This is a genomic window from Colwellia sp. BRX8-4, from assembly GCF_014077345.1.
Taxonomy (GTDB): domain Bacteria; phylum Pseudomonadota; class Gammaproteobacteria; order Enterobacterales; family Alteromonadaceae; genus Colwellia_A.
This window is the reverse complement of record NZ_JACGVS010000003.1, coordinates 173,015-230,685: the sequence shown is the minus strand read 5'-3', so window position 1 is coordinate 230,685 and position 57,671 is coordinate 173,015. Positions and strand designations below refer to the sequence as shown.

General features: G+C 37.9%; 61 protein-coding genes, 1 other RNA gene and 1 pseudogene (2 of these 63 running past the window's edge). 19 read left to right on the top strand and 44 right to left on the bottom strand.

The features are described 5' to 3' along the window. The 8 genes from rseP to rpsB form a co-directional block, all read right to left on the bottom strand. Nucleotides 1-1,267: the 5' portion of a sigma E protease regulator RseP gene (gene rseP / locus H4J56_RS04455; protein ID WP_182244093.1), read on the bottom strand. It extends 89 nt beyond the left edge of the window; the window shows 1,267 of its 1,356 coding nt (coding positions 1-1,267); it begins with the start codon at nt 1,265-1,267; its stop codon lies off the left edge, out of view. Continuing rightward, nucleotides 1,268-2,515 (bottom strand): 1-deoxy-D-xylulose-5-phosphate reductoisomerase, encoded by a 1,248-nt coding sequence (gene ispC / locus H4J56_RS04450; protein WP_182215646.1) that lies wholly within the window; start codon nt 2,513-2,515, stop codon nt 1,268-1,270. Between the two features lie 13 nt (nt 2,516-2,528). Continuing rightward, entirely contained in the window at nt 2,529-3,398 is an 870-nt protein-coding gene (locus H4J56_RS04445) for a phosphatidate cytidylyltransferase (protein WP_182221573.1), read from the bottom strand. Nucleotides 3,399-3,458: 60 nt separating this feature from the next. Then, nucleotides 3,459-4,202: a polyprenyl diphosphate synthase gene (gene uppS, locus H4J56_RS04440; protein ID WP_182244092.1), complete on the bottom strand. Its 744-nt coding sequence runs from the start codon at nt 4,200-4,202 to the stop codon at nt 3,459-3,461. Between the two features lie 99 nt (nt 4,203-4,301). Further along, nucleotides 4,302-4,859 carry a ribosome recycling factor gene (gene frr, locus H4J56_RS04435; protein ID WP_070374054.1) on the bottom strand — a complete coding sequence of 186 codons (558 nt, stop codon included), beginning with the start codon at nt 4,857-4,859 and terminating at the stop codon, nt 4,302-4,304. Between the two features lie 24 nt (nt 4,860-4,883). Beyond that, nucleotides 4,884-5,624 carry a UMP kinase gene (gene pyrH / locus H4J56_RS04430; protein ID WP_070374055.1) on the bottom strand — a complete coding sequence of 247 codons (741 nt, stop codon included), beginning with the start codon at nt 5,622-5,624 and terminating at the stop codon, nt 4,884-4,886. A 144-nt stretch (nt 5,625-5,768) separates the two neighbouring features. Then, nucleotides 5,769-6,641 carry a translation elongation factor Ts gene (gene tsf, locus H4J56_RS04425; RefSeq protein ID WP_070374056.1) on the bottom strand — a complete coding sequence of 291 codons (873 nt, stop codon included), beginning with the start codon at nt 6,639-6,641 and terminating at the stop codon, nt 5,769-5,771. 122 nt (nt 6,642-6,763) lie between these two features. After that, the gene (rpsB, locus tag H4J56_RS04420) at nt 6,764-7,492 is read right to left on the bottom strand and encodes a 30S ribosomal protein S2 (protein WP_070374057.1); all 729 of its coding nucleotides are present in this window, start codon (nt 7,490-7,492) and stop codon (nt 6,764-6,766) included. A 461-nt stretch (nt 7,493-7,953) separates the two neighbouring features. Between rpsB and H4J56_RS04415 the strand changes: the two genes are divergently transcribed. From H4J56_RS04415 to H4J56_RS04395, 5 genes are all read left to right on the top strand, one after another. Continuing rightward, on the top strand, nt 7,954-8,562 hold the full coding sequence (locus H4J56_RS04415) for a hypothetical protein (RefSeq protein WP_182215641.1): 609 nt from the start codon (nt 7,954-7,956) through the stop codon (nt 8,560-8,562). Nucleotides 8,563-8,638: 76 nt separating this feature from the next. After that, entirely contained in the window at nt 8,639-9,427 is a 789-nt protein-coding gene (gene map, locus H4J56_RS04410; RefSeq protein ID WP_182230101.1) for a type I methionyl aminopeptidase, read from the top strand. Nucleotides 9,428-9,543: 116 nt separating this feature from the next. Then, nucleotides 9,544-12,165: a [protein-PII] uridylyltransferase gene (gene glnD / locus H4J56_RS04405; protein ID WP_182215637.1), complete on the top strand. Its 2,622-nt coding sequence runs from the start codon at nt 9,544-9,546 to the stop codon at nt 12,163-12,165. Nucleotides 12,166-12,202: 37 nt separating this feature from the next. Beyond that, on the top strand, nt 12,203-13,033 hold the full coding sequence (gene dapD, locus H4J56_RS04400) for a 2,3,4,5-tetrahydropyridine-2,6-dicarboxylate N-succinyltransferase (RefSeq protein ID WP_182215635.1): 831 nt from the start codon (nt 12,203-12,205) through the stop codon (nt 13,031-13,033). 268 nt (nt 13,034-13,301) lie between these two features. Further along, on the top strand, nt 13,302-13,631 hold the full coding sequence (locus H4J56_RS04395; protein ID WP_182215633.1) for a hypothetical protein: 330 nt from the start codon (nt 13,302-13,304) through the stop codon (nt 13,629-13,631). Nucleotides 13,632-13,644: 13 nt separating this feature from the next. On the opposite strand, the gene truC is transcribed toward H4J56_RS04395, so the two are convergent. Beyond that, entirely contained in the window at nt 13,645-14,403 is a 759-nt protein-coding gene (gene truC / locus H4J56_RS04390; RefSeq protein WP_220465243.1) for a tRNA pseudouridine(65) synthase TruC, read from the bottom strand. 110 nt (nt 14,404-14,513) lie between these two features. Between truC and H4J56_RS04385 the strand changes: the two genes are divergently transcribed. Together H4J56_RS04385 and H4J56_RS04380 are read left to right on the top strand one after the other, a co-directional pair. Next, on the top strand, nt 14,514-15,563 hold the full coding sequence (locus H4J56_RS04385) for a DUF3549 family protein (RefSeq protein ID WP_182258933.1): 1,050 nt from the start codon (nt 14,514-14,516) through the stop codon (nt 15,561-15,563). A gap of 15 nt (nt 15,564-15,578) precedes the next feature. After that, nucleotides 15,579-15,878: a DUF3301 domain-containing protein gene (locus tag H4J56_RS04380; RefSeq protein ID WP_070374063.1), complete on the top strand. Its 300-nt coding sequence runs from the start codon at nt 15,579-15,581 to the stop codon at nt 15,876-15,878. 357 nt (nt 15,879-16,235) lie between these two features. Here the strand turns inward: H4J56_RS04380 and H4J56_RS19985 are convergent, their stop codons facing one another. Continuing rightward, complete coding sequence (locus H4J56_RS19985) at nt 16,236-16,586, bottom strand: CZB domain-containing protein (RefSeq protein ID WP_259364954.1); 351 nt, start codon at nt 16,584-16,586, stop codon at nt 16,236-16,238. 102 nt (nt 16,587-16,688) lie between these two features. After that, nucleotides 16,689-17,051, bottom strand: a pseudogene (locus H4J56_RS19980) (methyl-accepting chemotaxis protein); the annotation flags it as partial. A 454-nt stretch (nt 17,052-17,505) separates the two neighbouring features. Here H4J56_RS19980 and H4J56_RS04370 point away from each other — a divergent pair. Further along, nucleotides 17,506-18,021: a fused DSP-PTPase phosphatase/NAD kinase-like protein gene (locus tag H4J56_RS04370; RefSeq protein WP_182217966.1), complete on the top strand. Its 516-nt coding sequence runs from the start codon at nt 17,506-17,508 to the stop codon at nt 18,019-18,021. A 177-nt stretch (nt 18,022-18,198) separates the two neighbouring features. Here the strand turns inward: H4J56_RS04370 and H4J56_RS04365 are convergent, their stop codons facing one another. The 3 genes from H4J56_RS04365 to H4J56_RS04355 all read right to left on the bottom strand — a co-directional run bounded on the left by H4J56_RS04365 (nt 18,199) and on the right by H4J56_RS04355 (nt 20,370). Beyond that, complete coding sequence (locus H4J56_RS04365; protein WP_182217968.1) at nt 18,199-19,179, bottom strand: MDR family oxidoreductase; 981 nt, start codon at nt 19,177-19,179, stop codon at nt 18,199-18,201. A 45-nt stretch (nt 19,180-19,224) separates the two neighbouring features. After that, nucleotides 19,225-19,857, bottom strand: a complete 633-nt coding sequence (locus H4J56_RS04360) for a TetR/AcrR family transcriptional regulator (protein WP_182217969.1) — start codon at nt 19,855-19,857, stop codon at nt 19,225-19,227. A 72-nt stretch (nt 19,858-19,929) separates the two neighbouring features. Beyond that, entirely contained in the window at nt 19,930-20,370 is a 441-nt protein-coding gene (locus H4J56_RS04355) for a MarR family winged helix-turn-helix transcriptional regulator (protein ID WP_182217971.1), read from the bottom strand. A gap of 110 nt (nt 20,371-20,480) precedes the next feature. On the opposite strand from H4J56_RS04355, the gene H4J56_RS04350 reads away from it, so the two are divergent. Then, nucleotides 20,481-20,909: an organic hydroperoxide resistance protein gene (locus tag H4J56_RS04350; protein ID WP_182217973.1), complete on the top strand. Its 429-nt coding sequence runs from the start codon at nt 20,481-20,483 to the stop codon at nt 20,907-20,909. Nucleotides 20,910-20,970: 61 nt separating this feature from the next. Here the strand turns inward: H4J56_RS04350 and H4J56_RS04345 are convergent, their stop codons facing one another. The 4 genes from H4J56_RS04345 to H4J56_RS04330 form a co-directional block, all read right to left on the bottom strand. Beyond that, nucleotides 20,971-21,993 (bottom strand): phospholipase A, encoded by a 1,023-nt coding sequence (locus H4J56_RS04345; protein ID WP_259368152.1) that lies wholly within the window; start codon nt 21,991-21,993, stop codon nt 20,971-20,973. A gap of 107 nt (nt 21,994-22,100) precedes the next feature. Beyond that, entirely contained in the window at nt 22,101-23,300 is a 1,200-nt protein-coding gene (gene gltS / locus H4J56_RS04340) for a sodium/glutamate symporter (RefSeq protein ID WP_182217975.1), read from the bottom strand. 217 nt (nt 23,301-23,517) lie between these two features. Then, complete coding sequence (locus tag H4J56_RS04335; protein ID WP_182243458.1) at nt 23,518-24,303, bottom strand: 2OG-Fe(II) oxygenase; 786 nt, start codon at nt 24,301-24,303, stop codon at nt 23,518-23,520. 79 nt (nt 24,304-24,382) lie between these two features. Then, a complete protein-coding gene (locus H4J56_RS04330) occupies nt 24,383-25,714 on the bottom strand; it encodes an aldehyde dehydrogenase (protein WP_182243457.1) in 1,332 nt (443 codons plus the stop codon). Nucleotides 25,715-25,850: 136 nt separating this feature from the next. Here H4J56_RS04330 and H4J56_RS04325 point away from each other — a divergent pair, with 136 nt between their 5' ends. Then, nucleotides 25,851-26,207: a winged helix-turn-helix transcriptional regulator gene (locus tag H4J56_RS04325; protein ID WP_404842393.1), complete on the top strand. Its 357-nt coding sequence runs from the start codon at nt 25,851-25,853 to the stop codon at nt 26,205-26,207. 255 nt (nt 26,208-26,462) lie between these two features. Here H4J56_RS04325 and H4J56_RS04320 read toward each other — a convergent pair whose 3' ends face one another. The 12 genes from H4J56_RS04320 to H4J56_RS04265 form a co-directional block, all read right to left on the bottom strand. Beyond that, nucleotides 26,463-26,792, bottom strand: coding sequence for a YbaB/EbfC family nucleoid-associated protein (locus H4J56_RS04320; protein WP_146798582.1), 330 nt, complete (start codon nt 26,790-26,792; stop codon nt 26,463-26,465). Between the two features lie 63 nt (nt 26,793-26,855). Next, a complete protein-coding gene (gene dnaX, locus H4J56_RS04315; RefSeq protein ID WP_182258932.1) occupies nt 26,856-29,078 on the bottom strand; it encodes a DNA polymerase III subunit gamma/tau in 2,223 nt (740 codons plus the stop codon). A gap of 8 nt (nt 29,079-29,086) precedes the next feature. Next, nucleotides 29,087-29,641, bottom strand: coding sequence for an adenine phosphoribosyltransferase (gene apt / locus H4J56_RS04310; RefSeq protein WP_220465244.1), 555 nt, complete (start codon nt 29,639-29,641; stop codon nt 29,087-29,089). 52 nt (nt 29,642-29,693) lie between these two features. Beyond that, nucleotides 29,694-30,086 (bottom strand): response regulator, encoded by a 393-nt coding sequence (locus H4J56_RS04305; protein ID WP_182221585.1) that lies wholly within the window; start codon nt 30,084-30,086, stop codon nt 29,694-29,696. 38 nt (nt 30,087-30,124) lie between these two features. Then, nucleotides 30,125-30,286 (bottom strand): hypothetical protein, encoded by a 162-nt coding sequence (locus tag H4J56_RS04300; RefSeq protein WP_182221648.1) that lies wholly within the window; start codon nt 30,284-30,286, stop codon nt 30,125-30,127. 660 nt (nt 30,287-30,946) lie between these two features. Next, complete coding sequence (locus H4J56_RS04295) at nt 30,947-31,348, bottom strand: DUF3718 domain-containing protein (protein WP_182230111.1); 402 nt, start codon at nt 31,346-31,348, stop codon at nt 30,947-30,949. A 748-nt stretch (nt 31,349-32,096) separates the two neighbouring features. Beyond that, a complete protein-coding gene (locus tag H4J56_RS04290; protein WP_182230112.1) occupies nt 32,097-33,368 on the bottom strand; it encodes a lipopolysaccharide assembly protein LapB in 1,272 nt (423 codons plus the stop codon). Between the two features lie 5 nt (nt 33,369-33,373). Beyond that, nucleotides 33,374-33,988 (bottom strand): energy transducer TonB, encoded by a 615-nt coding sequence (locus H4J56_RS04285; RefSeq protein WP_070374081.1) that lies wholly within the window; start codon nt 33,986-33,988, stop codon nt 33,374-33,376. A gap of 3 nt (nt 33,989-33,991) precedes the next feature. Then, on the bottom strand, nt 33,992-34,393 hold the full coding sequence (locus H4J56_RS04280; protein ID WP_070374082.1) for a biopolymer transporter ExbD: 402 nt from the start codon (nt 34,391-34,393) through the stop codon (nt 33,992-33,994). Between the two features lie 12 nt (nt 34,394-34,405). Next, complete coding sequence (locus tag H4J56_RS04275) at nt 34,406-34,930, bottom strand: MotA/TolQ/ExbB proton channel family protein (RefSeq protein ID WP_146798594.1); 525 nt, start codon at nt 34,928-34,930, stop codon at nt 34,406-34,408. After that, nucleotides 34,930-36,273: a MotA/TolQ/ExbB proton channel family protein gene (locus H4J56_RS04270; RefSeq protein WP_070374084.1), complete on the bottom strand. Its 1,344-nt coding sequence runs from the start codon at nt 36,271-36,273 to the stop codon at nt 34,930-34,932. The genes H4J56_RS04275 and H4J56_RS04270 overlap by 1 nt, the downstream gene beginning before the upstream one ends. Beyond that, the gene (locus tag H4J56_RS04265) at nt 36,273-37,055 is read right to left on the bottom strand and encodes a DUF3450 domain-containing protein (RefSeq protein WP_070374085.1); all 783 of its coding nucleotides are present in this window, start codon (nt 37,053-37,055) and stop codon (nt 36,273-36,275) included. Before H4J56_RS04265 ends, H4J56_RS04270 begins: the two co-directional genes overlap by 1 nt. A 449-nt stretch (nt 37,056-37,504) precedes the next feature. Here H4J56_RS04265 and H4J56_RS04260 point away from each other — a divergent pair, with 449 nt between their 5' ends. The 3 genes from H4J56_RS04260 to H4J56_RS04250 all read left to right on the top strand — a co-directional run bounded on the left by H4J56_RS04260 (nt 37,505) and on the right by H4J56_RS04250 (nt 39,281). Further along, nucleotides 37,505-38,290, top strand: coding sequence for a TSUP family transporter (locus tag H4J56_RS04260; protein ID WP_182244085.1), 786 nt, complete (start codon nt 37,505-37,507; stop codon nt 38,288-38,290). A gap of 22 nt (nt 38,291-38,312) precedes the next feature. Beyond that, nucleotides 38,313-38,918: a primosomal replication protein PriC gene (gene priC, locus H4J56_RS04255; RefSeq protein ID WP_182217995.1), complete on the top strand. Its 606-nt coding sequence runs from the start codon at nt 38,313-38,315 to the stop codon at nt 38,916-38,918. Nucleotides 38,919-39,017: 99 nt separating this feature from the next. Continuing rightward, complete coding sequence (locus H4J56_RS04250; RefSeq protein ID WP_070374088.1) at nt 39,018-39,281, top strand: late competence development ComFB family protein; 264 nt, start codon at nt 39,018-39,020, stop codon at nt 39,279-39,281. A 564-nt stretch (nt 39,282-39,845) separates the two neighbouring features. Here H4J56_RS04250 and ffs read toward each other — a convergent pair. From ffs to pspA, 11 genes are all read right to left on the bottom strand, one after another. Next, nucleotides 39,846-39,942: signal recognition particle sRNA small type (gene ffs / locus H4J56_RS04245), an RNA gene on the bottom strand. 170 nt (nt 39,943-40,112) lie between these two features. Beyond that, on the bottom strand, nt 40,113-40,970 hold the full coding sequence (locus H4J56_RS04240) for a DUF3014 domain-containing protein (RefSeq protein WP_182217997.1): 858 nt from the start codon (nt 40,968-40,970) through the stop codon (nt 40,113-40,115). A gap of 145 nt (nt 40,971-41,115) precedes the next feature. Further along, nucleotides 41,116-41,769: a maleylacetoacetate isomerase gene (gene maiA, locus H4J56_RS04235; RefSeq protein WP_182258931.1), complete on the bottom strand. Its 654-nt coding sequence runs from the start codon at nt 41,767-41,769 to the stop codon at nt 41,116-41,118. Between the two features lie 33 nt (nt 41,770-41,802). Next, the gene (gene tyrR, locus H4J56_RS04230; RefSeq protein ID WP_182218000.1) at nt 41,803-43,353 is read right to left on the bottom strand and encodes a transcriptional regulator TyrR; all 1,551 of its coding nucleotides are present in this window, start codon (nt 43,351-43,353) and stop codon (nt 41,803-41,805) included. 110 nt (nt 43,354-43,463) lie between these two features. Then, complete coding sequence (locus H4J56_RS04225) at nt 43,464-43,802, bottom strand: 4a-hydroxytetrahydrobiopterin dehydratase (RefSeq protein ID WP_182250642.1); 339 nt, start codon at nt 43,800-43,802, stop codon at nt 43,464-43,466. A 9-nt stretch (nt 43,803-43,811) separates the two neighbouring features. Next, the gene (gene phhA, locus H4J56_RS04220; RefSeq protein WP_182214954.1) at nt 43,812-44,624 is read right to left on the bottom strand and encodes a phenylalanine 4-monooxygenase; all 813 of its coding nucleotides are present in this window, start codon (nt 44,622-44,624) and stop codon (nt 43,812-43,814) included. A 230-nt stretch (nt 44,625-44,854) separates the two neighbouring features. Then, on the bottom strand, nt 44,855-45,898 hold the full coding sequence (locus H4J56_RS04215) for a YcjF family protein (protein ID WP_182230115.1): 1,044 nt from the start codon (nt 45,896-45,898) through the stop codon (nt 44,855-44,857). Nucleotides 45,899-46,057: 159 nt separating this feature from the next. Continuing rightward, entirely contained in the window at nt 46,058-47,488 is a 1,431-nt protein-coding gene (locus H4J56_RS04210; protein ID WP_182214950.1) for a YcjX family protein, read from the bottom strand. Nucleotides 47,489-47,620: 132 nt separating this feature from the next. Further along, nucleotides 47,621-48,067, bottom strand: a complete 447-nt coding sequence (gene pspC / locus H4J56_RS04205; RefSeq protein WP_182214948.1) for an envelope stress response membrane protein PspC — start codon at nt 48,065-48,067, stop codon at nt 47,621-47,623. After that, nucleotides 48,064-48,276 (bottom strand): envelope stress response membrane protein PspB, encoded by a 213-nt coding sequence (gene pspB / locus H4J56_RS04200; protein WP_182214984.1) that lies wholly within the window; start codon nt 48,274-48,276, stop codon nt 48,064-48,066. The genes pspC and pspB overlap by 4 nt, the downstream gene beginning before the upstream one ends. Nucleotides 48,277-48,332: 56 nt before the next feature. Continuing rightward, the gene (pspA, locus tag H4J56_RS04195) at nt 48,333-49,001 is read right to left on the bottom strand and encodes a phage shock protein PspA (protein ID WP_182214946.1); all 669 of its coding nucleotides are present in this window, start codon (nt 48,999-49,001) and stop codon (nt 48,333-48,335) included. A 191-nt stretch (nt 49,002-49,192) separates the two neighbouring features. Here pspA and pspF point away from each other — a divergent pair, with 191 nt between their 5' ends. Genes pspF through H4J56_RS04165 form a run of 6 tightly spaced genes read left to right on the top strand, consistent with a single transcriptional unit; the run spans nt 49,193 to nt 55,605 of the window. Next, entirely contained in the window at nt 49,193-50,284 is a 1,092-nt protein-coding gene (gene pspF, locus H4J56_RS04190; protein ID WP_182250644.1) for a phage shock protein operon transcriptional activator, read from the top strand. A 9-nt stretch (nt 50,285-50,293) separates the two neighbouring features. After that, nucleotides 50,294-51,919 carry an ABC transporter substrate-binding protein gene (locus tag H4J56_RS04185; RefSeq protein ID WP_259364600.1) on the top strand — a complete coding sequence of 542 codons (1,626 nt, stop codon included), beginning with the start codon at nt 50,294-50,296 and terminating at the stop codon, nt 51,917-51,919. 1 nt (nt 51,920) lies between these two features. Beyond that, complete coding sequence (locus H4J56_RS04180; RefSeq protein ID WP_182214943.1) at nt 51,921-52,949, top strand: ABC transporter permease; 1,029 nt, start codon at nt 51,921-51,923, stop codon at nt 52,947-52,949. Further along, nucleotides 52,939-53,832, top strand: a complete 894-nt coding sequence (locus H4J56_RS04175) for an ABC transporter permease subunit (RefSeq protein WP_182214941.1) — start codon at nt 52,939-52,941, stop codon at nt 53,830-53,832. The genes H4J56_RS04180 and H4J56_RS04175 overlap by 11 nt, the downstream gene beginning before the upstream one ends. Then, nucleotides 53,832-54,821 carry an oligopeptide/dipeptide ABC transporter ATP-binding protein gene (locus tag H4J56_RS04170; protein WP_182214940.1) on the top strand — a complete coding sequence of 330 codons (990 nt, stop codon included), beginning with the start codon at nt 53,832-53,834 and terminating at the stop codon, nt 54,819-54,821. Before H4J56_RS04175 ends, H4J56_RS04170 begins: the two co-directional genes overlap by 1 nt. 1 nt (nt 54,822) lies before the next feature. Beyond that, nucleotides 54,823-55,605: an ATP-binding cassette domain-containing protein gene (locus H4J56_RS04165; RefSeq protein ID WP_182214938.1), complete on the top strand. Its 783-nt coding sequence runs from the start codon at nt 54,823-54,825 to the stop codon at nt 55,603-55,605. Between the two features lie 76 nt (nt 55,606-55,681). Here the strand turns inward: H4J56_RS04165 and yeiP are convergent, their stop codons facing one another. From yeiP to H4J56_RS04150, 3 genes are all read right to left on the bottom strand, one after another. Then, nucleotides 55,682-56,254 (bottom strand): elongation factor P-like protein YeiP, encoded by a 573-nt coding sequence (yeiP, locus tag H4J56_RS04160; RefSeq protein ID WP_182174511.1) that lies wholly within the window; start codon nt 56,252-56,254, stop codon nt 55,682-55,684. Nucleotides 56,255-56,349: 95 nt separating this feature from the next. Next, nucleotides 56,350-57,270, bottom strand: a complete 921-nt coding sequence (locus H4J56_RS04155; RefSeq protein ID WP_182214937.1) for a M14 family metallocarboxypeptidase — start codon at nt 57,268-57,270, stop codon at nt 56,350-56,352. Between the two features lie 158 nt (nt 57,271-57,428). After that, nucleotides 57,429-57,671 carry the final stretch of an exo 1,3/1,4-beta-D-glucan glucohydrolase gene (locus H4J56_RS04150; RefSeq protein WP_182214935.1) on the bottom strand. 2,334 nt of this gene lie beyond the right edge of the window, so the window shows 243 of its 2,577 coding nt (coding positions 2,335-2,577); its start codon lies beyond the right edge, outside the window — the gene reads right to left on this strand; it ends in the stop codon at nt 57,429-57,431.

The following is a 57,671-nucleotide window of genomic DNA, read 5'->3' as shown; positions in this document are numbered from 1 at the left end:
TTTCTGATACGGGTTTACCTGTGACAATTTCCACAAGATAATAAAATAAATGCCCGCCATCAAGCACTGGTAAAGGTAATAAATTTATAATACCTAAGTTAATGCTAATTAAAGCCAGAAAACCTAGGAAATATACCAAACCATATTGTGCACTACTTCCTGCTCCTTGTGCGATAGAAATAGGCCCACTTAAGTTCTTAACAGAAATATCACCCGTCAAGAGCTTGCCTATCATGTCAAAACTCAATACTACTAAGTTCCAACTACGCTGTAAGCTTTGTCCTAAAGCATCAACAACGCCGTAACGTAACTCAAATAAATATTCTTTTGGGTAAGAGTCAGATTTTGGAACCACACCCAAATAACCTATTTTCTTACCCGCACGTTCAATTAAAGCCGGTGTTACCATTATCTCTTTGTTTTCACCAAGTCTTTCGACGACTAAAATAACGTTTTGTTCCGGAAGTTGACTAATATTTTTTGAAAACATCGCCCAACTGCCATTAATACTTTCGTTATTGATGCTAATTAACTTGTCATCAACTTTTAGACCGGCCTTATCTGCAACACTACCTTCTTCAATAAAAGCTAGCTCAGCATAAACAGCGGCTCTATAAGGAGCAATACCTAAACTACTAATGGCTGATTCTTTATCGGGTGAAAAAGACCAGTTAGCCGCATCCAAATTATAAGTTTTCGGTGAAGCACTACCTTGTTCTTTTGTTTTTATAGTAAAAGCGCTCTCACCTATTTGCGAGACTAACGCTAGATTGACATCTTGCCAATCTAAGGTCTTTTGACCGGCAACTTCAATGATTTCACTGTTACTGGTAAGATTCGCCCGCTGCGCTATAGATTCTGGCATTATTTCACCAACAATCGGTTTTACACTCGGCACACCAATTAGAAACATCAGATAAAAAGCAAAAATAGCAAAAGCAAAGTTTGCTAGAGGCCCAGCAGCAATTATCGCTATACGCTGATAAACCGTTTTATTATTAAAAGTTTTATCAATATCTTCGGGTTTGACCTCATCAACGCGGCCATCAAGCATTTTAACGTAACCACCCAATGGAATTAAGGCGATAACAAACTCTGTACCTTCTTTATTAACTTTTCGCCATAATACTTTGCCAAAGCCAATTGAAAAACGCTCTACTTGCACGCCGTTTCTGCGGGCAACCCAATAATGGCCGTATTCATGCACCGTAATCAAAATACCTAAAGCGACAACAAAAGAGGCTAAATTCCAAAAAAAATCAAACAACTATAGATTACCTTTTTCGTTAACTTCATTAATCGCCACATCATTGACTACAAAGCAGCCACTGGCAATTAAATTACGTGAAAATTCTCTAGCACTTGCATCAAGCGCAACGACATCATCAATTGATGCCACCCTTTCTGAGACAAATTTATTCACAGAAGTTTCATTTATTTTTGCAATATCAGTAAATTTTATTTTTTCGTTCAAAAAAGCATCAACGGCAATTTCATTAGCGGCATTTAAGGCTGTACATGCACCTTGGCCACTTTTACAAGCCGCTATGGCTAATTTTAAATTAGGATACTTTTGATAATCGACATCTTCAAATTCAAATGATGGCGTATTGAAAAAATCTAAGGGTGCGACACCTGAATCAATTCTCTGCGGATAAGCCAAGGCATGAGCAATGGGGGTACGCATATCAGGATTACCCATTTGAGCTATCACGCTACCGTCTTTATATTGCACCATTGAATGAATGGTACTTTGCGGATGTAAAACAACGTGGATATCGTCAGGGTCGATATTAAATAACCATTTTGCTTCAATAAATTCTAGACCTTTATTCATCATGGTCGCAGAGTCTACAGAAATTTTACGGCCCATTTCCCAATTAGGGTGGGCACACGCTTGTGCTGGGGTTACTTCTGCTAACTGTTCGACTGAAAAAGTTCTAAACGGACCACCTGAGCCGGTCAGTAATATTTTACTGACGCCATTACTTGCTAAGTCGCATCGACCTGGCTTAGCTTGTACATTAGCGGGTAAACACTGGAAAATAGCATTGTGTTCACTGTCTATCGGCAATAATTCTGCACCATACTTTTCAACCGCATCTATAAACAAAGCGCCTGAAGTCACTAAAGCTTCTTTATTTGCTAACAGTACTCTTTTACCCGACTTAACTGCAGCCATAGTAGACAAAAGACCTGACGCTCCAACAATAGCAGCCATAACAGTATCTGAGGTATCAGCTTGAGCAATATCAATTAAGCCTTGTCCGCCACTGAGTACTTCAATATTTTGTAAACCGTTTTGGTCGAGTTTTACTTTTAAAGCTTGTGCCGCATGCTCGGCCACCATAACGACAGTGCTCGGTTTAAATTCCAGACACTGCGCCAACATTTCATCAACCCGGGTATTCGCCGATAAAGACTCAACAGAAAATAACGTGGGATGAAGTCTAACAACCTCTAAGGTGCTAACACCTATCGATCCTGTTGAACCTAAAATACAAAGTTTACGCATCGTTTATATCAACCTACTGCCAGCCTAATAAGGCATAACATAATGCATAAATCGGCGCAGTAGCCGTTAAACTATCAATTCTGTCCAAGATACCGCCATGACCAGGTAAGATTGCGCCACTGTCTTTTATGCCTGCTTGTCGTTTAAACATACTTTCATTTAAATCACCTAGCACTGACACTGTTGTGATGATAGCGGTGACAATTAACGCTAACGTAAATTGATGTTGCTGCCATCCGAGCGAGTAACCGGCAATACTGATAAAGATACAGGCACAAACAACACCACCAATAAAGCCTTCGAGGGTTTTGCCTGGACTGACATTGGGTAAGAGTTTACGTTTACCGATAGATTTACCGACAAAATAAGCACCTACATCAGCACTCCACACCATTAAGAATAAAAACATAATCAGCTGAGCGCCATTATACGGATCTTGGTTGTAATCATTACTGCGCAGCACCATAAAAGCGAGCCAAGTAGGAATAAGCGTTAACCAGCCAAATACACCACGAATCGAGCGATGGCTTGACCAAAACTTACTGTAGCGAGGATAAAGAAAGGTTAGCGTTGCTGATAGCACCCACCAAGCAACAGCAATCCATAATACCAGCGACACACCTGAATGGAGCTGCCCATCATTAGACCAGAGTTGTAACAATGGTAGTGCGTACCAAAGCACAGATATAAGAATAATCGTCGCACAAACAAAAGCAAGACGACGGCGTTTATTGGCAAAGCCCATTAAAGGCCCCCACTCCCATGCACCAATAGCCATAACAGCCATAAACAAAGCCGCAAATTGATCTAGAGGTAAATAGAAAATGGCGAAAATAGTTAAAGGCGCTAAGATAACAGCGGTAATAATACGTTGTTTTAACAAATGGAAACCCTTATAAATGCTATTTAATTTTATCGTTATTATTGTTTTTAATTTATAGTCTTAAATTTTTATTTGTTCACCTGTTTGACCAAAACGTCGTTCTCTTTGGTCAAAGCATCCCATTGCGTTAATGAGCGCTTGTTCATCAAAATCAGGCCATAGTGTTTCTGTAAAATAAAATTCTGCGTAAGCTGCTTGCCATAGCAAAAAATTACTTATGCGAAAATCACCACCGGTACGAATAAGTAAATCAAGTTCAGGTAAGTTAGCTAAACAAGTATATTGATGGAGTGTTTCTTCGGTTATATCATCAACAGACATGGTGTTATTGGATACTTTTTCAGCTAAAACTTTAGCGGCATTAGCTATGTCCCAACGTCCGCCATAGTTAGCTGCAACAGACAATACCATACCTTTATTGTTTGCGGTTAAATCTTCTGAAACTTTTATTTTTTTTTGTAAATTTTCTGAAAAACGTGAAACATCGCCAATCACTTGGAAGCGCACATCATTTTTATGAAGCTTTTTCACTTCTCGTGTTAGCACAAACATGAATAAATCCATCAATACGCTAACTTCTTGTTCTGGACGTTGCCAATTTTCACTACTAAAGGCAAAAAGTGTTAATGCTTTCACCCCGTATTTTATCGCAGTACTCACTGATGTTCGAACTGATTCAACACCTGATTTATGACCTGCAACCCGTGTTTTTCCACGTTGTTGTGCCCAGCGTCCATTACCATCCATTATAATGGCAACGTGTTGCGGCACTTTGATTAAAGTATCTGTTATTGCTTCAGTCATAATCGTTCCGTCATACTAATCAAGCTAGATTCAAATTTTCTGTAAAAAAAACCGTAGTGATCATTTAATAACTACGGTTTATATTATCGGTTAAAGAAGTTATATTTCCATTAACTCTTTTTCTTTAATAGATAAGATATCATCAACCTGTTTTACATAAGTATCGGTTAATTTTTGAATATCATCTTCAGACTGATGCATTTCATCATCATTAATTTCTTTTTCTTTATTCAATGATTTTACATCTGAATTAGCATCGCGGCGAATATTTCGAATAGCGACCTTGCCATTTTCAGCTTCATTTTTAACCACTTTAACAAGATCTTTACGACGCTCTTCTGTTAAAGGTGGTAAAGGAATACGAATAAGTGTTCCTTGAGATGATGGGTTCAAGCCCAAATCAGATTTCAAAATTGCTTTTTCTACCGCGCCGATCATGCCTTTATCAAAGACAGTAATCGCTAAAGTACGCGCATCAGGTGTAGCAATGTTGCCCACTTGACTTAATGGTGTTTCCATACCGTAATAATCAACAACAATATTATCAAGTAAAGAACGATGTGCTCGCCCCGTTCTTACTTTGTTTAAATTGCTTTTTAATGATTCGATACTTTTACTCATACGGTCTTGAGCATCTTGTTTTATTTCATTTATCACGTTGAATTTCCTTTAAATCAAAAATTAAACTAAATTTTCTGAATGGTCGATAGTTGTACCTTCATTACCGCCCATTACCACTGCTTTTAGTGCACCTGGCTTATTCATATTAAAAACACGAATAGTCATATTGTGATCACGCGCGAGCGTAAATGCGGCTAAATCCATTACTTTGAGTTCTTTTTCTAATACTTCGTTATAACTTAATTGGCTATATAAGGTAGCATCAGGGTTTTTAACAGGGTCATCTGAGTAGATGCCATCTACCTTAGTCGCTTTTAAAACCACATCAGCTTCAATCTCAATGCCGCGTAAACAGGCTGCTGAATCTGTGGTAAAGAAAGGATTACCGGTACCGGCACTGAAAATAACAACACGGCCAGATTTTAATAAACTGATGCCTTCAGCCCAGTTATAACGGTCACAAACACCTGCCAAGTCAATAGCAGACATTAATTTAGCATTAACAAAAGCGCGATGTAAGGCATCACGCATCGCAAGACCGTTCATTACGGTTGCTAACATACCCATTTGGTCACCAACAACGCGGTTCATTCCTGCTTCTGCAAGACCAGCGCCACGGAACAAATTACCGCCGCCAATAACTAAACCCACTTGGATGCCCATTTCAATCAGTTCTTTAATTTCTTGAGCCATACGATCCAAAACTTTAGGGTCGATACCGAAACCCTCTTCACCCATTAAGGCTTCACCACTAAGTTTTAATAAAATTCGACGATATATTGGTTTTGGACTGATGCTCATAAAAAACATTCCTGTATTTTGTCTATAAATAGGCGAAAAAAATAGCCGTGATCAATTTGACCGCGGCTATTTTAATACGTTTAGCTGACTATCGAAAGTCTAAACTGAAAAAAGAACTGTTTTACTGAATTAAATGCTTAAAAATTAAGCTTTTGATGCAGCAATTTGTGCTTCAACTTCAGCAGCAAAATCTTCTTCTTTCTTAGCAATGCCTTCACCAACTTCTAAACGAACAAAGTTAGAAACCGTAATGCCTTTCTCTTTAAGAACAACACCAACAGTTTTCTTAGGTTCCATGATGAATGCTTGACCTGTCAAAGAAATTTCACCGGTAAATTTCTTCATACGACCTATGATGATCTTTTCAAGTAATTCAACAGGTTTTTTCTTTTTATCATCAAGAGCATCGTTTTCAGCTTTTAAGATATCTAGTTGAATACGTTGTTCATTTTCTACAACACTATCAGCAACATCTTCAGGTGTTAAAAATTCAGGCTTACTTGCAGCAACGTGCATAGCAATGTGCTTTAATGATTCAGCATCGCCTTCACCAGCAACAACAACACCAATACTAGCGCCATGGCTGTATGAAGCTAATGCAGCACCTTCAACGTATGAAACGCGACGGATATTGATGTTTTCACCAATTTTAGTCACAAGCGTAATACGCTTTTCTTCGAATTGAGCTTGTAACTCTTCGATTGTCGCTTTTGATGCTAAAGCAGCGTCTGCAACTTCGTTAGCAAAACCTAAGAAGTTAGAATCTTTTGCAACAAAATCAGTCTGACAGTTAACTTCAAGAAGTGCAGCAACGCCATCAGCGCTTTTAATTAAAATAGCACCTTCAGCAGCGATGTTACCGGCTTTTTTAGCCGCTTTTGCTTGACCGTTCTTACGCATATTTTCAATCGCAAGTTCCATGTCGCCTTCAGCTTCTTGTAAAGCTTTTTTACAATCCATCATGCCCGCAGCTGTGCGTTCACGAAGTTCTTTTACCATTGCAGCAGTAATTACCATGAGAGAATTCCTCAAATTTTGTTATCCCCTAAACTATTTAAAGCCGGGCATAAATATTAATATGTTGCCACAAGCGCTAACACGCTTGTGGCAATAGCAAAAAAGATTATGAAAAACTGAAATTATTCAGCTTCTACAAAACCGTCTTTTTCAGCTTGAACAACAATGTTCTTTTCACGACCAGCTAAAACTGCGTTAGCAGCAGAATCAGTGTATAAAGTCACAGCGCGAATTGCATCGTCGTTACCCGGGATAATGAAATCAATGTTATCTGGGTTTGAGTTTGTATCAACTACAGATATTACTGGAATACCTAAGTTTTTAGCTTCTTTAATAGAAATGTGTTCGTGATCAGCATCAATGATGAATAAAACGTCAGGTAAACCACCCATGTTTTTGATTCCACCAAGACTTTTGTCAAGTTTTTCCATTTCACGTGTACGCATCAAAGCTTCTTTTTTAGTAAGAGCTTCAAAAGTACCGTCAGAGCTTTGTGCTTCAAGATCTTTTAAACGCTTGATTGATTGACGAACTGTTTTCCAGTTAGTCAACATACCACCTAACCAACGGTGATTAACGTAAAACTGATCACATTTGATAGCAGCATCTTTAATTGCATCGCTTGCAGCGCGCTTAGTACCAACAAATAAAACTTTACCTTTTTTCGCAGAAACACCTGATAAGAAAGCAAGGGCTTCATTGAACATAGGAACAGTTTGTTCAAGGTTGATGATATGAACTTTATCGCGTGAACCAAAAATGTAAGTTTTCATTTTTGGGTTCCAGTAACGGGTTTTGTGACCGAAATGAACACCTGCTTTAAGCATATCGCGCATAGAAACGTTTGGCATGATTTTTCCTTTATTTGGTTTAGGGGGTTAAGCGTTCATACATTCAAATATACCTGACTCTTTATTGTTCGATTATTTGCTTATAATTAAGACAAATTCAAACTGAGCACCCCGACATATTCTTAATAAATGTATGTGAATTTATAATAAGTATTATTATTTTTAATAATACAAGTTTAAAAGCTAAACACTATCGATAACAACAAGTTAGTAATCGGATAACCGAAAACACTGAGTAATACTTAGATAAAATCTAAATAACTATGCTATTCAATCGACAAATTTAACGGCGCACTTTATACCATATTAATTTACCAAAGGCTAGAAATTAACAATTAAAGGTCAATATTTCTTAATTAATATAGTAATAATATTACTGGGATAATTTTACTGTACGCGCTAAAATTAGCGGTTCTATATTTTATTAAATTTTTGACTTAACACTACGGCGATATATGACCATGTCTACTGAACTCTTTTTTATTTATGACACACACTGCCCTTGGAGCTTTGCGACAACTTCTTTAGTTAAAGAAATTGCTGATGCTTATCCAAATATCACTTTAAATTTATGGCACAGTGCTCACTATGAAGGAGATGAGAAAGTCAGCCGAAAAACTATTGATGCCGTTGAAGATGACGCTAACATTGAATTTAGTCACGAATATGTGAAGACACTTAACGTAGAGAAAGACTCAACATTAAGTGCTAATTTAATAGGATGGGTCAGTCAAAAAGTGCCTCACTTAACTTTAGAGCTTATTACCGCTATCCAAAAACAGCATTTTGAACAAGGCACAGCGTTTACGCACGAAAGTGATTTTCAGCCTATCATTGATGAACTTAAGCTATCACCGCCTGCAAAAGTATTTAAAGAAGGTAAAATAGCTAAGGAAGCCGAATTTGTTTTACAAGAAATTTATGACTTTCAAGAGTATATTGGTACAAAAGCGATCCCCGCATTACTAATTGCTCATAATGAAAACCTAACCTTACTCAATCATAACTTATATTTACAAAACCCTAGTGCAATAATAGAAGCTGTTGAGCTTGAACTTGCAAAAAACTAGACCAATAGACAATAACGACACTTTTAGGCAAAATAACAACCGTAGCCTTTACACTAAACAGACAATAGAGGAATAAATGGGTATTACAATTAAAACTCAGCAAGAAATAGAAAAAATGCGTATAGCAGGAAAACTTGCCGCCGACGTATTAGAGATGATCACACCTTATGTAAAAGCGGGTGTGACAACCAATGAGTTAAATACCCTATGCGCTGACTATACTGACAAAGTGCAAGATGCCATTTCAGCGCCATTAAATTATCATGGCTTTCCTAAATCAATTTGTACCTCAGTTAATCACGTGGTGTGTCATGGTATTCCTAACGACGTGCCATTAGTTGATGGCGACATCGTTAATATGGACATCACTGTTATTAAAGATGGCTATCACGGTGATACCAGTAAAATGTTTCTTATTGGCGAAGTAAGTCTTGAAGACAATCGTTTATGTCGTATCACCAGAGAAGCTTTGTACGTCGGATTGAAAAAAGTAAAACCTGGCAACACCTTTGGTGAGATTGGCACTGCTATTCAAAAGTTTTTAAAAAAATCAGGTCGTTACTCTATTGTAAAAGAATATTGTGGCCATGGTATTGGCAGCGTTTTTCATGAAGAACCACAGATCGTTCATTATAAAAATACCGACAAAGAAAAAATGCTTGAAGGTATGTGTTTTACTATCGAACCTATGGTTAACCTTGGTCGTGCTAATACACTACTAGATAAAGAAGATAATTGGACCGTTTACACCTTAGACGGCAAAAAGTCGGCACAATGGGAACATACACTTGTGGTTACTCGCACAGGCTGTGAAATTTTAACATTGCATAGCGATGATACGATTCCAAGACATCTACATAACTAGTTTTATTACTAGTTTTGTTAACAAAGTATAAGTTAGCGATAGTCGTTATTTGCTTTTTAATGGCTAAATAAAGCATGATGTCTATCGCCTTAACTTATTGAGTAAAATATTCAGCTATGCAAACTCTTTTTCCGATAGAATATAGTACCCCATTAGCCGTTAGCTCCCCTTTTATTTCTACTCAAGATATTTGTCAACTTAGCCGCGATTTTCAGCAATGGCAAAAAGATAAATTTCCTTATGTAGAGGTATCCATATTAGTATCAACGCGTTCAGAGTTTGTCGACAAAATTCTCCATAAACTTTGGTGCCAGCACAATTTAGATGAAGATCAAATTAGCTTACTTGCTGTTGGTGGTTATGGTCGAGGTGAATTACATCCTTATTCTGATGTCGATATATTATTACTGACTAAAGAAAAGATCAGTGATGCCTTATCCGAAAAAATATCTGCTTTTATTACTCAGCTATGGGATGTAAAGCTCGATATTGGTCACAGTGTCCGCAGTGTTAAAGAATGTGTAAAACAAGCAAAAAGCGACGTTACCATAGCGACAAACCTGATGGAAATGCGCCAAATTTGTGGCAACGAAGCCCTCACTCAGAATTTATACCCGTTATTGGCAAAAGATGGCTTTTGGACCTCAAAAAAATTCTTCTTGGCCAAACGCGAAGAACAATACGAACGCCACCAACAATACCATGGTGCTTCTTATACGCTAGAGCCCAATTTAAAAGCTAATCCGGGTGGCCTGCGAGACATTCAAACCATAGCTTGGGTTGCCAAACGACATTTTGTTGCCGACTCACTTGAAGAACTTGTTGCCCATCACTATTTAACACAAAACGAATTTTTTGAATTATTAGAGTGTCAAGACTACCTATGGCGGATGCGTGCCGCTTTGCACATTATTGCGGGTCGTAATGAAAACCGTTTACTCTTTGATTACCAAGGTGAAGTTGCCAGTTTAATGGGCTTTGGTGATGAAGGTAAATTTGCTATTGAACGCATGATGAAGCGATTTTTTCGTATTATTGGCCGTGTTGCTGAACTTAATAAAATGCTATTACAGCATTTTGAATATGCCATTATCAAAAAGAATCATCCGGTTGAAAAGATCCCCCTGACTAAAGATTTTATTATTATTGATGGCCAAATAAATGCAGTAAATGACAGAGTTTTTATGAGTTCAGTAAAAATTATGGAACTGTTTTTACTGGTTGCTCAAAATGAAAATATTACCGATTTACACCCTCAGACACTAAGATTATTAAGAAATGCCCGTAGACGTTTAATTTCAGGGCTGATGGATTACGCCGAATGTCGACGAATCTTCATCGAAATTATGAAGCATCCTAATGGCTTAGGATTAACCTTTAGCTTAATGCATCGCCATTCGATTATTGCCGCTTATTTACCACAATGGCGAAGTATTGTTGGGCAGATGCAGTTTGATTTATTTCATGCATATTCAGTTGATGAACATAGCTACCGCTTAATTAAAAATATTTACCGTTTTAGCCAACCTCAACACGACAATGATTATCCGCTTTGTAGCAAGATAATGCAGCGTATTCGTAAGCCAGAAGTATTATATATTGCAGGCATTTTTCACGATATTGCGAAAGGTCGTGGTGGTGACCATGCAAAGTTAGGTGCAGTTGATGCCTTAGAATTTAGCAAGGTTCACCCGATAAGTGATCACGATGGGCGCATGATAGCCTGGTTAGTCAAAAACCATTTAGTGATGTCGGTAACCGCACAACGTCGAGATATTGCTGATGAAGAAGTGATCAGAAATTTTGCTGCTATTGTCAGGGATGAAGCTCACTTAGATTATCTCTATTGTTTAACCGTTGCTGATATGCGTGCAACCAATGAAAGTTTATGGAATAGCTGGAAAGCAAATTTACTGCAAGAGCTTTATTTTAATACCAAAAGAGCCTTTCGCCGCGGACTCGAAAAACAAGTTGATTTACGTGCAAAAACACGAGAAAACCAAGAAAAAGCACTTGAACTGCTCAAAGATTACGAGTGCGATGCTAATCAAATTAGAACCTTTTGGAAAAAGCTTAAAGCCGAATATTTTTTACGTTATTCACCGGTACAAATTGCTTGGCATAGCCGTCATATAATAAAACATAGTATCGTAAAACCTTTAGTGTTGATCAGTCCTAAACCTTATCGAGGCGGTACTGAAATATTTATTTATACCAAAGCCTCAGCAAATATTTTTGCAAAAATGGTGACCTTACTCGACGCGCAGCGTTTATCGATTCATGATGCTAAAATAATTAGCAGTAAGAAAGGCTATACCTTAAATACGTTTGTGGTATTAGATCAAAAAAACAGAGCGATTACGGACAGCAGTCGGGCATTAGATATAGCAAACAAACTCACTAAATCATTAATGAAGCCACTGCCAAAAGTAAAAAACAAACCTGCTCCCGCTTATATTGATAACTTTAAAGTTCCTACTAAAGTGAGCTTTATCGAAACGGCAACCGATAAAACTACGGTATTAGAAATAATTGCGCTTGATCATCCCGGCCTATTAGCTAAATTTGCCAAAATTTTTCAAGAAAACAAACTAAATATTCACTCAGCAAAAATCACAACTTTTGGTGAAAAGATAGATGATGTTTTTACGGTTTCAAACACTGATAATTTAGCGTTAACACAAGAACAACAGCAAAAACTTTCAGCGATGCTATGTGAAAAACAATTTAGCATTTAACACTTTAGACCATAAATTTAAAAGAATAGGAATTACCATGTCAAACTTACAAAGCACCATAGAACAAGCTTTTGAAGATCGAATGAACATCACGCCAAAAACGGTTTCAACTGAAGTAAAGCAGGCGGTGTTAAACGCATTAGCCGCCTTAAATGATGGTTCAGCACGTGTTGCAGAAAAAGTAGCCGGTGAATGGGTTGTTCATCAGTGGCTAAAAAAAGCAGTTTTACTCTCTTTTAGAATTTGGGACAACGCAGTCATCGACGGCGCCGAAAGTACCTTTTTTGATAAAGTTCCGATGAAATATACTGATTACACACAAGCAGACTTTGAAGCTGACGGTGTTCGTGTCGTTCCTGGCGCATCTGTGCGCACGGGTAGTTTTATTGGTAAGAATGTAGTGGTTATGCCAAGCTTTGTTAATATCGGCGCTTATGTTGATGAAGGCTGTATGGTTGATGCATGGGCAACTGTCGGTTCATGTGCTCAAATTGGTAAGAATGTACACTTATCTGGTGGTGTTGGTATCGGTGGAGTTTTAGAGCCTTTACAAGCAGGACCAACCATTATTGAAGATAATTGCTTTATTGGTGCACGATCGGAAATTGTTGAAGGTGTAGTTGTTGAAGAAGGCGCTGTAATCTCTATGGGCGTTTACATTGGTCAAAGTACTCGCATTTTTGACCGTGAAACGGGTGAAATACATTATGGACGTGTGCCAGCAGGCTCAGTAGTCGTACCGGGCAACTTACCTTCTAAGTGTGGTACCTACAGTTTATACGCAGCGATAATCGTTAAAAAAGTCGATGCTAAAACACGTGCAAAAGTTGGTATTAATGCTTTACTTCGTTCGGTATCAGAAGAATAAAGCGATAAATTCTTTGTAAAAATAGCGGTGAATTTATAACCGCTATTTTTTTGACAGCTGAACAGTCTTTGCTATAGCTTGGCTGTCAAAGTTAATGATCTTTACAAAAACACCTGCTTTCATTAAATAAAAAAATTAAAAATTCTTTATAAATAACAGTTAATTAATTATCCTCACTTCATTTAGCTCAACTGATTTAACAATCAATAAAACACTTGGCATACCATTTGCCATCTAGAGGTATCACTTGTTTTATTATTGACTGATCATGAAAAATATTTTAACTTTGCTTGTTGTTCTTAGCGCTTTATTTCTGACGGCTTGTCGCTCGACCCCACAAGTAGCAATAGAAAAAAAACCATTGCTCTCTGACCATCATTTGATGATGTCATTGCTTCATCGTCCAGTAACGGAAGATCAGCAAATGATGTTAGCATTTGCTCAGCAACGCGAACGTTATAGTAATGATATTTTTGTTAATACTGTCAATATTAAAGGGCCAAAAATTAGCGACGATAATAGCCAACGAACCACACATGTTTATGCTGCTTTAATTGCTAGAGATGTAAATTCTATTCGTATTATTACCGCTGAATAAGCTAATTTAATGATTACGTTAAGGTCTTTATTATTTTAGTCTCCCAAGATAGTTCATCAAAAACCTCTAGCCATTGCTGATCAAATTCAGCTTCAATTGTCAGCTGTACGTTGGTAATAGGGTGAATAAATACCACTTTTTTAGCGATTAACATCAGCCGCTTAAAGCCAAAATGTTCAATAAAAAATGGATTTTGTTTATTATCCCCATAATTAATATCACCTAAAATAGGATGGCGTAAATGTGCTAAATGACGGCGAATTTGATGTCTTCTTCCCGTGGTAGGCAGTAATTTAATTAATGAATAACGCACACTATCAAATTTACCGACCTTAATAGATAAACTTGCAGTTAATAAAGACTCGTAGTGAGTAACAGCATCTTGCGGTGCTTTATCAAGGCTAACATTTTTATCACCTAATTTATCGAGCTTCTCTTTAAGGGGATAATCTATTTCGCCTGCCCCCAGTAAATGACCACGCGTCAAAGCAAAGTATGTTTTTTGAATTTTTTTATCAATAAACACTTGCCCCATTAATCGGGCTACTTCTTCGGTTAAACCAAATAATAGAACACCTGATGTCGGGCGATCTAATCGGTGAAGGGGATAAACATATTTACCCACTTGGTCACGCACCAATTGTAAGGCAAAATATATTTCATCTTTATCCATATAACTTCTATGAACAAAAAGTCCTGCTGGTTTGTCAACGGCAACAATGTAATCATCTTGATATAATATCGTTAAGATGGGTTTTTCATCAAAAGGCATGATTATCTCTAGGTTTCTTATCTGCTATGCAAAAAGCAAATAGTATTGATCTATTATTATCTCTATAATGCCAACATTATTCGATTATTATTTTATTTATTATTTAAGCTATGAATACTATTTCTTCTATTTCTGAATTATTAAAGCTTTCTGGCTCTCAATATCGGGTATTTGATATTGGCCGAAAAATAGATAAATTATCAAAAGATAGTTTTACTAAAATTGAAGCAAACCAGATCCCTTATCCATTCCCTTCTCAAGGCCATGCCTTTATAGCAATAGCTTTTTGGCAAAAGCAAAACGCTTCACCATATTTATGGTTTGTAAAGATACCTCTTGATGAGCGTGGTTTACTTAACTTAGCCGCAAGGGATCATTTTATAGCTATTATTATTGAAGCATTAGGTGCTGAACTTAGTACGGCGCCAAGCGAGCAACAAGAAGCCTTACTTAAAAGTAATCCTTATCATTTTACTCCGCCACAATACAAACTAGCCTATATGAACAGTTTAATTTCGCTAGAAACAAAAAATAATAGTAGCCAATATTTTTCAGGCGCATTAAGTTATTTATCGGGCGAAAATTCTTGGCAGGATTACCACAACGTAGGCGTGCAAGGCTTAAATGATTTTGCCGTACGTTTATCAGCTAAAGAAATACAAAAAATAATAGTCAACGCTCTTCCTCAATTACCTTCGCAGGTTCTTAAGCCATTATGTTCAGCATTAGAAAATGTTAAGTTATCAGTAGATATTATTGATAGACTCATTGCAGAATTTAAGCTGCGTGAGAGTGCAAAAGATGAAGACAGTAACGCTGAGCTGAGTTTTATATTACGAAGTTTATCATCAAGTTGTGAACACCCTCATGTGGTAATATTTATTAATACCCTGATTAAGCAAGCGTCGCCTGCACAAGGAATGTCTGAAGAAATAGCGATAGTGATTGCTGGAAGATGTTGGCAAGTTTTCACCAGTGAACCGCAAATCATGTCTTTTTTGGAGTTATTAGTAACTCAGCATGATATTGCCGTTTTCCAAGCTATTTTTAAAGATTTAGTGGCTATTCCTACTTTACGGCCATTAATATTTCAATGTATGAGAGCGCCAAACCGTAGCGATGAGTTAAGTAAAGCTATTGGTATGTTATTTCAACGCTAATGATAGAGAGCTAGAATGGAAAATATTTATTTATTACTGATTGTCTGTTTATTTTTGTGGTATTTCATTTACCTTAGAAAAGTTTCAGAATTCGCTTTACGCCACATAACAGCATATTGTGAAAAAGATGGTTTGCAGTTCATTTCGCTTTCGCGGCGATCAAGTCGCTTAACCTTTAGCAAAGCTTTAGGACCCCATTGGATCAGTATTTTTGATTTTGAGTTCAGCGGTGACGGTGAGTCAAGTTATCAAGGTCAAGCAACATTAAAGGGTTACAAATTAGAAAACACCCATGTTCCCATGTACAAAATATAAGTACTTACCAACGAGTGACCTAGCGACTAAAAGCTAAATAATAAACACAGACCGCCATTGGCCGCTCGGTAACTGCTGCTGCGTTACCCTACTCTCTACTCCCTGCATCCATGCAGTTCTGAACATATACGTTCCTTGGCATCCATGCCACCACGTTATACCGTTCATCCTGAACATATACGTTCTTTGGCATCCATGCCACCACGTTATACCGTTCATCCTGAACATATACGTTCCTTGGCAGCGAAGGTATCGATACCTAAGAGCTGTCATGACCGTTGACGTGCAAGGATGTACTAATGTATCAAAAGACAGGATGTCTGAGAGAGGCCATCCTGAACAATAAAAGCTAAAGTGCTACTTTTTAGTTGCTGAATTAATATTTTGAGCAACTTGTTGAGAAAGCCCCGTTAATGCATCAACCACTTTAAAACTCGCATTTTCCATAACAGTAAGGGCTTTTAATGCACGAGCCGAGTCTCCAGCCTTATGAGCCTTTAACGCCTCAAGCCCATGACTATGAACATCGATATGTGGGCCTTCTATTTGTTTAAAAGCGCTTTGTGTTGCATATTTTTCAGCGCCCTCCCCTTGATAAAACCATTTCCCTAATCGACACATAGTATGATCAGCAAAATCTTCAAGGCATTTATCAGACATACCTAACATCACCTTATAGACGTCAAGTTTCCAAACAACGTGATCCATTTTAACCGTCTGTAAAAATGCATCGGCTGTTGAATGAGTAATAACCGAATACATATTTTTTGATAATGACACAATACGATTCGCGGTATCTTCAATAGAAGAAGTACTGGCGCTTATTGCTTGGCTCTTCTCGCCTACTTGGCCAATACCATTAATAACATCGCCCATTTGTGTATTAACTTGCTCTATTAAGTTAGATATTTCATTGGAAGCCTCCGCTGAGCGTTGGGCTAATGTTCTAACTTCGTCAGCAACGACAGCAAAGCCTCGGCCTTGTTCTCCAGCCCTTGCTGCTTCTATGGCGGCATTTAACGCTAATAAGTTAGTTTGATCAGAAATACCTTTAATGATATTAACAAAGTCATTAATGCCAGAAGTCACTGTTTTCAATTGGTCAACTGATGTTGATGCCGATTGCGTCTCATTAGAAATCTCTGACGTGGAAATAATATTTGTTGCTAACATATCCATGATTTGATCAAAGAGTTGCTGCGACGACTGAAAGGTATCACGATGCTCAATCATACCGGTAGATGAAGATGCTAACTCTTGACGAATTTGGTCAATTAAACTTGAAGACTGCATCCAAAGCTTATTCAGATCTTCATGTGTACGAGCACGACTATCGTTAGTAGACATATCTTCAGCTAACTGAGAATTATCATTTTCGGCTAATAATAATTTTTCTTCTAGTGATTCAATACGATTTTTTAATTGGTTATTCTCAATTTTCAAACGAGAGATTTCTTCTTTGTTTTTTGCACCAAAAATCATTTTATTTTGCTACCTTTAATATCAAGTTTTATACAATTAATATATATTAAAAAACTGCTATGACTAGCGTTTTTTTACATCTTTTCATAAAGTATGTTCAAAACAAAAATCATATAAAGTTAATTCGCCAATTGGAAGTACACTAATGAATAAACAAGCAAGCGTAGTTTTTATCTTTTTAATTTTAATGTTCACTTTATCTGGTTTTAGCCAAGCTAATGACGTTAGTGATAAGCTCTCAGCCAAAAATGCTACACAATATAGCCAGCAATTTATTATTGGTGGGCAACCCAGCGAAAATGATCTCATTATGCTGTCAAAAAGTGGTATTAAAACGGTAATAAATTTACGGGGTACTGGTGAATTTGACGATTTTGACGAACAAGTTAAAGTAGAAGCCTTGGGCATGAATTATATTGCGATACCTATTCGTGGTGCCAGTGATATCAATAAAGAAAATCTCGCATTATTTACTGCTGCCATCACAAATAAAGAACAAGCTTTTGTTCATTGCGCCAGCGGTAACCGTGTTGGTGCTATGTTCGCATTAGATGCGCACTTCAATCACAATAAAAGCATTGATGAGGCGATTGTTACAGGAAAAAAAGCGGGGTTAACTAGCTTAGAAGCTACCGTTAAAAAAGTGTTAAAGACTCAATAAGGTTAACAATCCAGCTGTCTTTATGTCGTAAAGGCTCAAGAAATACTTGAGCCTTTACTCTTTGTCAGTTACAGCTAACTAAGATGTTCTATTATAAAAAATTTTTAATAGAACATCTTAGTTATGAGTAAAAACTTACAAAATATCAGTTTTTACTCATTTAACTTATAGCTTTCACTAACTGATATTAACAACCACTCGACCACGCACTTTACCTGCCATTAAATCACTGGCCACATCGACAGCTTCTACCAAGGTGATGTCGGTAGAAATATCTTCAAAAATATCGGGGTCTAAAATATCAGCAAGTCGTTGCCATGCTTCAATCCTGTCTGCGAGTGGGCGCATCACACTATCAATACCCGCTAAAGTTATGCCACGTAAAATAAAAGGTGCAACAGAGGCAGGAAAATCCATGCCTTGCGCTAAACCACAGGCTGCAACAGTACCACCATATTTCATACTCGCACAAACATTCGCTAACGTATGACTACCTACTGAGTCAATTGCGCCAGCCCAACGTTCTTTTGTCATTGGGCGACCAGGTTGCGATAACGTTTCACGGTCGATAACGGCTGATGCACCTAGTTTTTCTAGATATTTCACTTGATCAACGCGACCTGTTGAAGCAACAACTGTATAGCCTAATTTCGCTAGGATTGCGATTGAAAAACTGCCGACACCACCGTTTGCTCCGGTCACTAAAATTTCACCTTTATCTGGAGTGACGCCATTTTTTTCAAGTGCAATGACACAAAGCATCGCGGTATAACCTGCCGTACCAATAGCCATGGCTTGGCGTGGTGTAAATGCTTTTGGCAATGGGATCAACCATTCACTTTTTAATCGAGCTTTTTCAGCTAAACCGCCACAGTGCACTTCACCGACACCAAAACCATTGAGTAGTACACTATCGCCAACCTCAAACTTATCACTCTCAGTGTGTTCAACTGTTCCGACTAAATCGATACCGGGAACCATAGGGAATTGTCTAACTACCGGACCTTTACCTGTGATGGCCAAAGCATCTTTGTAATTAAGCGTGCTATGAGAAACTTTAACGGTAACATCACCTTCTGGCAGTAAGTTGTCGTCAATATCTTTAACTGTCGCGCGGTAACCTTGGTCGTCTTTTTCAATTAAAATGCCTTTAAACATCTGCTATTCCTTATTTAGACCGATCGTCTATAAATGATGAAAAAATTATCGGGGTAAACCGACTATGTAAAAATTCAGGTAATTATCTAAGGGTGAAGTATTTTGAACTAGCTTTGCTCTACTAACCGCGCCTTCCCAACCCATCCAAAAGTATTCAGCCAGTCGATCGCAATCTGCGTTTGGTGAGATTTGACCTTGCTTTTGTGCTGCTCTGAGACATGTAGCCAAGCGATGCTGCCAACAAAGGAATATATCAATCAATTGCTGTCTAAAACTTTCAGGAAGTAAATCAATTTCTTGGCCTAGATTGCCGATTAAACAACCACGCTTAAATTGATAGCGGACCATGCCTACTTTGGCGCTTTCAACGAAATGACTAATACGTGTTAAAGGAGGAAATGCTTCATCCAACAAACATGCATCTAACTTGTTAGCAAAATAATTAGCGTAGTTTTCAATGACCGCCTGACCAAAAGCTTCTTTGCTGGCAAAATAATGATAAAAAGATCCTTTGGGTACAGCCACTTTCTTTAAGATCTGATCAATTCCTGAAGAGGCAAAGCCATTTTCAGTGAGTTGTTCTAGACCACTGCGAATTAACTCCGCTTTGGTATCTTGATTTTCACGCGCTACTTTGGGCGGTCTACCGCGGCGTGCTTTAATTGCTGGAATATTCATTTATTAATAATAGACCGATCGTCTAGTTAATGCGAGTATTATTATTTTAACTGGTGGTTTATTTACATTTTGTTATGTTTTTATCGCTAAATCATTGACTACTAGGTCGAGTAATTCCATAAGTTGGCTGGCTTGTGTGCTGTTAATATGGGTAAATTTGCAACTGATTGTATTAGGAATACTTGCAGCCTTTATTTTTAATTCTTGCCCTTGTTGTGTTAATTGCACTAGGCGCTTGCGCTTGTCGTTGTCGTCTTTAATTATTTCGAGAAGGCGCTTATCAACCATTTTCTTTAAAATTTGTGTCATCGCCCCACCATCAATCATGGTTTTATCTAAAAGCTCAGCAATAGTTATTTTGTCATGCTCCCACAATGCCATCATGACCACATATTGGGGGTAAGTAATATTGAGTTCGCTTAGTGGCTCACGGTAAGCGCGAACAATACTGTTTGATGCCATATATAATCGATGGCAAAGCTGGTTTTTAAGTTTTAATTGATCAAATGACATAATACTCTCCTGAAGGTTACATTTTAATTTGCACACAAAGTATTTGCAATCAGTATTTGTTTCCTATATATTTTGCATACAAAGTAAATATTAATGACTTGGAGTTTATTATGAACGTATTAGAAAACATTGCTTACACAGCAAAAGCAACAGCAACGGGTGGCCGCGCAGGTACAGCAAAATCTGATGATGGTCGCTTAGACATAACCTTATCTACGCCAAAAGGTTTAGGTGGAGATGATGGACAAGGTACAAACCCTGAGCAATTATTCGCTGCTGGTTATGCTGCTTGTTTTATTGGTGCACTTAAATTTGTTGCTGGTGAAGAAAAAATCAGTTTGCCGAGCGAAACTTATATTAATTCAGAAGTCTCTATTGGTGCTATTGAAGGTGGTTTTGGTATTGCGGTAAAATTAGCGATATCATTAGGTGATATGGATAAAGCACAAGCGCAAACAATGGTAGATAAAGCGCATCTTGTGTGCCCTTACTCAAATGCGACACGTGGTAACATTGAAGTCGTACTTTCAGTAATTTAATATCCGACATAGTTTGACAATAAAGCACGCCTTTATAAAATAAAGCGCGTGTTTTTTTTTGCTATAAAATATCACTGAGTGAGATGCCAATACCAAACCTAGTTTGACTATAGTTATAATCGATAAGGCTTTCACCATAACCAGTAAACACCATTGCGTAGCCCCTTAGTTTACCCCACAGCGGAAAAGTAAAACCAAGCTCAGCAGCGCCGTAATGACTTCTGAAATTTTGTCGACCTTTGAAATTGAATTCATAGTCACGCCATTTATAGGCCATGCTTAACTCAAAGTTACCCATGTAATCTTCGATATCAGGGTTATCGTCTCCGTCGGGATCTAAAGCAAAAGTTTTTTCCTTCTCAGATAACCTTATCCAAGGTTTAATCGATAGCGCAAATTTTTCTTTCTCAAAAAGGATATGTGTGTAAATACGATTCCAACTACGTGATAAGTCTTGTGCTCGCCCGTTAGATTCGTGCTCTACCCCGACAATAAAGCCCGTATTACCTCCAAACGGATGCCAGTTAAGCGGTGCAAGATAGAATATTTCTGGCTGATAATTTGTTTCTCGAAAGGGTTTAGAAATGCCACTCGCATAAATTTGCCACCAGGCACTTAAGGTAAAAGCTGCGTAAAGCCCATCGCCTTCTATAAATATTTTGTCATAATTTAAGGGGACTTTAAGGCTTAGTTGAAATTTTGCTTCAACATTTTCTAAGTTGTCTTCATACCCTTCAAAGGATCTATATGCTTGCTTGTTCACTTTATTTGTTGTCATTGCTGGCAATACAAAATTCATTCTATGAGGAGTAAGCACATAAGGTTCAAACTCAGTCATTTTCTCACGTTTTATTCTATCGGTAATACCGCCTGTTCTACTCTGTAATTCTGTTTGCTCGGTCTTTTTTTGTTGTCTAGTGATATCATTTTCTTGGCTAGCACAAACAGATCTAATTTCGCCAAGCGTCATCGATTCAGCGCCAAGGGTAAACAACTTCATGACGCATGACGCTTTATCTTGCTTAGCACTTACGTATGTCGAAACAAAAATTAATATAAATGCCAATGGCAGCGGATTTTTCATTAGAGTATTCCTTTAAGTAGACAAACAAAGCGAACAGTTACAGCCGTTTTAAAAGCCAATAAGTCGCTAACGCTAAACTTTCTCGATGTAGGCAAAGTCAATGCGCTTTAAAAATTTAGGGCTATCCTGATGATAAAGGCATTAGTAATATCAACAAAAAATGCACCGACCAAAGGTAATATAATGAAAGCCATTGGTGCAGCGCCATGCGCTTTAGTCACCGCCGTCATATTCGCAATAGCGGTTGGTGTTGCCCCCAGCGCAAAACCACCAAAGCCGGCACTTAAAACAGCGGCTTGATAGTTTCGCCCCATTAATGGAAATAAAATATAAATAATAAATAACACCGCAACACAGGTCTGTACACCTAAAATTATAAATAATGGTCCGGCTAAATCAGCTAGGGTCCAAAGTTGCATACTCATCAGTGACATAGTTAAAAATAGGCTCAATGAAAAGTCAGAAACGATGGCCAATGAGCGAGTTCTAGCGGGCCAATGTAATTTAGGTAAGAGATGAGGAACCGTGTTGGACAGTAAAATTCCTGCTAACAGGCAAGTCACAAAAAGCGGTAATTTTAAACCCATCTCCATAAACATCTTATTGGCAAAAAAACCAATAATGATACAAATATGAATAACCAGTAATACCGCCATAAAACTCAGGTGGCTAAAGGACTCTGTATCCGTTTTATGATAAGCAATACCGATAGAAGGCTTTGCTGTTGATTCACTTGAAAGCTGGTACTTAGCCAATAAATATTTAGCAATAGGTCCACCAACTAAACTCGCTACAACAAGTCCAAGCGTAGCAGCTGCAACACCTATTTCAAGAGCATTAGGTACTCCAAGTTCAACAGCATCGGGAGCCCAAGCTATTGCTGTGCCATGACCGCCAATTAAAGAAACCGAGCCAGCCAACACGCCAATGGTTGATGGTAAATCAAGAAGTATTGCGCTGGTTATGCCAACAACATTCTGGATCACAATAAAAGAAAGGGTTAATACTAATAATATCAGCAGAGGTTTTCCCCCTTTAACTAAATCAGAAAACCTAGCGTTGAGCCCAATAGCGGTAAAAAAATAGACTAACAGTCGATCTCGGGTTGATAAGTCAAACGCTATTTCGCTACCCGTGAAAATATAGACTGCATAGATAAATAAAGCAGCAAGCAAGCCCCCCGTTACTGGCTCTGGAATATTAAAATCTCGGAGAAACTTAATATTTTTTGTTAAATACACACCCATAAAAAATACCACTATACCTATAGTGTAAGACATATAATTATCAAAGGGCATTTCAATCATAAGGTATATCCAATTTTACTTTTCCTCTCCATGGCAAGACTAAAAATAAGCGCGTCAATAAGGCTAATACTCATCTAACAAAATATCTCAGCTATATTGACTGATATTCTTTACGTGTTCAATAAGCAGTCACCTTAAAAGTTATTAGATTTGCTCTACCGACGACAAAGCACTTTTACACACGTCAATGTAAAGCGACTTGGCCATTGAGGAACACTTATAATTCAAATAAAACATCACTGCGAATGATATATTTAATCCCCTCAGTAATAGGTAGAGAGCTATGAATACATTGTAAAGGATGCATACCATGAGGAAAACATAATATACCGCCTACTGGGGTTCGAACATCGACATTTTTAACCCTGTCATTTCTTGATGCTGGCTGGTTGGGATCATCAGCATTGACTAAAAAACGTGTCTCTCCACCTTGAAAGTCTTCACTTAATAAGATTAAAAAAGTCATTTCACTATATCGGTCAGAATAAGCATTAGTGACTAGCTCGTCACCAATAATGCGACTACCCGGCCAAGAGCCATCAGAATGAGGCTTAAAGTAGTCAGCAGGGTTATAACGATAGAATCTAAAACGAGCATTGATCCCCAACGCTTTACGACCACCAAAAATAGCCTGTCGGTCGTCCATTAAATGCGCAATTCGTTGCCAAATAGTGCCATCAGTTTGTTCATCAACTATCCAGGTTAAACTGTCATTGTGTCGAACACTGCGCGGTAAAGAAACGGCAGCATCTGGCAAGAAACCTAATTGTTCACTAATATCGATAAGCTGCGCGCACTCATCTTTGCTCAAGACATTCAATAATTGAAATGCTCCAGGCACCTCTATCAGTTCTCGACGTTCAATATGACTGATATCAAAATCTTTGCTCAAATTAGCAGGATTAACCTGACGGTTCCCCCATGCAGGTAAAGCCGGGTGCTCTGCGCCGGCTTCTAATGCGGCGACAAAAAAGTCAGTGTTTGTGTCTATTGTTTGTTTCATATTTTACTCTTTCAATAATGGGTATACTGGCCTTAACGCATTTGCTTAGTTAAAGGGTTGTGCTGACCATAGTGTATTGCTATTGGTTGATAATGCGTAACTGGGTAAACTGGCGATGACCAGCTGCCGTGCCATGAAAACCAAAACCACTTTGTTTCGCCCCAACCCAAGGTCCAAGGCCTCCAGCGCCTTGATTAATAGCGACCATCCCCGCTTCCATTTGCTCTGCAACCTTATTAGCACCATCATGACCAAAAACCACAGCACCTAAACCATATGAGCTGGCATTGGCTCGTTCAACCGCTTCAGACAACTCATTAAAGCGACTAATAGCCACCACAGGGCCGAAGGTTTCATCTTGCTCTAAAAGCATATTAGCGGTAATACCAGTGACAACAGTAGGCTGTATATAAGGCAACTCGTAGTGATGTGTCCCTAATAAAAATTTTGCACCTTTAGCGTGTGCATCTTTAAGTTGCGATAAAACATGAGCATGCTGCTTAGGATTAACAATCGGGCCAAAGTTGACATGTTTTTGATCCCAAGCGCCCACTTGATAACGATTAGCTAAAGCCGTAACTTTCTGCTCGAATTCATCGGCGATCTGCTCATCAACATAAATGCGCTCGGTAGACGTACACATTTGCCCGGCATTTTCAAAAGAACTTGCAACAGCAAATTGTACCGCTTTGTTAATATCTGCGTTTGCCATCACAATAAGCGGATCGTTACCACCCAACTCCATAACTAAGCGTTTAAGCCCTGCTGCTGCACTTGCCATAATATGCTTACCAGCCGCGAGTGAACCGGTAAAGGCGACCATATTAATATCGGCTTCAACTAAAGCTTTGCCGGTATCTGCATTACCGTGCACTATTTGTAATACGTTTTCAGGTAATAATTTATTGAGTGTATTAACAAAAAGTTCAGCAACCAAAGGTGTTTCTTCTGATGGTTTTAACACCACACTATTACCTGCAATTAATGCAGGTAACAGCAAGTTATTCGCCATGGCCAGTGGATAATTCCAAGGCGATATAACCGCAACCACACCTAAGGGGCGATATTGCATTTGTGCATTGTTTGTTATCGCCTCACTTTTGAGCGCTTGCACTATTTCTTCAGTAAAATAAGAGGCGTTCTGAACGGTGCCAGCCACTTCATAACTTGCTCTTCGGTGATCTTTGCCCATTTCTTGGCTAATTAATAATGCCAGTTCGTCTTCAACCATAGCCAGCCCTTTATAGGCCTTGTTTACACTTTGTTGGCGTTGTTCAAGAGACAGTGCTGACCAAGCTTTTTGTGCTTGCTTTGCACGTAACACAACCGCTGCCATTTGTGGGGCTTGAGTAACAGGGACTTCGCCTAAAGGCGCTCTATTAATGGGATCGTATGAGATAAGTTTTGGCATAAAATAGTTTCCTAAGATTGCATTAACATTAATGCATCGAGAGAGTAAATTGGTTATATACTCACATTATGCTAGAGTGGTTAATTAAAGCAACCAGTATACTTTTAGTAACCACTAAGATAAAAATAGAATAATGATTACAAAAACAATAAAAACAACAAGTAACGTAAAAAAAATAAATTCACAAAGCTGTGAAGAACCCTGTCTGATTGAGCGAGGTATGCGCGTTTTAGGGGGGAAGTGGAAAGCCTCTATCCTTTGGCATTTAAAAGATGGGCCCGTACGCTTTAACGAATTATCTCGCATGTTAGGGGGCGCAAGTAAAAAGATGGTTGATCAACGCCTTAAAGAATTAGAAGTTCAAGGCTTAGTAACGCGTGAAGTTATTAGCGATCGTCCTATTGCCGTCGCGTATGAAATCACCGACTTTGGCCGTACCGCATTAGATATTTTAGAAAAGCTCAAAGATTGGACACAAGCAAACAATATTTAACTATAAAGCGGCGCAGTTGCCACGGCATTACAGTAAATTATAGCCCTTTATATGGAAAAGCAGACGGCGCTATCCTTTAACCTGAGCCTGGGACTAATAAACAGAATGCTCCAAAACGCGCTAAACCGACAGTTTATTGAAACTCTGTTATAAACGACGTGCCAAAACGTTAAAGAATCTATTTGAGTGTTATCTTAAATCCTTGCCCAAACAAAAATGGCACCTTAAAGGTGCCATTTTTATTAGGAGTAAAGCTTAAAACGGCATTTTCATCCCAGGAGGTAATTGCATACCACCTGTTAGAGCGCCCATTTTTTCTTTATTTTGTGCTTCAACGCGACGAACGGCATCGTTAAACGCGGCTGAAACTAAATCTTCAAGCATATCTTTATCGTCTGCCATTAAGCTGTCGTCAATTTCAACACGTCGAACACTGTGTCCGCCTGTCATAGTCACTTTAACCATGCCAGCACCTGACTCACCAATAACTTCCATTTTAGCTAATTCTTCTTGAGCTTTAGCCATTTTATCTTGCATTTGTTGGGCTTGTTTCATTAAGTTGCCCATGCCACCTTTCATCATAATTTTTTCTCCAAAGTTCTGTTGCCGCCAAAGATAGATCTTAACGCGACAAATATCAAGTAGCAGTTACAATGCTACAATCGAATTTTCATCTAATTGTGCTTGAAAATGAGTTTTCAAACCAATAATGATTTCATCATTTTGTAATAATTCTTTCGCATAGTCATAACGTTTATCATTAATATGTGATTGAATTTGATACGGATCATGCGAGGTCTCATCGACAATCGTCAATTCTACCGTAATTTTTCGTTGTAAAAAATCAGAGATGCATTGTTCTAACTTTTTATGAGCAACATCACTGTTTAAATGTTTAGTCGCTTGATTTAAGTTAAGTAGCAATAAATCGTCGGTAGACCTTTCATCAACGGTTGCATGTATTGCCAATTGACGCAGTCGCCCTGTTAACGACATGGCGTCAATCATATTTGCCCATTTGTCGACTTGATTAGCAGAGCGTATTTTTGCTGGATCTATCGCACTAACATCAAAAGCTTGCTCAGAAATAGATGTTAATGCAGGAACATCTGAACGAGGCTCTTCTTGAGTTATTGCTTCAAGAACATCTGGACTCTTTGTGTCTTGACGCCCTTTAGCGTCATTTGACTTTTTTGCGCTATTTTCCAACCCTTTTTTTCGACTACGTAACATGTTCCGGGTCGCTATAGCTTTTTCTATAGGCGATTGAGAAGTAGGCGTATCGATATTTGGGGCTATTTCAGCTAAATCTATAGAGGGAGGCATCGCAGGATGCACTTGCTCTGAGGGCGCATCGGGTACAGCAAAGTACTCAGGCGCAGTAATCATAGATTGTTCTTCTAAAGGGCTTGCTGTTGCTGGCGAAGCATTGCCCGTTATAAGGTTAGGTCTACTTTCTTCAGCTGAGTCTATAGAGGGAGACATCGCAGGATGCTCTTGCTCTAAGGGCGCTTCGGGTACAGCTGAGTACTCAGGCGAAGTAATAATAGATTGTTCTTCTAAAGGACTTGTTGTTACTGGCGAAGCATTACCCGTTATAAGGTTTGGTATACTTTCAGCTAAATCGGCTATAGGCTGATCAACTGATGGTTGCTCGACTAGGGGCTGCTCAACTAAAGAAGACGCAACAAAATTATCAGGTTTATTAATATTGCTTTTAGCAAAGCTTACATCGTCAAAGTCGCTGGTTTGACTGACCTGAGTATCGGGTAAACTTTCGCTATTTTTGATTGGTGTAAATGCTAATAATCTCAGTAAAAGCATATCAAAGGCTGCTTGTTCATCAGACGCATAAGGTAAGTCTTTACGGCCATTGAGCACTATTTGATAATAAAGTTGAATATCTTCAGCACTCATTGCTTTACTGAACTTATCAACCAATTGGTTATGCTCAGGCGACAAATCAAAGTGTTGACCAACAACTTGCGTCATAGCAACTTGATGGAGTAACTGAATAAGCTCTGCGGTTAAGCGGCTGTAATTAGGTGCGTATGAGGCTATATCGAGTGAAAGCAGCATTAGTGCTTTAGGATCTTGCTTTAATAAGCTTATCAGTATTTTAAAAACCCAATTTTGATCGACACCACCCAACATCTGTTGAACATTGGCGAGAGTAATACTTCCCTGCCCTTGCGCGATACTTTGGTCGGTTAAACTTAAACAATCACGCATACTGCCGCGAGCGGCTTTAGCTAATAAGGTTAAAGCACCGGGTTCAACTGAGACGTTTTCAGCGGTAAGAATTTGCTGAGTCTTTTGTTCAATTTGGCCGACGGTTAATGCTTTTAAGTGAAATTGCAAACAACGAGATAACACAGTTACCGGAAGCTTTTGAGGATCTGTGGTCGCTAAAATGAACTTCACATGTTCAGGTGGCTCTTCAAGCGTTTTTAATAACGCATTAAAGCTACTACGAGACAACATATGTACTTCATCAATTAAATAAACTTTATAACGGCCACGTGTCGGTGCATATTGAACGTTATCAAGTATTTCACGAGTATCATCAACCTTTGTTTTAGAAGCCGCATCAATTTCAAGTAAATCGATAAAACGGCCCTGGTCAATATCTTGGCATGTATCACAAACACCGCAAGGCGTTGAAGTTATCCCTTGTTCACAGTTCAAGCTTTTAGCAAAAATTCGAGCTATCGTTGTTTTACCGACACCACGAGTACCGGTAAATAAATAGGCATGATGAAGACGTTGCTGCTCTAGTGCGTTAACTAGCACAGTGACAACATGCTCTTGACCCACTAATTCTGTGAATTTTTTAGGGCGCCATTTACGTGCTAATACTTGATAACTCATATGACTGCCTAATCGCCGTTATATTGCAGTAAAGAATAAATCGATAAGCCAAGATCCGTTAAACGTTTTTCACCGCCTAAATCAGGTAATGAAATAACAAATGCAGCATCTGTAACTTCTGCACCAAGCTTTTTAGCAAGCATGAATGTTGCTTCAACAGTGCCACCAGTGGCAAGTAGATCATCAACTATCAAAACTTTATCATCTGCGGTTAGTGCATCTTGATGAATTTCTAAGGTGTCTGTTCCATATTCAAGTTGGTAACTTTGGCTAATTGTCGCTCTTGGCAACTTGCCTGGTTTGCGGACAGGAATAAAGCTAATACCAAGCGCTAATGCCAAAGGTGCACCAAAAAAAAAGCCACGAGCTTCAGTACCAAGAATCTTAGTAAAGCCAGAATCTTTATATTTAGCAGCAAATAAATCTATGGTTAACTGGTAAGCAGCCGGATCATCAAGTAAGCCGGTAATATCACGAAATAAAATGCCTGGTTTAGGATAATCAGGTACGGCGTGAATAGAGTTTTGTAAAAGAGAGAGTTCTGTATCGGTCATCGTTAGCATATCAAAAGTAAAAATTTATCATGGCTAAAGAATAAAGCAAAAGTACGATGATTTACAGTGAATAACGACTTGTATTGGTATTATTTAATTGATTTATTTCATTTACTGCATTTAACAAACTGTTTTCATTAATAGGCTTGGCAATAATGGCATGAAAATAGAGTGAACGAGTTAAAGCGATGACATCAGTAGTGTTTTGAGTTGTCATGAAAATTATAGGAGTGTTAACGGTAAAAGGTTTTTTTTGAAGGTTTTTACTTAACTGAATACCGTTCATAAAAGGCATAAGATGGTCAATAATATAGAGGTCAAAATGCTGCTGTTGCGCCTTTTCAAAGGCAGCTAAACCATTGCCTGCAGTTTCAACGATATGACCCTGTTGTTCGAGTAACGGGGTAATAAAATCTAAAACGTTCTGCTTATCATCAGCGAGTAATATAACCATAGTATTAATACTTCTTATTTTAATTAAACGAGAAAATACTAATTTGAAAGCAGAGTGAACCAACCCATTACCATAGGCAAAAGTGGCGCTGAAACTAATACAATAATCGCTGCTAATAAATGAAATATAGATGAGCTGTCTTTGAAGTCTTCGCCGTGTGACATGTTGATCTCGTTAACTTGAAAATATTCAGCGCGCATTCTAGCCGACAACAAGATTTATTTCTAGTAAAAGTTGATCTAGATCAATGATAAATCATGGCCTTTGTGGCTAGGCATAATGATTGATATTAGACTCATTTACACTTGGTCGTTTTTAAGGGGATGCAGTTAAGATGGCTTTTTGAAAAGACGACGGTTCAGTCATAATACTTGAGATAAACCGGAATATTTAGGATCACTTTGTGCGCAAATAAGGAGTAAAATTTTAAAATGTTGAATGTTTGTTGATGTCACTATACACCCGTTAGTTGTCTTAAGCAGGCAAACAGCTAATTAAATAATCATTGCCATAGCGGACATACCTAAAATCAGTTTTGAGACTGATTTCACGGTATAAAAAACAAAATAAAATTATATAATGAAAACAAAACCATAACGTCTGCAAGTTTATAGTTTTACTTGGCATTCAATATATAGACGCTAAATTCTGCTACAAAATAGTCATTCTGGATTATTAAATAGATTCTAATTACTGCTCAGCTTTTGGGTAAGAAAACTGACAGATAGATATTTCAGTAATTTATATCCAATGGTAAGAAGCAGATATTTGTATGCTAAACTTAACATTAACTTATTGAATGAAGAGTTAAACTTTATAGTAAGTTATAAAAGTTTAACTCTAAATTTTCAATATGCTATTTATTTAGCCGAGCCGACATAAATGATTTTAATCTCTTCATTTTTGTGATTAAAAACGGCTGCGATATCTTTTATTTCAACACTTGTGGTAGGTATTTTATCTTTTTTGGAGGTAAAATGGTTTAAATACGAAAAAGTATCTAACGCATCATATTTATGGGCAAAATGCGCCATTACCATATCATTACAAGTAACAGAATTAACAGCAAAGCGTTTTGAATTAATCGCAGAACTAATCATACGCAATCTCAGTGCATTTTTTAATCCATCTTTATTATTATTTCCAGCAAACACACACATTTTTGTCTCAATATTACTATCTGTTGCAATAAACTCGTACTTGGTAGCATTAGAATTGAAAGCTAATAATACGAACACTACTGCCAAAGTTAAAATTTTCATAATTGACTCCTTTATAGTTGCAAGTACCCGGTACAACTTAACTAAAACTCTCGAATAGTTAACGGGAGATAGGAAGCTATTTAACACATCCTCATCCGTACGGTTATAGGCATTTTTTGCGCCATTCAGAATTGGTAAAGCCTAATTGTATGAATAAAATGCGATTAAAATGTGTAACTAAAAGTAATATTAATTTTGAAATAATAAGTGTAAAAAAAATGGACACTAGCTAATTAAAAACTCAAAATATAGAGCAAAATCTAATGTTAGATTGGAAATATACATATTTACACCTCGGAAATATACATATTTGCAGTGCAATGTATTATATGCTGTAAAAAAAGCTGACATTTTAGTCTACTTTATACAAGGTGGACGAGCTGCAATAAATCATGCAATACAAACATGTCAACGACCGCTATCGGGCACACTCCAAAGTAATATGAATGTTCAATCATGTCCGCGTATATCAAAATATACAAAAAATTTTAGTATGTATTATAAAATGCGAATGTCTTCAAAGTGGCAAAAGTGATCATTAGAAGCCAATCTCATTTAGTGATTGGTAGTCTTAAACATTATGTGCTTTCACACTATACAAGGGCTCAATTATTTTAATGAGGCGGTCAGTCTAAAAATTTATCAAGGATAATCAACTAAATTTAACGAAGTATCTTTTGAATTGAAGGAATTTTAGCGATAAAAAAACCAGCCATAAGGCTGGTTTTTAACGCAAAGACAAAAGAAGTTAAATAGAAACGTTCTTACGTGCTGCGGTATCTTTGATATAAGTAACCCAACCTTTAGCCGTTCTACGTGACTTAGGGTCTTTTAATGCTTTTTGTACATAAACATTGGCTTGCTTATAATTTTCAAGATAAAAGTATGATTCTGCAATACTTTGGTTCAAGCGACCTTCGTTACTAACACCAATCTCGATGGCTTTCTTTAAAGCAACTATCGCTTTAGCAAATTGCTCATCTTGATTTAACAACATACCTTGCTTGCTGTAATGCTTAGATAAATTAGTCATTTTGGCTAATTCACCGTAGTAAGCAGCAGCTTTACCTATATGCTGAGCAGCATGCCAGCTGTTAGCTAAAGTAAAGAGGTTTTTGTCATCACGAGGTACAACGCCCGAATCAATATACTTTTCCATTAAAACAGCTGCTTTATGTGGAATTTGACTTTGAGCATACAAGTTAGCAAGCATCTTAATTTCGTTTTCTTTATCAAGATAGCCTTGCTTATAAGCTAGATCCAATGTCTGTAAACTTTTTGGATAATCTTCAACCATCGCATAAAACGAGGCTAATTGAGTCCAAAATAGTTTAACTTCAGGGAATAATTGCACTGCTGTTTCTAAAACTTCAACACATTCTTTAAACATCTTACGTTCATAATAAGAGTTTAATTTAAGAACATGTGGGTTTTGGTTTTTCTTATCACCAAAAACCGCGATAGCATTATCGGCAGCAGGAATAACCTTAGCGTATTGTTTAAGTTCTAAATTAGCCTGAGCTATTTTGATCCAAACATTACCATCAGTTTCCCCTGTAAATTTCATCCAAGCATCATAAGCAACAAGCGCTTCTTTATAGCCTTGTACTTGCATCTGCAAGTCACCCACTAGTTTCAGTGAGTCGGCATGCTCTTTCTCATTTAAGATATCAGGTGCAAGTGCTTTGTTAAGGTAGATAATTGCATTCTTTTCGTCACTTTTCTGCGCATACATCACGCCAATAAAACGATCTAAAAAAGCAATATCATAATCTTTTTTTGCATTTATTTCTAAAAGCAAAGTCAGAGCATTATCGATGTTAGAACCATCTTCAGCTTCAACGCCGTAAGCTTCAAAAGCTTTGGCTACCTTTTTACCAACAGTTGGACCAACAAGCTGTGTTTTACGCTCTTGTCTCTCACTCTGTTCTTCCCCTATAGCATAAGCTACAGGAGATAAAGGCAAATGAGCAATCGTTACTGAACCTATGATCAATATGGATATAAAAATCTTATTCATTCTGATTACTCCTTATTCATACTAAAGTCTAGTTGTACCGTTAAACCAGGACGACGTTGAGCAACACCGTCAACAACTTTTGGCTTGTAACGCCATTTTTTCAAAGCGCGTTTAGCCTCTCTGTCAAATATACGTTTCGGTTCTGAATCGATGACTTCAACATCTTCAACACCACCAAGTTCGGTAATGGTAAATGAAAGCTTAACCCAGCCTTCTTTACCATCACGAGCGGCTTGCTGTGGATACTTAGGGTCAATACGTACGATTGGCGATGCATCACCGTCACGTCCAAAACCAGCTCCCGGAGCAGACATACCTGAATTAGCACCAGATAATTGCACACTAGGCATATTAAACGTTAGTCCACCTGAGTTGTTATTAGCTTCAGGCTCTGGAGCTTGAGGCTTAGGTGGCGTTTTTGGCGGCGGTGGCGGCGGCGGCGGTACACGCTGTCGACGTTCTGCTGCTGACTTAGGCGGCGTAGTATTAACTTCTACAATAATATTATCTAATGGATCTTGTTTCGTCATGTCACCACTTGAAACAAGAAAAGCCATAAAAGAAAATAGTGCAAAAGTAACCGCTGCGCCTAGTAGTAATGAAACTAAAAAGCGAACCATAGACTACCCCTTCGCTGCAGCAATAGAAATTCTATCTATACCTGCATCTTTAATCGCATCCATCACTTTAACAACTATGCCATGTTTTGCATCTTTGTCTGCTTGAATGATAACAACATCAGTTGGTTGCTCTGCTAATAATTTTTCAATGTTAGCAGCAACACGTTCGACATCAACGCGACGTTTATCTAACCAAATTTCGCCATTTTCTCTAACAGCAATAAAGATGTTAGCTGATTTTTGCTTGCTTTGGTTAGCGGCTTTAGGTTTGTTAACTTCAATACCAGCTTCTTTTACAAATGAAGTGGTTACTATGAAGAAGATCAGCATGATAAATACGATGTCTAGCATCGGTGTCATATCAATTACTGCTTCTTCGTCTTCACGAATACGTTTACGTGCCATTCGAATATCTCTCTAGTGATGAGGTAAACTGTCAATCAGTTTAGCCTTTGCTAGTTTAACTTTAGCGTCTAACCTTGTACTGAAAAACACTCCTGATAACGCAGCAACCATTCCCGCCATTGTCGGGATAGTAGCCATTGATATACCAGCAGCCATCAGACGCGGATTACCTGTACCTTGTTGAGCCATTGTCTCAAACACACCAATCATACCGGTGACTGTACCTAGCAATCCAATCAGTGGACACATTGCCACTAAGGTTCTAATTGTGAGCATACGTTGCTCTAGTAATTCTGTCGCTTCGGAGATCCAAGTATCTCTAATCCGATGGGCATACCAAGATGTAGTATCTTGGCGTGCATCCCAACGATTGACGATATCGTCTTTCATTGCAGGATAAATTCTTGATAAGAACCAGTAGCGTTCAATCATCATTACCCACATCAGTAAGAGAGCGAAGGCAACAACATATAATACGTTACCACCTGTCGCAATAAAACTCCTGACAGATTCCCAAAGCTCTATCAGGAATAACATTATTTAGACTCCTTCTCAGCAATGGCAGCAATTAATCCTGCGCTTTGCTCGTCAAGCTTTTGCAATACTGACTTACTTTTACCCGCAACAACGCTGTGGATTAAGATAAGTGGTAATGCACAAATTAGACCTAATGCAGTTGTTACAAGTGCAAGAGAGATATCACCAGCCATTATTTTCGGGTCGCCTGTACCAAACAATGTAATCGTTTGGAAAGTCATAATCATACCGATTACTGTACCTAATAGACCCATTAATGGAGCAATAGCAGCAAACATTTTGATTAAGTTGATACCGCGATCGATTTTCGGTGTTTCGCGTAAAATAGCTTCATCAAGTTTAAGTTCAAGTGTTTCAGCGTCAACATTTTTGTTTTCGTGATAAACCTTGATTAAACGTCCTAGTGGATTGTTATCATTAGGCTGTTCAATATTCTTTTCTTGAGTCTTGATGCGAGAGCTAATAGTCGTTAAGAAAATCATACGCTCTAAAGCAATTAAGAAACCAATAACAAGTAATACTGTGATTGCATAACCAACAGTGCCACCTTCATGGTAGAACTCCATAAGAACTTTCTTACGAGTTTCAAGGGCTAAGATACCGCCACGTGAAGGATCTACGTATAGAGGATGATAGCCAGAAGTTTCACCAAAGAAATCAGAAGCTGTGCTAGAAATATAACCCGCTGGCTGTTTAGCCAAAGGTTGAATTTGACCAACTTCATCATTGTAGTTTAAGAAACCGTCAGCAGATACTAAGTTAAAAGTACCAATACGTGTAACAGTTTGCGTAGAGGTTGAACCATCTAAGCTTGTTACTTCAGCGCTAAACTGTGAAATTTTACCCGATTGAGTCATTTCAGTTTGTAAAGCAATCCATAACTCTTCAAGTTGCTCAAGTTCAGGTATTTTCTTAGAGTTGGCAATAACATCTAATGTTGCGCCACGTCCAGGAAATTCAGCACTTACAATTGATGTTACGATTTGACCGTAAGCATCAGCGGCAGCAGCACGAGTAACACCAAACATTTCGCCAAGAGTACCTTTAGCGTTGTCTAATTCAACTGAACGTTGCGCGATAGTAATATCGTTAGCAGCATATTCTTTAGTTAAACGGTCGTTACGTGTATTTTGATTAGCTAATTCTTTCTTAGCTTTATTCAAAAGTGCTTGCTTGTCTGCACGAGCTGAAGTGAACTCTGCTTCGCGCGCTTTATCAAGCTTGCCTTCAGAAATTCGATCGTTTTTAACTTGTTTTAATAAATCATCCAAGTCATTAGCTACGGCTGAAGTTGCTACAGTCATTGACGCAGCAAGCATTACAAAATTAATAATTTTTCTCATTATTTCGCTCCCGCTGCAAATACTGGTAATTTAGTCAAGTCTTTTGGTAATTGGTTACGCGCCATAGCGATTGCATCTTTAGTAGGCTTTAAGTATTCATCGCCTAATGCTTCCCAACCGCGTGTTTCATTGTTCCAAACCCAAACATTTTTCATGTCTAGTGATTGAGCAACTAGAGCTACACGGCCCATATGAACGAAGTCAGCAGTAATTGTACGGTCGCCTAAATCAAGCTCACCTTGGTAAGCTGCAAAAACAGTACCGTAGTTTGCTTCAATTTCGTAAGCTTCAAGTACTAAACGAAACTGTTCAGATACCGAAATATCAGAAGCGCCTAGCACGTCACGTAAATTAGCAACGCGCTCTTTACGATTTTCAATATTCACAGGAATATCTAACGCTACAAACTTGTCTAACGTATCAATCATCTTATACATAAGAGGAACGATACCTTGTTTAGTTTTGTCAATACCAGCGATCTGATCTTCTAAAGATTTGATATTCGCAAGTTGGTCATTAACCATCAATTGAATGTGATCATTGTATTGAGATAAAGTTTCAGCTTCATCAACAGTTAAACGATATTCACCTAAAAGCTCAATAGTTTGTTCATAAATACTATTGATTTTTTGTTGTGATTTTTTAGAAGCTTGAAAAGTGCTAGCTTCTGCTTTTTGTAGTTCTGATAATGCATCTGCAGAAGCGAAGTTGCTTGCTGTTAATGCTAGTGCGCCAATTATCGTCGAAGCGATAAGGCTTTTCTTGTTGCTAAATTTGGACATAGTTCCCAACCAATTGCTATTGAATGTGGATAACATGGAGATGTTAACGCAAATTTAATAATCTGCCATTTTAAGTTTTTATTTCTCTAGAATAAAACAATGCAATACTCCCAGACGACAGCGTTGCTGTCAACTAGGTACATAAAAAAGGCTGCTAATTACCAGCAAATTACATAAATTTGCTGGTTTCGTTACAAAAAATAAACATTAAGTTAAAAAAATCATAAGTGATTTGCAGTAACTTTCTGAATAAATTAGGCGACTAAACAAACACAATTTTCTGTAAATATATTTGCTCCTATTAGTTTTACTAATTCATTCGTACTAAGTCAAATTTATTTATTGAAATATTGATAATATTTATAAAAAAAAGGTTGGTAATTTGACATATTTAAAGATTAAAACCGTGCTACTATTCGCCTATAGCACTAATTTACCTATATTTATTTATGTTTATAGATTCAACTTTTAATTTTGAAATTTGGTTTACTTTATGTGCCATTGGATTTATCGCAGGGCTCATTGATGCAATAGCTGGCGGTGGTGGTATGCTAACTGTTCCAACATTACTCTCGGCCGGTTTACCACCACATCTTGCTTTAGGTACCAATAAGCTTGCCGCTACTTTTGGTTCATTAACTGCTTCAGTGACTTTTTATCGTAAAAAGCTATTTGATCCCAAATTTTGGCGTTTATCTATTTTATATACGGCGATAGGTGCTGTTGTGGGCACGTTTGCTGTTGGCTATTTGTCAGGTGATTTTCTAGAAAAATTTATTCCTATTGTTATCGTTATCACTGCCATTTACACCCTGTTTTCTAAAACCATTGTCACTGAGTTAAAGGGCCTACCTGCGTTAACTTTTCGTTTAAAAATCACCCAAAGTATTCAGGGTTTACTCTTAGGATTTTACGATGGCTTCGCCGGCCCTGGAACCGGGGCATTTTGGACCGCATCCTCAAGTGCACTCTACAAAATAAACATATTACTGAGCTGCGGATTGGCGCGTTCAACTAATTTTGTCAGTAATTTCTGTAGTTTATTAACCTTTATTTATTTTGGTTATGTTAATTTTATTATCGGTATTTCGATGGGTATATTTATCATGCTAGGTGCTGCTGTGGGTGCACATTGGGCAATAAAGTTTGGTAACCGCTTTATTCGTCCTGTTTTCATCATCGTCGTTATTTCTATGTCAGCAAATTTAACTTATCATGCGTGGTTCACTCAATAACAAGGTCAAGAGGTCGTCAAATATGCAATTAGCAATCGACAGAATTACAGCTGTTTTAGATAGTCTAGCTGAGCAGGCTAAAATTATTGATACTGAAAATCAGCAGACTAAATCACATTATCTTTTAAAAGATAAAGATATCTTTTCAGAAGCTTTATTTGCCACCAATAGTGATAAAATAGGCGCATATGTTGATGAGGTACGTGGTAAAACTATCGAATTAGCTCGGTTATTAAAGAGTGGAAAAAAAGAACTATCGCAAAATAGATTACAAGGTATTGAGCAACAAATATCATCAATAATCAATGCAATAAGATCAAACAAAGGGCTTCATCAAGAAGCACAATACCGATTAACAGCGATAAACGCTAGGCGCTATAAGAAAGCGGCAAAAGAACTCTTTAAATCCAGTCAAGCGCTCTATCAGCAATTAGCAGAGCACCACGAGTTTGAGCGCCGCTTACTTGCTATGCTCAATGAAAGAGAGCAACTTCGTCAAAGCGCAACGCCTGCCAAAGCAAAGAAAATATTGGATGAAGTCCTTGCCCTTCACCAAAGGTTAGGTCGATGTCGTCAAGCTATTTCAAAAATAGAGCGCGAAATAGAAGTTTCAGAAAAACCGCGATGATATCTGTTAAATAACTCGCTTTTTGCTTCATCTCGCATTAATCTTAAATAATAACAAACAATAAATTAATCTATTATTTAATCGTAAAAGAGGGCTGGAATGAGAATATCTGATGACATTCATAACTATTATGAAAAATTAGTCGTACAACATTTTGCCGCGCTAAAATTAGAAGAGAAATATGAAGCTGATTTTATTGCTGACCTAACCTGTGTAGTGCTAAATCAACTACCCACTCGTTATATTAGACATGAAGTTGATATGTCATTCTACTTGCCTGCTTCAGAACGTTTTGAAATGGAAAACAATGTAAAAGTTGCGATTAGTAAGGCAATAGAGTTTATGAAAACTCATAACACTTAACTACTGTTCTTTGATTTATTAAGAAGGCAAGTGGTCAAGTCAATGCTCACTTGCTTTTACCCTTAAGCATTCCCTTTAAATGATGACCTGCCCTTTTATTAAACCGTTAAAATTTTAATACCGATTAATATTCATTTTTTTAGCCATTAACTAGCTAAATGCTTTTCACTTCATCAGAAACCAGCTAACCCACTTAAATGGCCTTAAAAGTATAAAGACATAAATACACCTGCATTATGTCTTTGCACTCATTTTTGAGCGTTTCAGTGCTTACAAGTAGGATTTATAAATGTGTGATGACATTAGCAAATAATTTATTAACGGCTGACAAGTATCATGCCCCCTTTAAATAACATTGCTGCCAGTAAAATCATCTGTTGGTAAGTTGATATTTTCTTGGCTTGTTTGTTACGGGATATTCTTGGGACTTTAGATGGAATTATTTCGCTAGCGATAAATACCGGCTCGAATGTATAAATGGGAAATTTTAGTCGTAAAGAGTTGGTACTGAAAGTTGCAAGGTAGCTAAAGATTGTAAGTGATTGATAAAAAGAGTGGTGGCAACCCTAGCAGCCACACCTCGGCACATGAGTCGTCTGCTGCGGTTGCTTCCTTCCGGATCTGGCCGAGTTCACAGAGTATCATTGCGAGGGGACCGAAAGGGTCACCATAGAAAGTTGTCGTTCTCACTTCAACGGCGCGAATTATGGCTAAAGATTTAGCTTGATGCAAGCGCTAGTTATATAAATAAAATCGTTCGCTGTTTTTTTAACCACACTAGCAGGTGTATAGCTAAAATCAACTTGAAATTAGCTTGGAATTACCTTTAAATTATGGACGCTCGCGTGCCAACCGTTCATTAATTTCTAATAAGACTGATTTAATCACCAATAGGTTTTCTTTACCTAAACGTAATAACAGTTTGTCGGCAGCATCAAGGGCTTCTATTTTTTCATCTTTAAAGCGAAACATCACACTGGGGCGAACTAAGTCTAATGATTCTTTTGGAATTTCCATATCCAAGACCTTGGTAATAGCATCATGTAAAACCTCAGTAAAGTTGTCGTCTGGATAGCCTAGCTCTGCATAAGCTTGATCAATCAAAGGCTTCATTTCAAAGTACGACTGCACCAGTGTTTCACTGTCAAATGAACGCAGTAAATCAACATAAAGTGTAAAACGTCGTGCCGCTGACTCATCCCACTTCCAATCACTACTTGCCCCGTTGCTAACCTCATTTGCTAAAAATTTAGTATTAGGTTTAATTAACGGACTATGAGCGTAAGCGATATTACCTTGTGCAAAATTATCAGTGAATACCACAAAACGGCGGATCATATCTTTATCAATGACCAACTTTAACAGTTCTTTACGCCAGGTAAAACTTGGTAGCTTTTCTTGTAACCAAACATCACTTTCATTTAAGGTTGGTAATATCGGTTCAGGCTCAATAGCAACGACGGGTTCTGTCACAACTAAAGGAAAAACTTCTTCTTCAGTTAATATCGGCTCTACTATAGGCTCGGGCGGAATTTCAGCTTTAACGATAGCCACTGGCGCCACTTCAACAACTTCTTGTTCGGTTGTCGATGACATATATAACCAAACTAAGGCGGCTATCACTATAGCAATAATAACGGCAATAATGCCCCAGGAGGTTTGTTTACCTTTTTGCGCTTGATCTTCCATAGGTACCTAATATTCAATTTATCTAAAGAATGCATGATGAATAACCATTGCAACTCGTTTTCATCTAAGTTGCAAGGGAATACGTGATCTAAAATAACTTTTATTTGAAATTGAGTTTTTATCTTTTTATATTATTACTTAACAATTATAAAATAGCATCGTCTTGATTTTCTGGTAGTGCTTTTATAAAAGCGGGTAACTGGTTGCAACGCTCAACAATGGCATTAATAAGCGGAAATGCTGACATATCTACTTTAAAACGATTTGCATTGTAAACTTGTGGAACAAGGCAAAGATCAGCAATAGTGACATCATCACCATAGCAATATTTTCCTGATACCTTTTGTAGTTTTTCTTCAAAGGCAGCAAAACCTATGCTCATCCAATGGTGACTCCAAGCTAATTTATCTCTATCTTCAGCACCTAGTGTATTAACAAGATATTGTTGTACACGTAAGTTTGTTACTGGGTGTACTTCACACGCGATATCTAAGGCAAGTGCTTGCACTTGTGCTTTAGCATAAATACTTTCGGGATAGAGCTGTGGTTGAGGGTATTTATTATCAAGGTAATCAAGTATTGCCATACTTTGATTTAGCACCAAGTCGCCATCAACTGTCTCATCAATTAACGTTGGAACTAAATGGGTCGGATTAAGTGCAATATAAGCTGAACTGTGCTGTTCACCGCCATTGTTAACTAAATGAACGGGTACAGATTCACAATCAATGTTTTTCAAGTGCAAAGCAATTCTTACTCGATATGCAGCGGACGAACGCCAATAACCAAAAAGTTTCATTTTATACCTCTATTTGTTATCTGTATTAATTATTTAAATTTTAACAGTTTTTTTATTGATGTCATATTCACGTAATTTATTTGCAATGGCGGTATGACTTAATCCTAATTTTTTTGCTAATTGTCGAGTACTTGGATAAGCCGGGTATAGTTTTCTAAGTAAATCAGCTTCAAAACTTTTAACCGCAGCATCTAAAGTTCCTTCAAATTCCTTTTCTAGATAACCATGTTCACGTGTATATGCAGGTAATTGCAGATGAGAGGTCATCACAATACTGCCTTCCATTAATGATACCGCACGAATTAATACATTTTCGAGCTGACGAACATTACCAGGCCAAGGATAATGTTCGATAAAATCACGACAGTCATCTGACATAGTGACAATCGTTTTACCAATACGTTGACCAAATTTGACAATAAAAAATTCAGCTAGAGGGATAATATCCGAACGTCGGTCACGTAATGAAGGTATATTTAGTCCAAGTACATTTAAACGGTAGTAAAGGTCTTCTCTAAAATCGCCGGTAGAAACCATGCTAAGAAGGTCACAGTTGGTTGAGCTAATGATCCTGACATTGACCCTAATCTCTTCCTCGTCATTGACGCGACGAAAAGTACCATCTTGAATGACACGCAGTACTTTAGTTTGTAATTTAGGTGACATCTCCCCCACTTCATCTAGAAATATTGTGCCACCGTCTGCTGATTCAAATAAACCCCGTTTAGCTTTATTCTCGCCTTTTGAACCTGCACCAAAAAGTTCTGTTTCTGCATCGTCATCAGGTAATGCTGCACAGCTTAAAGTCATAAAAGGTTTGTTACTGCGATCACTCGCGGCGTGACAAGCATGAGCTAACAGCTCTTTGCCCGTGCCCGTTTCACCAACAATGAGCATTGAAGAGTCAAGGAGTGCCATGCGTTTTGCTTCACGAATAACTTTACGCATCGAGCCACTACTTGCTTGTATACCGGCAAAATTATTTTCATTCGCTTGTTTAAAAGCACTTATTTGTTGGCCTAAACGTGCTTCTGATTTTAAAATTAATACCGCACCCGCTAAAACGGGGATACCGCTTTGATCGGTCACATGGATAGGCATGATATCAGCCACAAAGTCATCATCTTGAAACTTTAAGCGACGCGTTTGAGCAAGTACTTCATCGGCATCTAACCAGCGATTAAAGTTAAAGCCTTTTAACCAATTGCCAACATTATCGCCAATAATTTCATGATCTTTACAGCCCATAATACCGGCAGCTACGGTATTTACAATACGGATATCACCTTTTGCATCAATAGATATAAAGGGATCAGGAAAAGTTTTAATGAGCGTGGAGAGTTCATTACGCTCACGTTCAGAGGGCATAAAAGGTGTTGTTTTTACATCATTCACGCCTTCAATTAAACGTAAACGTGGCATAAAAGTTTGTAATTGGCTAAATTCTAAGTCAGGTATGTTGATAAAAATTTCGCCTGGCTGCTTTAGTTCGATGCCACGTAAATTAATTTCATGTTCAACAAATATTTCTAATACTTCTCGGGCAATGCCGACTCGATCGCAACAAACAATTTCTAAACGCATTTACCTTACCTTAATAGCCAAGTATTCCTGTTCGGTATTGTAAACTAATTTGTACAACAAAAAAAAGCCCCCTGAGGTAGGAGGCTGCTATTATCTAATGTAAGCAAATATTACAAAAGTTTGTCAGTTTTTGCTGCACAAATAAAATCATTACGGTGTAGCCCTTTAATAGCATGTGTCCACCAAGTAATTTTTACTTTGCCCCACTCTAATAAAATCGCTGGATGATGGAATTCTTCTTCGGCTAATGCAGAGACTTTATTTGCAAATGCCCATGATAATTTATAGTTCTTAAATTTATACTCACGTTCAAGCATCATAACCCCGTCACGTACTTCAGGGATCCAGTCTGGTATTTGTGCTAATAGTGCCGGTAACTCTTCATCACTCACTTGTGGCGCGCCAACTTGGCATGCTTCACATTTTTGTACAGATAATTGTTCAGTCATTATTTTTCCTTAACTCACATTATTAATTTCTTTTGCTGGAAACTTCGCTGGGTGTAAGCCTAAGGCTTGTGCTTGCTCAACCAACTCCATAATATCAGCCACTTCAAACTTTCTTAAATCATCTAAATCACTTACTTTATTCAGCATATAATAAATAGGCTGCATAACATCTATTCGATATGGCGTTCTTAATACGTCAAGTATGTTAAGTTTTTCACGTTCAACAATCTCGCTTTCAGTCGCGTGAATGGTTTCGCTCGGTGAAGACAAAATACCACCGCCATAAACTTTAATACCCTCAGGGGTATCTAATAAACCAAACTCGACCGTAAACCAATATAAACGAGCTAAAAATACTCTTTGCTCTTTAGTCGCATTAAGACCCATTTTTCCATAAGCCTCAGTGTAATCAGCAAACGACTTATTGGTTAATAAAGGACAATGGCCAAATATTTCATGAAAAATATCAGGTTCTTGCAGATAATCAAACTCTTCTCGGCTGCGAATAAAAGTAGCTACTGGGAATTTTTTTTCTGATAACAACTTAAAAAACGCACCAAAACCAATCAATGCCGGTACTGGCTCGCACTGCCAACCTGTTGTTTCTTTAAGTACTTTACTAACTTCTGCCAACTGTGGAATTCGGTCATGTGGTAAATTTAATAATTTTGAGCCTAATTTATATTCGTCACACGCTTTGTTTTCAACACATTTTAATTGACGAGTGATCAATTCCTGCCAAACGCTATTTTCTTCATCTGACCAATGAATGTGACCATTTTCATCAGCAACTCGCGAAATATACTTCGTCGCCATCCCCATGATATTACCTTATTTTAATTTTTATCATTATTCACTCACCAATGAGTGAGTCATGTTCTCCACTGATAATAAAACAAGCTTGACGGGAAAAATACCAAACGCTAACTGACTATTATTTAACCAGACAATAATAGCGTATAGAAAAAATTACAAAAATGTAAATACAAAAACAATAACAAATAAAATCAATAAGATAAAAACAACTTATTTATTCCTCACAAGGAATAAAACTACCTTATTAATAATTTTTTTACCTGACTGAGTATTTTTTTCCTCACTTGAGCTATTTTAGGGGTGTTTTCTTCAAAAGGAATGGGTCGACAAAGCTTAATAGTTTGAATACCCAAGCGTGACGTTAACATACCCGCGCCGAGTCCTTGTGCCATGCGCGCAGATAATTTACCTAATAGTTCAGCACCAACCAAGTCAGCTCCTAAATCAATGACTAACTCACTCGCGCCGGCATAAGCCATGTTAACGAAAACTTGTTTAATTAATTTTATTCGACTCCAGTAGCCAATTTTTAAACCATAAAGGCCGGCAATTTTGTCAATCATCCGTAAATTTCGCCAAAACATTAGCATCATATCAACAAGAGCAATCGGGCTTAAAGCAACTAATACTACGGCTTCTGTTGAAAATTTAGCGACTTCATCTAATGCTTTCTCGTCAACTTTTGAGAGTATTTCACGGGAGTATAATTGGAGTAACTCTTCATCACTGTATTCCTCTTTGACCAACGACTGCCAACTTTTTTCATGCTCAGACATCAAATCACAAGGTAAGTTTGCTGAAATGCTTTCACATAAAGCTTTTGCGTCAATATGTCGAGGGGAAGCTAAGTCAGTTGCTAATATATCTTTTGCTTTTGCTTGTGTACTTTGCTGGCGTTTAAATTGTCTTAATGCTGAATACTCACGTATCGCCGTTGAACCAACAATAACTGACAAACCAAAGAGCAGAACACCATACATACCAGCTAAAATAGGAGATTGAGCAAAGCCCTGTTGAAAAAATGTAAAGGTTTCTACCATAACAACGCCAGCAAAAACAGTGCCTACAACCCGCCATAACCAACGAGGCCTAGTTTTTTCCTGTGGGTTATCATCATTTAAATACCCTTGCTTAATTAATGATAAATCTTCTGATGCCTGCCAATCGTCATTACCGACAATAACTTGTTGGCCATTTGAAGGTAAATGACTTTTCTTTGTCGTTAACTCATCATTTTCAAAAAGAATTTGCTGTTGATATTTTTCATCGAGTTCATTCATCTATTTTATCTCCAAGCAAAATTGTATTACTTGCTTCATTCTTATATTTATCAAGGTCGATCATTTTATTTATCACCGGGTAAAAACTGCATCACTTGATCCATGCGTATCGATGGCTGGTAAGCACTATGCTTAGCGGCCAACACATCAACAATCATTTCATTTCATTTTATCACCAAGTAAAAACTGCATTACTTGGTCCATACGCAGGTGAGGTAGACATTCATGTTGTCCAATCGGATCCATCGGAGCAAAGCTAATAAAATTAAAAGTCTCTTGCTGCCAATAATCTTGTTCGGGTAATTTACTCGGCACCGCACCCGGAAAAACCGTAATTAGCTCTCCATTTTCAGAGCGTTTGCCACGAAGCACAGGAATGTCTTGCCCTTGGTAACGACTCGTTCCTGCTTGTGTCGTTTTAACAGAAGCTAGCGCCAGTGTTTTCATTTCAATAACATCATAATTTAACTGATGTTTAGTTTGATAAACAAGCTGGTCGAGTAATTTTACTAAGTTATGGTGTTGCTCTGGCGTAACATGGTCAGCTTTGGTCGCAGCAAATAATAACTTATCAATTTTTGGCGCAAACAAACGAGAAAACAAACTACTTTGACCATAGCTAAAGCTTTCCATGATCATGGTCATCGCTGTTTTCAAATCAGCAAAACTCTCAGGACCATTATTTAACGGAGTTAAACAGTCTGCTAATACAATTTGTCTATCGAAATTAACAAAATGTTCTTTATAAAAAGCTTTAACAACACGTTCTTTATATTCAATAAACCTTGCTCTTAGCATACCGATTAAACAGTCATCACTGGCATTTTGATAAGCATTTTTATCCATTGTTTCAAAAGCAGTGAAAGGGAAAAATTGCAAAATGGGCGCATCTGCTAATTCTCCAGGTAAAATAAAGCGTCCGGGCTGAATAACCGACAAACCAAGTTCGTGACGAAAGTGTAATAAAAGCTCAGTATATTCTTTTGATAAGTCAGCCAACCTTTGCTCATCGACCTTGGCAAAGGGATCTATTTGATTCACTTTTTCTATAAAGCTTTCTGCTGATTTAAACCTAGGTTCGGTAAGCAATAATGCTGTTGTTTGTTGTGACCACTGTTCAAACGTTTGATTTAACATCGGTAAATCAAGTAACCACTCTCCTGGATAATCAGTAATATCTAGGTATAAAGTTGCTGTATCACTGGCATATTTCAACAATGACTCTTTGGGCTTATAACGAATAGCAAGTCGCATCTCACTAATACCATGGGTCGGCTCAGGCCATGTTGGTTCATTTTGCGAAAAAGCTGACATTGCTCGGTCATATTCAAAACGGCCAATGTGTAAATGCTTTTGAGGCACTCGTTTAGCGGCAATGAAGCGCCCTTGATGAACAACATTAAAAAAACCAAGCTGTGAATGATTGCTTTCATTAACGAGTTGGTTGACTAAAGAAGTAATAAAGGCTGTTTTGCCACTACGACTGAGACCTGTAACGGCCAAAGTAACGTGTTGGTCGAGCGTTCGATTTAATAAATCACTCGCTTTTTGCTTTAATTTATTCAGCTTTTTTTTATTTATAAATGCCATGAATTATCTTACTGAAAGTTATATTAATATTTAATGGATACACTTAATCACAAAGACAAGTCGTACGCTTAACTATTTGTTAAGCGAACAAGCTAAAAAAGCGGCAAAAGCCGCTTTTTAATTTTTTGTTGATCACAACTTATTGATTTCTCGAGAAACAGTAAACTCAGGTGAGGTAACATAATGCTCCATCGCTCGAACTTCCCTTTCTAGGGATTTAAATTTATGTCTAATATCCTGAAAAGCTTGTTTAGGCGGCTCTCCAGATTGCCAAATACGCGACTTCACCTTGATAGACTCAGAAGAAAGTTCTTCTTCTGTGTGCATGGTAGCTGATGCATATTGTGATTGTGCTGGTTGTGGTTTTTTAGCGGTAGCGCCTGGTTTTTTATCTAAAATAAACCAACCAGCAATATAAATAACCACAAACCAACCCATACCTAGTAAAACACCCGAAACCACTAGAATACGCACTAACCATGTTTCCCAGCCAAAGTAATCAGCTAGACCAGCACAGACGCCAGCAATTTTTCCTTGGCTCGAGTTTCTGTATAATTCACCACGGCGCTTGTCTGTCATACCTTGCTTCTCCAGTCAGGTGTTTCAGCATCTAAAATAGCTTCAAGCGTTTTAATTCTCTCGGTCATTTTATCGGCTAATTCAGAAAGTTCAGATAATTGCTTGTACTCTTCTTCACTAAAACCTTGGGTTATCTGGCGCTTACTTCGGTAATGTAAAATCAACCAAATAGGGGCAACTAACAACATAAAAATGATGACAGGAACCATTATAAGTTCTTCCACAGTACTTCTCCTTATAAGTTATTCAACACAAACTGAGTTATTTAGTTTTTCTTATCTGATTTCATTTTAGCTTTTAATTGCGCTAATTCATCATCAATATTTTCATCAGATTCTAAATCAGAGATTTCATCTGCTAATGATTTGCTCCCTAAATCAAGGGACTCAACTTGTGATTCGATATCATCAATTTTACGTTCATAACTATCAAAGCGACTCAGTGCGTCATTAACTCGACCACTATCGATATTCTTTTTCACTTTTAAACGAGACGTCGCTGTTTTTTCTCGCATGATAATTGCTTTTTGTCTTACTTTTGCATCCGCTAATTTTTCTTGTAACTGAGAAACTTCACTTTGTAATTTAGCAATATGATCATCAACGTGGTTCAACTCATCTAAAAGTGACAATGCATTCTCAGCACACTTTTTCTTTTCAACGAGCGCCGCTCTTGCTAAATCTTCACGGCCTTTGCTTAAGGCTAGTTCAGCCTTTTCTTGCCATTGTTGCTCATCTTTTTCAAAACGAGTCGCTTGACGAGATAAATCTTTCTTATCTGCTAAAATTTTAGCAGATGACGAACGTACTTCAACTAAAGTATCTTCCATTTCTTGAATGATCAATCGTACCATTTTTGCAGGATCTTCTGCTTTATCTAACAGGTTGTTAATATTCGAATTAATAATATCTGTAAACCTAGAAAAAATACCCATAACAACTTCCTCATTCAATAATTTAATTTAATGTTACTGATATTCTTTATTCATGTTTTGCGCCAAGTTTTACTATTAACTTAACTTCATGTTTTAAATAAAGTTATTATAATTAAAAAAAACACTTCAAACCTGGTGATTAATAAAATACACTATTTGTTAGTGAAATAAACCAATTATTAGGTCAAGTAATGTCGCGTTTTAACCAAAAGGATAATCTTCTTGGACAAGCAAATAATTTTCTTGAAGTTTTAGAGCAAGTCTCACAAGTAGCGCCTTTGAGTAAACCTGTGCTTATTATTGGAGAAAGAGGGACAGGTAAAGAGCTTATTGCGGCTCGGCTTCATTACTTATCTAAACGTTGGGATCAAAATTATTTAAAGCTTAATTGTGCGGCATTAAATGAAAATTTATTAGAAACAGAATTATTTGGCTATGACAGTGGTGCATTCACCGGCGCGAGTAAACGCCATGAAGGTCGCTTTGAGCGTGCGGACAATGGCACCCTCTTTCTTGACGAAATAGCCAATACCTCAGGGTTAATACAAGAAAAACTATTAAGAGTCGTTGAATACGGTGAGTTTGAGCGTGTGGGTGGCTCAAGAACTATTAATACCAATGTGCGCTTAATTGCCGCAACCAATGAAGACTTACCCACCTTAGCCGATGCGGGTGAATTTAGAGCAGATTTACTTGACCGACTTGCTTTTGATGTTATCACCCTACCACCGCTTCGAGAACGTATTGAAGACATCATGATGTTAGCTGAAAGCTTTGCGATTAACATGGCGCGCGAATTAGAATTTGAGCTCTTTAGCGGTTTTACTGAAAAAGCGAAACGTGCCATGCTTGAATATCATTGGCCTGGAAACGTACGAGAATTAAAAAATGTTGTCGAGCGTAGTGTTTATCGTTGCAATAACCCACATTTACCCGTGCATGACTTAGTCATTGACCCGTTTGAGTCACCTTACCGACCTTCTCAGCGTATTAAAACCCAAGACAGGATATCGGTAGCAGCGCCGAGTGTTGATAAAGAGAACAACGAAGAAAAACGCCAAGAGGTAATCCATCAACAGTTGCCTGTTAGTCAATCATTGGTCTTCCCTTTATCATTAAAAGACCTTTCTCAAGACTATGAGATTGATTTGATTCAATCAGCTTTAGAAAATTGTCAGTATAACCAAAAGAAAACTGCCGACGCACTCAAATTAACCTATCATCAACTAAGAGGTTACTTGAAAAAGTATAACTTATTAGAAAGTGCAGTAGACGAAGGGTAGTTGAGTTATATGTCGATATTCGCTGTTAAAAAACATTTATTGAAGATAATGACCTTGCCATTTTTATGTTGGATAACGGCATGTGATATTGATAATGATCCCTCATTAACTGACCATAGTATTGTCTATTGCTCTGAAGGCTCTCCTGAAAGTTTTAATCCGCAAACGGTTACCTCTGGTACCACCATTGATGCTACGTCTAATCAACTCTATAACCGATTAATTTCATTTAGAGGCGAAGAAAACACTATTGCTCCGTCGTTAGCAAAGTCATGGCATGTGACGCGTGACGGTAAAATGGTTACTTTTTATTTACGCAAAAATGTTGCCTTTCATCAAACCGATTATTTTACCCCAACACGTTTTTTTAATGCCGATGATGTACTGTTCAGTTTTAACCGTATTTTATTACCTAAGCACCCTTTCCATCAAGTTTCGGGTGGAAAATACCCTTTTTTTCAAAGTGTAAGTTTTTCAAATGTCGTTGAAAGTATTGAAAAAATCAATGAATACACTATACGTTTTAAGTTCAAATACGCAGACAGTTCAATTTTGGCTAACATTGCCAGTGACTTTGCCGTTATATTATCAAAGGAATATGCTGACACCTTAGTGTTAAAAAATATTAAGCGAGAAATAGACACGCTGCCCATTGGCACGGGTCCCTTTAAATTAAAAGATTATCGTCCCGGCGCCTATATTCGCTATGCTCCCCATAAAACGTACTGGGATCAACCAAGTACTTTAGAGCAACTTATTTTTGATATAACGCCCAGTAATACAGGGCGATTAACAAAATTATTAGCGGGTGAATGTGATGTAATTGCTTTCCCCATTGCTCATAACAAAATAAAAAGTAAACCTGAATTAGAGCTACAAGCGGTGACTTCTTTTAATGTCGGTTATCTTGGCTTTAATACCTTAAAGCCACCTTTTAATAATGTAAAAGTACGTCAAGCCGTTGCATTAGCCGTTAACAAGCAAGCCATTATTGATACTGTCTATCAATCTAGAGCCGATATAGCACATAGTTTATTACCAACAACCTCTTGGGCTTATGATAAGAATACTTTACCGCAAACATTTGACTTAGCTGAAGCTAAAAGATTACTAACTGAGGCTGGATTTCCTAATGGTTTTACTATGAACCTCTGGGCGTTACCGGTACAACGGGCATATAATCCAGACGCGGTTACTATGGCAAAGTTAATTCAAGCCGATTTAAAGAAAATAGGTATTAATGTGTTAATTGAAAACTCTCTCGATATGGGCTCTTTTCTTGAACAGCTGTCAAAAGGTGAGCATCAGAGTGTTTTATTAGGCTGGTCGGCGGATCACCCAGACCCAGACAACTTTTTTACACCACTGTTGAGCTGTTCATCGGCTAGAAGTGGTAACAACAGAACATTTTGGTGTCATAAAAAGTTTGATAACTTAATACAGCGAGCATTAGAAACAACAAATGTGGCCCAACGTAAAAAGTTTTATAGTCAAGCGTTAGCGATTATTTCAACTGAAGTGCCGTTAATTCCCATTGCTCACTCTAAACGATTTCAAGCAAGGAAAAACATTGTTAAGGGTGAACTATTATCTCCCTTTGGTGGCATCGACTTTAGCAGGGTGAGTAAAAACTAATATGCTGATATTTACCCTACGCCGTCTAAACTTATTCATTTTCACCATGTTTCTACTGACATTGCTGTCTTTTAGTTTGAGCTTTTTATTTCCTGGTGAACAGTTAATCAATATTTCTGGGCAAATCAATGCGACACCTAAGCAATTGATAGTTTTAGCTGAGCAGTATCAAACAAATAATAATATTGCTCAGCAATACTTTTCGTATATAAGTCATCTTTTCCAGGGAGACTTAGGTATTTCAATGGCCAGCCAATTGTCTATAAGTAACGAGATCATGCGCTTTTTACCCGCGACAATTGAACTGTCTTTAGTGGCACTTTTCATTGCTATGGTCTTTGGTATTCCTATTGGCTTTATTGCCGCCATTAAACACCGTAAAGCTACCGATAATATTATTTTAACTATTTCTATGCTGGGTTATTCAATTCCTGTTTTTTGGTTAGGCCTATTAGCCATTCTTATTTTTTCTATCCAATTAGGTTGGTTGCCATCAGCAGGACAGCTCAGCTTAGTGTTTGAAATAGAACATGTTACTGGCATACAGTTTATAGATATTTTATTAAGTGACAGTCCTTATAAGTGGCAAGCCTTTCAAGATGCCAGCGCACATATATTTCTACCTGCGTGTGTTATCGCCCTAGCTCCAGCGACCATCTTTGTACGCTTAGCTCGCACGGCAATGATGGATGTGCTCGACAGCCAATACATACGTGCGGCTAAAGCAAAAGGGCTAAGCTTTAAGCAAATTATTTATCATCACGCGATACGAAATGCTATGGTGCACGTTATTCGAGATGTTGGTTTACAGTTTGCTAACTTAGTAACTATTGCCATGGTGACTGAAGTTATCTTTAGCTGGCCAGGCATCGGCCGATGGTTAATAGAAAGTATATTTCAGCGTGACCACACTTCAATTCAAGGTGGGCTTTTAGCGCTTTCTAGTTTTATTTTTATTGTGCATATTGTCATCGATTTTATCTATGCAGCACTTAATCCTTTAGCAAGAGAGAGTCGAAATGGCGCGTGATAAAATATACTTAGAGGAAGAGTTTCCTTCACCATTACTGCAACTTTGGCATAATTTCAAAGTAAAACCCGTAGTGATGATAGGTTTTAGCTGTTTTATTTTCTTAACAATTCTCGCTTTATTTGCACCTTTTATTACACCTTATACTCCCGTTGAAAATCACTTAGATTTTTTATTACTGCCACCAGCATGGCACGAAGATGGTAATGTCAGTTTTTTATTAGGCACCGATAATTTGGGTCGTGACATGTTGTCTCGCTTAATGCACGGCACATCACTGACTTTTGGCTTAAGTTTTGTTGTGGTGCTTATTTCTTTAGGTATTGGTGGTGTTATTGGCTCGGTATCTGCTTTAACATCAGGAATAAAATCAAGTTTTCTTAACCATTTTCTTGATGTGATTTTATCTATTCCTTCTTTATTGCTGGCAATTGTTATTGTCGCTATCTTGGGGCCAGGGTTGAGCAATACCTTATGGGCGATTATTATCGTGCTTATCCCACAATTTGTTCATATAACCCGTAATGTCGTTACTCAAGAGTTCAGAAAAGACTATGTTCTGGCTTCACGATTAGACGGAGCAAGTTCATTTAGAATTTTATATCATTCTGTTTTTCCTAATGTTTTAGAGAAATTAATTAGCCAAGCAACGTTAGCCCAGTCTGCTGCGATACTTGATATTGCTGCATTAGGCTTTCTTGGATTAGGCGCACAAATTCCCATGGCAGAATGGGGGGCGATGCTAAAAAATGGTATCGATTTATTCTATATTGCCCCGTGGACGGTTTATCTACCTGGTTTGGCGATTCTTTTTGCCGTGGTGGCAACTAATTTAGTTGGTGAAGGCATGAGACACGCCCTTAAAATCAGTAAGGAAGCTTGATGAACCTTCTCGATATCAGAAATTTGTCTATTGTGCTGAAATCAGCGACTAACCCTATTTTAGCGGTTGATCGCGTCAGTTTAACCATGAAAGAGGGTGAAGTTCGTGGTTTAGTTGGAGAGTCTGGTTCAGGAAAATCTTTATTGGCTCAGGCTATTATCGGCGTACTTGATGAAAAGTGGCATGTTGACGCTGATAGGTTTCACTGGCGAGGAAAAGATTTAATGCGCTTATCTGTTGATGAACGCAAAGCCATTATTTCAAAAGATGTCGCGATGATATTTCAAGAGCCGATGGCGTGCTTAGACCCAACGATGACCATAGGGATGCAACTTACCGAGGCGGTTGATGGCGAACAATTAACGGGTTATTTTTGGCAAAAAAATCAACAACGTAAAGAAACCGCGATTAGTCTCTTACATAAAGTCGGTATTAAGCAGCATAAAATTTGTTTAAAAAAATATCCTCATCAGCTTAATGAAGCGTTATGTCAGCGAGTAATGATCGCAATGGCACTCGCTAAACGCCCTATTCTCCTCATTGCAGATGAACCCACCGCGGCAATGGAGAGTACCAATCAAGGGCAAATTTTTCGCCTATTGGCGAGTTTAAACCAATTAAAAAACATGTCGATATTATTGATAAGTCATGACCTTGAGAATGTCACACATTGGACAAATACCATTACGGTGATGTACAGCGGACAATTTGTTGAAGCGGGTACCACCAAGCACATATTTGAACAACCGTTTCATCCCTACACTCGAGCACTCGTTGATAGTAGCCCAAAGTCAAATAGTGGCTTGCCAGCAAAATCACGGTTAATGGCGCTACCTGGCAGTATTCCTATTTTACAACATTTACCTATAGGTTGCCGATTAGGCCCAAGATGCCCTAGAGCGCAACAGGCCTGTGTTGTAGCACCTAAGGTAACAAACTATCATGGTCATCAATTTAGTTGCCACTTCTCGCTAAAGGGAAGTTATTAATATGCCAATATTATTACAGGTTAATAACTTAAGTAAGTCGTTTAGAATAGGCAGAAAATGGTTTAATCAAAAATATTTTACCGCACTCGAACCGATTTCATTTGAGGTACAAGCTCACCATACCTTGGCTATTGTTGGAGAAACAGGATCGGGTAAATCAACCTTAGCAAAATTATTGGTTGGTGCGGAACTGCCTTCAACGGGCAGCATAAAACTTAATGGCCAAACATTACAACCTGGAGACTTTAAGCAAAGATGCCAGCATGTACGGATGATATTTCAAGACTCTGGGACAACATTGAACCCAAGCTTAACCATTGGGCAACTACTGAATGAACCTTTGTTGATCAATACCAAATTAAATGAAGAAGACCGCCATTGTCTAATACGAGAAACATTACAAAAAGTAGGTTTGCTCGCTGAACATATGAATTTTTATCCACATATGTTCTCTGGTGGTCAAAAACAGCGCATATCATTAGCTCGGGCGATAATATTACAACCACAGGTGATTATATTAGATGAGGCCTTAGCTTCTCTCGACCCTTCGTTACGCTCGCAAATGATTAACCTGTTGCTCGATTTACAAGAACAGATGGGACTCGCTTATATTTTAATTTCTCATAACTTAGGTATTGTTAGGCATTTTAGCGATAAGATAATGGTTTTAAGCAAAGGACAAGTCGTAGAGATGGGCGACACAGCAAAAATTCTCAGTCGACCAAAACATCAATATACCAAGAAACTTATTCTCAACCAAAGATTCCAACTGTTACACCGCTAACAACTAACCTAATGGTTAGATCAATAAAGCCAGCAAATGCTGGCTTTATAAAAGTGGAGATAAAGTAAACGAGACTTTATTTCTCAGCGCGTCCCATAAATTTACGTTCTTCAGTGTTCACTTTGATTTTATCACCGATTGAAATATGTTCAGGCACCTGTACGGTTAAGCCCGTAGATAAAATTGCCGGCTTAGTGCGAGCTGTTGCCGAACCACCTTTAATTGATGGGTCTGTTTCAGTAATAACCAGTTCAACACTCGGGGGTAAATCAATACCAACCGCAGCACCATCAACAATAATAATTGATAAACCTAAGGTATCTTCACAAATAAATAGAGCTTCGTCAGCAATACTTTCTTTATTAAGGTTGTATGGCGTGTAATCTTCATTGTCCATAAAGACATATTCATCACCATCGATGTATGAAAACATCGCGGGACGTCGGCTTAGGTCAGCGAAGTTCAGCATATCTGAGTCTTTAAACGTCTCATCAATCTTACCGCCAGTGACAACATCGTACATACGCATACGGTATAAACTACCACCGGCACGACCTTGAGGAACTGAACGCTCTATATCTCTTACAATAAATACTTTTCCGTTATGCTCTACCGCAGCATTTTTCTTTATATCACTGGCCTTTGGCATGGATAATAATTCCTAAAATTAAATGTCAGAGAAAAATAGCACGAACTTAACATTATGAAAATGTTTTAGTGTGCAAATTTTTCGGTTTTATCAGGTTATTCACTTTTTAAAATATAATCTAAACCACCCGTTATAGCAGCCACTTGCGCTAGAATGCAGTTTTCATCATCAACTTTTGGGCTGTCGGGGTAAACTTCGGTGGTGGTTAAGAATTTAGCATTGGTTAAGCCCATACATAATCCTAACTCGCGCGCAGCATAATTAATAACGCCCGGCTGTTCAAGGGGTACACCGATCAATTTACCGCTTTCGTCAGCAGGCGCTATATGGGTAACTTCTTCAACAGCATCAATAATCGCTTTTTGAAAGTCAGCGACTGGCTTCACGCTATCGGCGACTAAATAAAAGCCATCAGGGATTTGCCATTCTTTTTCTTCTATCGCATCTCGAGCACAAAGTGCTGGTCGAAATGTTGAATTATCGGTGTCAGTCGTTTCGTGTAAATCTATATGTACAAAAATATCACTGTTGAGCTCGGCAACATACTTCATTATCGCTGCTGACTCTTGGGCTGGGCTGTTTTGATAGAAAGAACGATTGGGATCTATCGCTTTGCAATTCCAACGGTTAACTGTTTCATAACCCCAAGGGCTGATACAAGGCGCAACGACAATATTAAAGTGTTCCGCATATTTGCTGGCTTGTGTTTGGGCAAAACGTAATGCCCCCTGCACTCCACTGGTTTCATAGCCATGAACACCACCGGTCACTAAAACTGTTTTTTTATTGTCTTGCCAGTTTTTTGTCTTAATCACATACAAAGGATAACGACTTTCATCAAGCGATAATGCGCCATATTGAAGAACATCAAAATCTTCTTTTAACGCGTTTATCTTTTCAACGACTTCATCTTGATATGAACGGGTTACCGTTTGTGCTTTAAACCACTGAACATTTTCTTTTTCAGTCCATTTTTTGCCTGGCGTTCCAATCGGATAGTTTTCTTCTTGATTCATTTGATTTTCTTTTGATATTGTAAATATTATCAGCAAGTTTACACGCACATAGCGACAACCGTAAGGTCATTATCAATAAATACGCTGATTCGACCAGAAAAAAGGATAAAGCTCAACAATCAGACTTATCCTTATCCTTATCATTTAAGTTAAATAGACTACTGCGGGCAGTTCAATGGCGCGCTAGTCGCTTTATTTGGCACGAATCGAATATGGTTAACAGATAAATTAATCGCGCCCGAGGTACGCAATTCAAAAGGCACAGCAACTTTACTCAGCTGCAGACCTTTTTCAGCAAAGCAATGTAAGCTAATAGCAATATCTTGCCACTCACCCTGCTTAGATGCCGCTAATTGTGCTTGAATATTATAACTTGCCTGACAATTTGCGGTATCGCCAAG

Excerpts from the sequence above, each read along its gene's own strand:
- ispC (WP_182215646.1), bottom strand. The coding sequence starts at position 2,515 with ATGCGTAAACTTTGTATTTTAGGTTCAACAGGATCGATAGGTGTTAGC.
- uppS (WP_182244092.1), bottom strand. The coding sequence starts at position 4,202 with ATGACTGAAGCAATAACAGATACTTTAATCAAAGTGCCGCAACACGTT.
- pyrH (WP_070374055.1), bottom strand. The coding sequence starts at position 5,624 with ATGAGCATCAGTCCAAAACCAATATATCGTCGAATTTTATTAAAACTT.
- tsf (WP_070374056.1), bottom strand. The coding sequence starts at position 6,641 with ATGGTAATTACTGCTGCAATGGTAAAAGAACTTCGTGAACGCACAGCT.
- rpsB (WP_070374057.1), bottom strand. The coding sequence starts at position 7,492 with ATGCCAAACGTTTCTATGCGCGATATGCTTAAAGCAGGTGTTCATTTC.
- H4J56_RS04415 (WP_182215641.1), top strand. The coding sequence starts at position 7,954 with ATGTCTACTGAACTCTTTTTTATTTATGACACACACTGCCCTTGGAGC.
- map (WP_182230101.1), top strand. The coding sequence starts at position 8,639 with ATGGGTATTACAATTAAAACTCAGCAAGAAATAGAAAAAATGCGTATA.
- glnD (WP_182215637.1), top strand. The coding sequence starts at position 9,544 with ATGCAAACTCTTTTTCCGATAGAATATAGTACCCCATTAGCCGTTAGC.
- dapD (WP_182215635.1), top strand. The coding sequence starts at position 12,203 with ATGTCAAACTTACAAAGCACCATAGAACAAGCTTTTGAAGATCGAATG.
- H4J56_RS04395 (WP_182215633.1), top strand. The coding sequence starts at position 13,302 with ATGAAAAATATTTTAACTTTGCTTGTTGTTCTTAGCGCTTTATTTCTG.
- truC (WP_220465243.1), bottom strand. The coding sequence starts at position 14,403 with ATGCCTTTTGATGAAAAACCCATCTTAACGATATTATATCAAGATGAT.
- H4J56_RS04385 (WP_182258933.1), top strand. The coding sequence starts at position 14,514 with ATGAATACTATTTCTTCTATTTCTGAATTATTAAAGCTTTCTGGCTCT.
- H4J56_RS04380 (WP_070374063.1), top strand. The coding sequence starts at position 15,579 with ATGGAAAATATTTATTTATTACTGATTGTCTGTTTATTTTTGTGGTAT.
- H4J56_RS19985 (WP_259364954.1), bottom strand. The coding sequence starts at position 16,586 with ATGGATCACGTTGTTTGGAAACTTGACGTCTATAAGGTGATGTTAGGT.
- H4J56_RS04370 (WP_182217966.1), top strand. The coding sequence starts at position 17,506 with ATGAATAAACAAGCAAGCGTAGTTTTTATCTTTTTAATTTTAATGTTC.
- H4J56_RS04365 (WP_182217968.1), bottom strand. The coding sequence starts at position 19,179 with ATGTTTAAAGGCATTTTAATTGAAAAAGACGACCAAGGTTACCGCGCG.
- H4J56_RS04360 (WP_182217969.1), bottom strand. The coding sequence starts at position 19,857 with ATGAATATTCCAGCAATTAAAGCACGCCGCGGTAGACCGCCCAAAGTA.
- H4J56_RS04355 (WP_182217971.1), bottom strand. The coding sequence starts at position 20,370 with ATGTCATTTGATCAATTAAAACTTAAAAACCAGCTTTGCCATCGATTA.
- H4J56_RS04350 (WP_182217973.1), top strand. The coding sequence starts at position 20,481 with ATGAACGTATTAGAAAACATTGCTTACACAGCAAAAGCAACAGCAACG.
- H4J56_RS04345 (WP_259368152.1), bottom strand. The coding sequence starts at position 21,993 with ATGAAAAATCCGCTGCCATTGGCATTTATATTAATTTTTGTTTCGACA.
- gltS (WP_182217975.1), bottom strand. The coding sequence starts at position 23,300 with ATGATTGAAATGCCCTTTGATAATTATATGTCTTACACTATAGGTATA.
- H4J56_RS04335 (WP_182243458.1), bottom strand. The coding sequence starts at position 24,303 with ATGAAACAAACAATAGACACAAACACTGACTTTTTTGTCGCCGCATTA.
- H4J56_RS04330 (WP_182243457.1), bottom strand. The coding sequence starts at position 25,714 with ATGCCAAAACTTATCTCATACGATCCCATTAATAGAGCGCCTTTAGGC.
- dnaX (WP_182258932.1), bottom strand. The coding sequence starts at position 29,078 with ATGAGTTATCAAGTATTAGCACGTAAATGGCGCCCTAAAAAATTCACA.
- apt (WP_220465244.1), bottom strand. The coding sequence starts at position 29,641 with ATGCTAACGATGACCGATACAGAACTCTCTCTTTTACAAAACTCTATT.
- H4J56_RS04305 (WP_182221585.1), bottom strand. The coding sequence starts at position 30,086 with ATGGTTATATTACTCGCTGATGATAAGCAGAACGTTTTAGATTTTATT.
- H4J56_RS04300 (WP_182221648.1), bottom strand. The coding sequence starts at position 30,286 with ATGCGCGCTGAATATTTTCAAGTTAACGAGATCAACATGTCACACGGC.
- H4J56_RS04295 (WP_182230111.1), bottom strand. The coding sequence starts at position 31,348 with ATGAAAATTTTAACTTTGGCAGTAGTGTTCGTATTATTAGCTTTCAAT.
- H4J56_RS04290 (WP_182230112.1), bottom strand. The coding sequence starts at position 33,368 with ATGAATAAGATTTTTATATCCATATTGATCATAGGTTCAGTAACGATT.
- H4J56_RS04285 (WP_070374081.1), bottom strand. The coding sequence starts at position 33,988 with ATGGTTCGCTTTTTAGTTTCATTACTACTAGGCGCAGCGGTTACTTTT.
- H4J56_RS04280 (WP_070374082.1), bottom strand. The coding sequence starts at position 34,393 with ATGGCACGTAAACGTATTCGTGAAGACGAAGAAGCAGTAATTGATATG.
- H4J56_RS04275 (WP_146798594.1), bottom strand. The coding sequence starts at position 34,930 with ATGTTATTCCTGATAGAGCTTTGGGAATCTGTCAGGAGTTTTATTGCG.
- H4J56_RS04270 (WP_070374084.1), bottom strand. The coding sequence starts at position 36,273 with ATGAGAAAAATTATTAATTTTGTAATGCTTGCTGCGTCAATGACTGTA.
- H4J56_RS04265 (WP_070374085.1), bottom strand. The coding sequence starts at position 37,055 with ATGTCCAAATTTAGCAACAAGAAAAGCCTTATCGCTTCGACGATAATT.
- H4J56_RS04260 (WP_182244085.1), top strand. The coding sequence starts at position 37,505 with ATGTTTATAGATTCAACTTTTAATTTTGAAATTTGGTTTACTTTATGT.
- priC (WP_182217995.1), top strand. The coding sequence starts at position 38,313 with ATGCAATTAGCAATCGACAGAATTACAGCTGTTTTAGATAGTCTAGCT.
- H4J56_RS04250 (WP_070374088.1), top strand. The coding sequence starts at position 39,018 with ATGAGAATATCTGATGACATTCATAACTATTATGAAAAATTAGTCGTA.
- H4J56_RS04240 (WP_182217997.1), bottom strand. The coding sequence starts at position 40,970 with ATGGAAGATCAAGCGCAAAAAGGTAAACAAACCTCCTGGGGCATTATT.
- maiA (WP_182258931.1), bottom strand. The coding sequence starts at position 41,769 with ATGAAACTTTTTGGTTATTGGCGTTCGTCCGCTGCATATCGAGTAAGA.
- tyrR (WP_182218000.1), bottom strand. The coding sequence starts at position 43,353 with ATGCGTTTAGAAATTGTTTGTTGCGATCGAGTCGGCATTGCCCGAGAA.
- H4J56_RS04225 (WP_182250642.1), bottom strand. The coding sequence starts at position 43,802 with ATGACTGAACAATTATCTGTACAAAAATGTGAAGCATGCCAAGTTGGC.
- phhA (WP_182214954.1), bottom strand. The coding sequence starts at position 44,624 with ATGGGGATGGCGACGAAGTATATTTCGCGAGTTGCTGATGAAAATGGT.
- H4J56_RS04215 (WP_182230115.1), bottom strand. The coding sequence starts at position 45,898 with ATGAATGAACTCGATGAAAAATATCAACAGCAAATTCTTTTTGAAAAT.
- H4J56_RS04210 (WP_182214950.1), bottom strand. The coding sequence starts at position 47,488 with ATGGCATTTATAAATAAAAAAAAGCTGAATAAATTAAAGCAAAAAGCG.
- pspC (WP_182214948.1), bottom strand. The coding sequence starts at position 48,067 with ATGACAGACAAGCGCCGTGGTGAATTATACAGAAACTCGAGCCAAGGA.
- pspB (WP_182214984.1), bottom strand. The coding sequence starts at position 48,276 with ATGGTTCCTGTCATCATTTTTATGTTGTTAGTTGCCCCTATTTGGTTG.
- pspA (WP_182214946.1), bottom strand. The coding sequence starts at position 49,001 with ATGGGTATTTTTTCTAGGTTTACAGATATTATTAATTCGAATATTAAC.
- pspF (WP_182250644.1), top strand. The coding sequence starts at position 49,193 with ATGTCGCGTTTTAACCAAAAGGATAATCTTCTTGGACAAGCAAATAAT.
- H4J56_RS04185 (WP_259364600.1), top strand. The coding sequence starts at position 50,294 with ATGTCGATATTCGCTGTTAAAAAACATTTATTGAAGATAATGACCTTG.
- H4J56_RS04180 (WP_182214943.1), top strand. The coding sequence starts at position 51,921 with ATGCTGATATTTACCCTACGCCGTCTAAACTTATTCATTTTCACCATG.
- H4J56_RS04175 (WP_182214941.1), top strand. The coding sequence starts at position 52,939 with ATGGCGCGTGATAAAATATACTTAGAGGAAGAGTTTCCTTCACCATTA.
- H4J56_RS04170 (WP_182214940.1), top strand. The coding sequence starts at position 53,832 with ATGAACCTTCTCGATATCAGAAATTTGTCTATTGTGCTGAAATCAGCG.
- H4J56_RS04165 (WP_182214938.1), top strand. The coding sequence starts at position 54,823 with ATGCCAATATTATTACAGGTTAATAACTTAAGTAAGTCGTTTAGAATA.
- yeiP (WP_182174511.1), bottom strand. The coding sequence starts at position 56,254 with ATGCCAAAGGCCAGTGATATAAAGAAAAATGCTGCGGTAGAGCATAAC.
- H4J56_RS04155 (WP_182214937.1), bottom strand. The coding sequence starts at position 57,270 with ATGAATCAAGAAGAAAACTATCCGATTGGAACGCCAGGCAAAAAATGG.